Raw genomic sequence first — 57,671 nt, forward strand, 5'->3', positions numbered from 1 at the left:
GGATATTAATAAAAATCTAGCTTTTTGAGGATTATTAGCTAAAAACTGTTTGATTTCAGCTTTATTTTTAAATACTTTAGTAATTCTTAATACGGATTTGTCCATACCAAGAATTTTATTACCGTTATTATCAAATACTTCTAACCCAACTGGCATATTATCTCCTTACCATAACCCTAAACGCACACGTAGTGTATTATTGGCGTCATACACCAAAAGCACACTGTCTTTAATCTCAAGTCTCGCACCCGATTGTGCTGATTTAAAATGCCCGATGTTAGCAGACAACGCCGATAAGCTATTGATACTTGCTTTATTGATTTTGGCAATGTCAATTGAGCCGTCTTGGATAAATGCGCTCTTAATGTAAGTACCAGCTGGCACTCGTACACCATTGAGCATCTGTGGACTGGTTAGCACCACAAACGGCGTAACGCCCTTGCCACCTGTGGGCGGTGCAATGTAAAACTTATTAGCATTAATCGCAAAATCAATCACCCCATTATTGCCAGCCAGTCCAATACCGCCAACCACACCCCCTGTCTGCATTTTTAGCGTCCATTGAGCTTGTAAGCCGTTTAGACTTTGTGTGTGCTGCTCTATGCTTGCTGTTTGTCCGTTTACAGTAGTCTGTAGTGTTTTGACAGTTTGAGCGATAGCACTATCTTTAGTTGCCTGTACTTGTTTAAACTCGTCAATCAGTGCGTCATTATCTTCCGGCGCAGGCGTGTAGTCTGTGGCGATTGTGCCAAACTCAAGTTTTGGGTGTTTAAACTCATACTCACTATCATCCCACCACTCAAAACGTACATATAAATACTGCAAATCGTCTGGCGTAATTGTGCCTTTGATTGAGTATCTAGTCCACTGATTGTTAGGGTTTACATTGCTACCCAGCTGATTATCGTTAAACCCGCGCGTTAGCCCTTTGCGTAATGCTAAGCTGATTAACTTGTCTGGCGTTTGCGATACACGGCGGATTGATACAGACAAAACAAAATCTCGACTAGTGCCTAGCCACTCAAGGGCTTTTGCTTTATCAATATGGATTGCAAGGTGTTTCCAGTCTTGCGTATTGCCAGCAATGCGTACCACCTCGCCGTCGTGGTACTTTTGGGTTTGTCCGTTATGGCTAGCTACTTGCCAAGCTCCTCCCATCAGTCTAGTATTAGGCAGTAAGTTACGCCCACCAATGCTTAGGTTATTAACCTTGTTGTCAAGGTTTGTATAACTTGCGCTCAACTGTGATTGTGCAGTGGCTAGCGCCTGCTTAGTGTCGTTTGCCGTGCGCTCAACAGTAGTAATACGGCTTGCATTGCCATCTACTCGGCTATTTAGCTGTCTTAAACTCTCTGCATGCGCTCTGTCGGCAGCTGCGCGTGCGTTTTGCTCGGCAGTTAAAGCCGCTTGAGTAGCTTTGCTGGCATTGAGTGCGTTATACTCCGCTTGCAGCTGACTAATGCGTTGAGCTGTTGAGCCATCCTTATCACTAATGGTTTTTTCCAGTTGCCCAAGTTTTGCGCTTGTCTGCCGGTCCGCCGCTTTGTACTCGCTATCCATCGTATCAATACGCTGTGATAATGCTTTGTCTGCGTTAGTAAGCGTTTCGCGCAGGGTGTTCATGTTGGCGTTGGTTTGCGCAAAGTCTTGTTCTGTGTCTTCTGGCGCAGGCGTGTAGTCTGTAGCAACTGAACCAATCTCAAATTTGATTTTGTCAATGCGATTAACACTTTTACCCGTGTTGGGATATGCGTAAACATTTAAACTCCGGTTTGTCGTCCTATCCCCTGTGTACGTATGGTTTTGCCATTTAAATTTGGCTTGGTAAACACCATCTGCAACCTTTTTAAGTGTCGCAAGCTCACCATAGCCAAAAGTGTTAAATACCCCCCATTCGGTGCGGTCTGCTCCAAGCTCGCCCCATAAAGTTACAATCACATCTTGTCCAAAATTAGGGGCTTGGGTAATGTTAAAGCTATGAGCATAATTAGCATTGTTAATATTGGTGCGACTGTTACGCAATAAGTTACGCCCACCGACTGCCAAATTATCAAATCTTGCATTGAGCTGGTTTTGAGCCGTTGCCAACGCTTGATTTGTATCGCTTGTGGTGCGTTCAAGAGTGGCGATTTTGCTCTCAGATGTGCCAACTCGTCCGCTCACGCCTTGCACCGCGCTTTCAAGCGTGCGGATTGCTTGGCTGTTGGCATTGTCGCCACTGGCTCGGGCGGTTTCTTCTCGGGCAAGACGGGCGGTTAAGTCCGTATCAGACTTTTTATAGGCACTATCTAACGCGCTGATACGCTGTGATAGAGCCGTGTTGTTGTCACTGATTGCTTTTTCAGCATTGGCAAGTTTAGCATTTGTGGCGGTGTCGGCTTGTTTGTAGGCGGTATCAATCGCACTAATCCGCTGACCCAATGCACCATCAGCATCCGCTCGTGCCTGTTGTTCGGCGGTTAGGTCGGCTGAGCTTGCTTTGGTGCTTAATTCCGCCCCTGTTGCCATTTTTTCCCATGCCGTCCATGTTGTGCCAGCACGGGTTCGGCGGTAGGTGGTATTGGGGGCATTATCCGCCCATGCCGTCTGTGTGATACGGTCAGAGCGTGGCACATCAACTATCAGATACACCCACGCATTAACAGGGCTGTTGGTTCTTGCCCCTGTAATAAAGTAATTTCCTTGTGCGGTCAATGTGTTTAGGTCGGTGGTGGTAGTGAGCGTTTGCCAACCAAATTTACTGTTCATCCGCTCAATAGTAGTGGCTTGCCCTGCCTGTGTCTGCCTAATCGCCGTAATGTCGCTTGTCGCTTTATCCGCCACAGTTTTAAGCTGGCTGTATTTTTGAGCAAGTTCACCTGTCGTTACCCCAAGCTCACGGATTGATGATGTATGATTACCCATAGTTTGTACAAGATTGGCGATTTCTTGGGTTTTGGCATTGTTTGCATTTTGCAAAGCAGTAATATCACGAATTGCTGATGTGATGCGGTTACGCTCGGTGGTGATGTTGGCAACTGCTGTTTGTAGAGTGCTTTGAGCAGTCTGTAAATGACGCTCAGTGGTGGCAATCTTAGTATTTAGCGTGGGTAGCTGTCCATTGATGGCACTGATGGCACTTTGCAGACTTGGAATTTGCCCTTTGATACCGTTTAATCCACTCTCAATACCACCAATTTTACCAATCGGCGTGCGTAACGTCTGGTCAAGATGACTATCACGGATTTGCCCTGAGATGATGTCCAGCACTTTATCGGCTCGTGCCTCGGTTGTGCCAGAAGTCCACGCTGTCCAATCGCTGGCATTACCCAGCTTATCCACAATGCGCGCGCGGTAAAACTGCGTCAGATTGCCTTGCAAGCCTGTAATCTCGTGCTTATTTGTTGGATAAGCAAACTGTCCAAGTGTTGCAATGTTTGAGCGACCATCGGGGCTGACTTGTACCTCAGTATAATTAGCGTCCTCACTGCCTTTGGCATGCGTCCAGCTTACCACCATGCTAAACAAGCCACCGCTGGCATTGATTGCTGTTGGCTTGGGCGGTCTGCCTTGCTTGCCAGATATAGTGGTTAATGTGCTATTGGTATAAGTAGATGCGTCATCAAAAGCACTGACAGCTGCAACTCTAGCTTGATAACTGCCAGCATAAATACCCTCAATATCCAGGCTTGTATTCCCTACCGTTACAGTTTGCCAGACTCCATCACTTTTACGCCACTGTACAATGTAGCTTGTCGCGCCTGCTACCTGCCCCCAAGAGATGGTAAGAGTGGTTACAGTTTGCCCTTGCTCAATGCGTTGCTTTGATGATAATAGTACATTTGTTGGCGCTTTGATTGTATCTGGTTCAATTAAACTAATTGCTGTTGGTCTTACATCAGTATCTTCATCAACGGCTTTGTATTTTTGTGGCTCATATTGTATAGCGGTAATGTCAAAGCTACATTCATCACGTTGCCCAATGCGTATTACTCTAAATTTCATCAAACGCAAATCAGCACTATCCAATGACCAAATATGCTCAACGCTTGCAAATTCAAAAGGTGCAATCACCGTTATTTTATCATTGTTAATAGCCGTTACTTGGCGATATTCAGCTTTGCCATTTGTGCCGTTAATAACAAGCGTATCACCAGCTTGCACTGTTTTATTAATTGTTCTATCTATAGTAATTACCTTGCCATTTATAGCTATAATTCGACCACCATTAGCGCGCCCCGCAAACAGTTCGTCAGATACATTGATTACATCACCAATCTGCGGTATAAAGCCGTCAAGTCCAACCGAAAAGCTCACTTGTCTAGTTTCTAAACTTTCGGCCATCAGCGCCCAACGTCCAGCTCGTTGAGCTTGACCTTGTGATGTACAACCAAAAGCCGATAAATCTAGGGTCTTAATCCCACGTTTAGCGATTGCCATATCGTTCTTAACGATTTCATATTCTGTTTTAAAATCGTTTTCTGGATTATCCCAAGCAACTTTAGCAACTGTATGACGGTCTCTATCTCGCGTGCCCGTGTAGCTAAAATGACCGTTAATCACATTGGCGCGTGCAAAAGTGTAAACTGCATCCTTTGGAAAATCTCCATCAACCACAACCTTTCGACCGTCCCAATAACTAAGCGCTCTAAAAATACCTGCTAGATTTTGCAAAACCTCATATGCATCCATTTTGTTTTGTAGATAGACATTACAAGTAAATCTTGGCTCTTGACCGCCTTTTCCGTCTGAAACCTTTTCATCACAATACTGCCCTAGTCTGTATAATGACCATTTATCAACCATCTGTCCATCAAGCCTGCTTCCAAGTCCATATCGTTTAGCAGTACAAATATCATAAAAAACCCAAGCTGGATTGTTGCTATACGCCATTTTAAATGCGCCATCCCATAACCCAATATATTCACGCGTATCAGGATTGTAATTGCTTGGCACACGAATAATCATTCCTTTTAGTCGTGCAGCAACCTTGGCAATATTACTAAATGTTTTTGCATCATACTCAAGACCTAATAATGCAGTGTTTGGATAACGCAGTTTGGCATCAATAATTTCAGTAATTGCCTCAACATGCATCGTATCACCAATCATGTCATTATTAGCATTTTCTGTTAGCCGTCTAACTCTAACCTGCCACTTCTTTCCTTTTGGCAAATCAATACGATGCGATTTTTTATACCCTTGGCTTGTTTTATCATGTATATAAGTTTTTAATACTTCGTTATATGCGCCATTTTCTGTCTGTACATCAATAGCGTAATCAATGCGATATGCGCCAATATCCCCATTACTTTCTTGTTTGGCGATGCGTCCAAAAGATAAACGGATGCGAAATGCTGAAAGCTCTGCGCCTTTAATCTGTTTGACAAATGGTCTATCGTGGCGAAGTTCTACATTGACGTTAATCTCGTTCTCTACAGATGAAAAGCCTGCAATATGTGTTTGGTCGTTTGTTCCCGACCTAAACTCATAACGCACGCCTGCAAAGTTAGGCTGTCCGCTACTATTAACAATTGGCGTACCATCTAAGCGTATTGATTTAGCACCATCCGCCAAGCCGTAAACCTCACCTTCTGACAATCCATATAAAATTCTTACCATGCTAGTGTTAGCAATGGTATCTTTAGCGACAATAGGTCTTCGCTCCTTGCCAGCTGTTTTCTTAAAACCTTTTATTTGCATAGTTATCCCTGTTTTGTGCTATACATCCTGGGTGTAGATGCCAGCAGAACAAATAAATCCACCTACATCTCGCTCACCATAAAGAATAGGTACAGCGCTTCCTTGAGCTACTGTCGTAACTGCTCCACCAAAACCATAGTTGGGGCGATTACCATCAGGATTGTTTGGCTCTTGCCCTTGAGGTGTTGGCATAAGTAAGGTGGTAATACCACCCACTAGCAATCCAACGCCAATTCCGATTGTTGCTGGACCACCAAAACCTAACATACCAGCGCCTATTAACACCACGCCTGCTACAACTTGCAACCATCCCATTGCTTTTCCACCTGCGCCAATTATTTTTGGTACAATATGGATAATTTCTTGACTAGTAATATTGTCAAGTTGTTGCTCACCAATGTTGTCTTTAGCTCGCTGTTTGCCACAAAATACCGCAAATTTATAGCCAAAACGCTCACTTTTAAGCATAAACAAACGAAATTCTGGCATCTGACAAGCTAGCGCATGACATGCTTCTTTTGGACTTTGTACATCCAACGTAAACTCCTTGCCAAACTTTTTAGCTAATATGCCATACAGTTTAATTGTTTTCATCTGTACTCCTGATAAATTTCTTGTGTCTTACAATCAAAGCTGTTCTTTTTCGCCATTCCTGTCCGTACACCTCACGCACTGACAGCTTGCCATATGGATGATGCAAAACAATATCCTGACCAATGCATGGATTTTGCTCACTGATTAATGTGCCATCACCAAGATAAACCAATGCATGATTAACATGGTGCGTCCTACCTACTTGGCACAAGATAACATCATGTTTTTGTAGGTTATCAACTGGATAAAAACCTTCTTTTTTAAAGTTCTCCAGATATAACGATGGGCTGTTTGGGTCCTCCCACCACGCATCTAGGCGTGGATAACCACTAAGTTCTATATTACATTCACGCCAAAAGTAATCTTGTATTAAGCTGTAACAATCCAACACACCATGCGCATATTCGCGACCCACTAAGGGTGCGCTAAAGGGTGCAGGCGTGTAAATGGCAATGCTGCTATCAATAGGGGTAACTGCACAAATAACCCAATCCACACCATGATAAGCCATTGCGATTTTGTCAGCCATTGAAGGCTCTGGCGTACCATTTGGGTGACTGTGTACAATTGCCTGTATCTCGCCCAGTTCTGATAGTTTAATCAAATCATTAGGGTCTATTTCAAACATGTCATTACCAACAGCAATGTTGTTGCATGGATAATAAGCATCGCCAATAATTACACCGCAACATTCTTTGGGATAAGTTGTACGAGCATGATTAATGATACTAGATTGTAGTTGCTGCTTTAGCATATACCCTCACTTAAACCAAAGAACTTGCTGGATAGCCGCCAAATGACCCTTCATTGCCTCTTAATTTACAATCTGACAATCTTCCTGGACACACATCAAACATTCGGTTGTCTGTTGGGTTGCCATTGGCCGTAAACATCTTTGTGCCAATATAACCACACTCCTCACCACGATAACGCCCACACACCGCCCAGTTGCAAAAGCTATTTACTTCACGCCCTGGCAATTGCCAGTTCTCAAAATCAACCAAATTGGACAGCTCAAAAACGACCTCTCTTTCATCCTCATCGGTTTTTTGCTCGATAATCCAAACCTGTTTTTTATACTCATCTGATTGTCCAGCTAAATATCTATCAGTAGTTGTAATAATAGTAAGTTTTGCACCAGCAAAATCTGCAAAACGCAAACAAAAGGCTGAAATGGCTCCTTGTAAATCACCCAAGCGGTTTGAGATACGCAACTTTGGCATGCTTGCTTTACCATCACCACGCATCTCTAAACCTTCGGTTGTAATTGAAATGGGTGTATATTGCTGCCCATGCCAAGAAATCACACCTCCACCTTGATGGCCGTGGAAGCGATAAATCTCACCGCCTAGAGGTGTGGCATCAAGCTCATACAACGTAATTAGGTTGATTACGGATAGTTTTTGAACATCAGAAACAAGCGCCATTGTTGCCACTCCTTACTCTTCTTGAGCTTTAGATGATTTAACCGCCTTTGGCTCTCGGATTGTACCGCCTTTTAACACACCATCTGTTTGAACAACTTTATGCAATACACTCGCATCAACAACTAAATCTTTATAATCAGATAAAGTAACTGTGATATACCCCACAGGTTGCTTGCCGTGTTTATAAGCGCGTTCACTCACATAACTTGCAAACGTAACTAATATGGTTTGACTGATAAAACTAGTTTGCTGTGAAACTGGCAAATGATAAGATGCAACCGCACCTGTTTGTTCGTCTTCAGTTTCAGAAATAATTGCCAATTCTAATGCTTGATTTGCTTCGGTCATACGACCCTCCTTTACGTTGCTTAAAACACCCCTAATCGTGCTTAAGTAGATTTATTAAAATTAAAATGATTAAAAAACAATGATTTACTATATTTAACTTTCTGTAATTAGCGTCGCTTAAATCGTGCTTAGCGTCGCTAAAAAGCTTGTTTTAACTTAAATTGTATTGTCCACACACTAGCTCCAACATGGTTTCTTGTAATGTCTTCAACGCATCGCACTTTAATAGTTGGCTCGCCTTCTACTGGCGCAATGGTAAAAACCTCCACATTCTTTGTTGAGATTAAAAATCTATAAATTTCATCAATAATAGGCTTTTTATCAGTAATACTCGCCTGCCATGCTTTACTAATATTATTAATCCCAAAAGATGCTGCTTGCTCATAACCATCACCAAAACGCACGAATTGAGTGCTAGCCGTGGTGGTTTCGTTGCTGTTTTGATTTAGTTTCCAGCCAAAATGTCGCATATTTACCCCAAAAAAAGAACCCGCGTATAGCGGGATATATTAAAACTAAGGATTATCATGTTGTATTATTGCAGTAAAAATTAACGTCTTCTGCTTAAAGGATAACCTTGTCGTTGATGCATAATAAACTCTTGCTGGACACTTGAGCGAACCTTGTTTTCAATAAACTTACCAATAGTAATCATGAAATCTCCGTTAGGTTGCTGTTCAACCTGTGCCTGATTATTGGTGTAGTTGTTAATAATAACATTGGTTACGCCTTTGGTTTCTTGATAAGTGCCTTTGTTCATCTGTTCTAGCTGACTGCGATATTTAACAGTGTTTTTAGCATTGATGACATACTCTTGCCCATGCACCACGCCTGCCACATCATTGACACCAGCATTGCCAGTATAACCACCGGTTCTAAAGCCTCTTAGATTAACCGCAGAAATTAAATTAACAAATGATGTGCTTTGCGCTACAGCTTTAGCTGCAGCTGCCAACTTAGCCCAGATAGAACCAGGCGTTTCAGCAAATGCACTTGAGCCTGCCTTATAAACCTCCATTGTGGCTTGCGTAATGTAAAACGCTTTACTGATACGAAACAGCTCTTTGTAGGTGCTGGATTGCTCGCCCAAAACCACCTTACCAAGGTTGGAAATTGCCCCAAAAAACTGACCCGCTCCGCCTAATGTAAGTTGCGTCATTGTCGCTAGGTGCTGCTCTTGCAAAGCTCTTTCGCGTTCTTGATACTCAGCAAGTGAAATCAACCCAGCTTTACGGTCTTGTTCGAGGTCTTCAGCCATCTGCTTTCGATGGTTTTTAATGGTTTCAAAGTTTTTGATTAGCGACCCAATCTCACTACCAACCTCAACATAAGCACCCGTAACATCACTGGATAAATTAAGCTTAAATGCTGAACCATCAATCAAACGCTCCCTTAGCTCATTAAATTCCTTGAGAGCATCTATACGACGATTGTAATCAGCAACTTCAGACTGGTATTGCTTATTGTGGCCATCTTTATCTAGGTCATATTTAACTCCAGCATACTTATCTTTAAAGTTAAGAGAAATGTGTCGCAGGCGGGCATAATCAGCGACTGTATCTGAAAGAACTTTATTTCTTGTTTTTTCAAACTCATTAATCTCATACTGATACTTCGCCTTAATTGCCTGCTCTTCCAACTCCCTAACTTCATCAATCAGGTCTTCACGCGCCGCCAATTCAGCCAATGCAATGTTTGTTCTAGCAACAATCTTTTGGTCTTCGGTCATGTTGAATTGGTAAATTTCAAAATCATAATGTTGCTTCGTAAAGTCATGTTTTAACTCTTCAAAAGCAATTAACCGTTCATATTTAGCCTCAGTGGACTTTATCCACGCCTGCTTATCTTTCTCGGTTAATTCATTATTTAACTGAATCTTACCCGTCGCAATGTCTTGTTCAAGTTTTAAACGCTCTACTGCAGTTTTACGCCAACCATTAATTTCCAGTTCTTGCTCTCGCAAATGCTGCATTGTTTCAGCTGTTTTTTGCGCGTGTTTTTGACCCTCTGCATTTTTGTATAACGCTTTTTCTTCAGGTGTTAAATCAATATTAGTATCAATTTCAGCTTGTTTTAACTCAAGTTCTTTGGCTAGCCTATACCAAACATCCCAAGTGTGTGATTTGGTTTCAAACTCCAATAGTTTATCTTGATAACCCGAATACGCTTTCCATTGATTCGCCAACTGTGTTTTTAATTCAGTTATTTTTTCTGTATCGCCAGCCCAAAGCCGCTCAATTTCTGCGCTTTTCTCCTGATACTTAATGTATTCGTTTTGACGTTTGGTGTTTAAATCACCCAGTATGTCGCGGCGTTCACGGTCAATACGTTCTTGCTCTTTGCGCTGTTGCTCTAAGTAATGCTGCTCTGCCTTAATAACATCATTAGGGCTTTGGTTAATTTTTGCACTACCATTCATAAACGCCAAATAGCTACGTACATTTTTAACGTAATTTTGAGTCTCTTTAAAAGGTGGAATACCTTTGTGCTTTTTAACATTGCCCTCGCCTGCATTATAAGCTGCGATAGCCTTATTCCAATCACCGAACTCTTTATAAAGATAACTTAAGTATTTAGCAGCCGCCTCTGCTGCTTTAAGTGTGTTTCTTTCTTGCCCGCCAATACCAAACCTTTTAGCTGCTGCAGGCATGAACTGAAATTCACCTTTTGCGCCCTTTGGACTGGTTGCATTGGCATTTCCGCGACTTTCTTGCATGCTAACTGCCGCCAGCAAACCTTGAGGCAGACCATATCGACTTTCAATATCAGAATAATTATAATCCCTAGCGTGGCGCAATACAGTTGCATTCACCTGTGCAGGTTTGTACTTATCGCTGTCTTTGAGCTCCTTTTGCTTCTTCTCCTTATCCTTTTTCTTGGCATCGGTATTTTGATTTAATGCACGCGTATTTGCCTCAATTGGTTTTGATAAATCCACTGTTGGCATCTGCTTTTGGGCTTGCATTCGGTTTGCTACACTATGTGCGTATTCGTCCACCATTGGTATGGTAACGCCCATCATATCAGCAATATTAGCACCTAACGTTTTCCCCTCTACTGTAAAATAAGGCATGGGTTGAGCAGATACACGCATGCCAACAACATTAAGTTGTGGCAACTGAACATTTATACCAACATTAGACAAGATTCCATTCATGCCCATAATTTTTTGATTGATTGCTTGTGCAACCATATCCAAAGATTCAGATAAGGCATTGATTACATGCACGCCTGCTGATTCAGCAATATTACGTAACCAAATAAACGCATTGGCGCTACCTCTTACTGCTTGCCAAACACCATTGCCCATCCATTTAAAAAAACCGCCCAATGTTGCGGTAATAGACGCAACAACGCGCATTATCGCCTGTACAAGCCCCAAAAAGCCTTTTTCGGTATCTTTAAAAAATATATTAAAGGAGTTTGATGACTGCTTATTGCTGTTTGTAAAATAGGCAACAATATCTGAAGCAACAGCGCCAGTCAGCTCAAGCAATCCACTTAATCCTTTAGTTGCTAGGTCAAACAAATCTTTAAAAAGTATGCCTGTAGTGCCCAGCACATCATCAAGCCCATAAAATGCACCTGATACCGCAAGAACAGCAGTTGCCAGCAATACAAATGGGTTTGCTTTTACAACGGTATTAAATACACGCATAGCAACACTAGAAACAGCTACTCTGCTAGCAAATTGTACAAATGCCAACCCAGCTGTAGTGATTGTAACTTTAGCCAGTGTATCAAAGTTGTTTGATATGCCACCAATAGCTTTTGCAATTGCTCCACTCAATCCTGTGGTATTATTAATAAATTCATGGACAAACTTGTTGTAGTTATTTTTGGCAATACCAAAAGCTTGTGCCATTGTAATTGGCATGCTGTCAAACATCTTTTGCAGGCGTGGTGTAGCATCAGATAGTGCCTGATACATTACTTCAGCGGTGATTTTTCCCTCTTTGGACATTTCACGCACTTCATGGCGTGTTTTTTTGAGCTTTTCAGCCACTAAATCCAAAAGTATTGGGGCATTTTCAGCGATAGAACGAAATTCGTCGCCTTGTAGTATGCCGGATTGCATGGCTTGACCCAGCTGTAATAAAGCTGCTGCCTGCTCCTGCGCAGACTTGCCACCAACGCCCATTGCCAAACTAACAGCATTGGTAAACCTTAATACCTCTTCCTGTGATTTACCCAACTGGCTTAATGAGCGGGCAGAGTTGGTATAAAGACTAATCGTAGCTTGTAGGCTGGATAGATTTTTATTGGCCATCTCATGCAGGCGTGCTTGGATAACCTGATACTCTTCGGCAGACTTGGTTACTAGCTTAATCTGGCTGTGCAGATTTTGCATGTTATCCGCAGTCTTAGCAATGCTAAGTGCTGTTGTAATGTAAATACCCCCAACCAACATGCTTTGCAGGCGTGTTAATGCCGCTGTTGCTCCATGTGCACCTGTGGTTAAGCGATTAATAATGGTTACGTTGTTGTTGATGGTTGCGCCAAAGCGGTTAAAGTTATTGGTAACACCACTTGCACTGGTGGCAAGATGATGTAGCGCGCCTGCTGACCGATTGGCACTAGCGGCAACGCCATTTAGACCATTTGCAGCACCTAGATTGTTTAATAACCTTGCCGTATTTGTTCCGGATGTTTGCAAGCTAGTTAATCGCTGCTCTAACCGTCTGATGGACTGTTCGGCATTGTTTACATCAACAATAATACTAAGCCGTGATGTTTGTTCCATTTTTACCTTTCATCCATTAAAAAAACCGCCAATGAATAACATTAGCGGTTTGTCTATTAATTGGCTAAACTAGCCAGATTGTCATTTTGTATTAAAGTTTTTAATGACTTTGTATTTGATTGTTTGGTTGTTGGCATCAATCACTTCAAGTAGTGCTCCCTTATAGCCAATTTGATTTGATTGCGATAAATCATATTCTACATCATTATTAAAAGCTGGTCGTGCCAAATTACTACTAAACTCACGATAAGCAATATTTATTTTATTACCAACTTTTCCGTTATAAAGTAGTGTTTGCTGAAAGCTGTTATCATTTGTTGTAACCGCCAGATTTCTTTTTTCAAAATTTAACCCAGCTGTGCAACCAACTGCGACATTAAATCCATTAATAAAACAAATGGCATTGTCAGATTTTCTTAACGCTAGCACCCCTAATGCTGACATTGGAGCGCCACTGATACCGCCCAAATATTTGACCGTGCCGGCATCAGCCCCAGCCATTGTTGCAAAGTATTCAAACCCATCCTTTTCGCCAGACTTTGGGAATAATCCTTGAGTAACGCTTGCCCCCAGCCCCAGTTTTTGAGTGGTTGGAACATATAATGCTTGCCGTTCGGTAGCGGTCCCTTGAGTTAGTAGCTCATCACCCAAATTAGCAACGTTAATACTACCAATGGGCGGCTCGCTAATTTGTCTGGTAGTTGGTGAATAATTTGTTACGGGCGTGCTGGCACACCCAGCCAAAAACAAAACTAATGTACTAACAAGAAATAGATGTTTCACAAGCAAATTCCATCAAAACAAAATCACCTAAATCATATCAGTATAGTAACAACTTAGCAAGTATTTGTTACAATTTAGCTTAAAGCCATTGTTAAATACTCATCATCAATTGCAAAAACACAAGTGTCTAGCAATTCACGCCCTAGTATAACTGGGTGAGCTGCTAGAACGTTGGTTATATCCTCAACGCTTAGAGGTAGAGCAACAATACTCATACCGCTAATATAGCGCCTTGACCGATTAGCCAGTAAAAATGTTCTTATAATCAAATCAACTGCCCAATCAGTTTCCGCCTCGTTGGGTATATCCACGCCAACATAATCCATGACTTGTCTATCAAAATCGCTTATCTCTTGGTAATTTGTTTGCCATCGCCATCTTTGGACTGCTTTTTTTTAAGCGCAACGATTTCTTCAGTTCGTTCTTTAGCAAAATCTTGTGAGCAAGCATAAACCCATAAGGCGAACGTATCAACACCACCCAATTGATTACCTACCATTATCAGGTTAGCACCATTTGGTTCAAGTGGTTTATTTTCTCCATTTTCTTCAATTAATACATTCCAATCCGACAATAAATGTTCACCAATTGAATAAGCATAGGCTTCACCTAGAGTCATCTGTTCGTCGGTAAAACCAGATAGGTCGCTTGCAGTGATTACAGGTCTTGAATTGTTTATTCGGGCAACGGTTTGTCCGATAACCTCGGCTGCTTTACGATAATTTGGACGCGTTTCAGGGTAAACTCTTACCACGATGCCTGTATCACCATAGGTATATTCTTTGGTTGCATCGTCATCGTTTTTGTTTAAATTTTGTTTATTAATAATAAAAGCCATTTTTTTATCCTGTTATTTTAGTTAATGTTGGTGCTTGCTCAACTACTGTGTAATTTAAAGTCTGTTTAACCAAATCGTTCATTCCGCCGCTTGGGGTCTCGCCTGCCGCTTGCGCTTTTGGAATAGCTAACACATACTTTGAGCCATCGCTAAATTTAAAGGTTGCCTCAATTGCGATGGTTGCGCCAGTCATCTGTTTGTTTACAATCTCTTGAGCTTTTTTGCCATAAGCTAGCGTGATTGAGCCACTCATCTTGGCCATCATCTCTAACAGCTTGCCAGCAAAGATACCATCGCCCAAACATTTCTGAGCTTGTATATTGTTATCAAGCTCAAAACTAAACTCGGTTACACAAGCCGTTCCTTTCGTTGTAACTCCGTCAATTTTAATGTCTTCAACAGATAACGCCGTTACACGTTTTAGCTCGCCTGCAGGCGTGGGGTTTTTACTAAATGCAGTATCGTTTTGGTTTTTATAATCTGTGCCCATCAGACCAAATTTAGCGGTTGCATAACCACTATCACCAACTGATAAGCTAAATGTGTTTACTCGGATGCCTCCAAAGTAATGATAAATACCAACATCGGTGTATGCTGTTTCAATTGCAAAGGTTTTGGCCACATCTCCACCAAAGGTTAAAACATTGCCCTGCCATTCATTGCAAGCAGCTGCAGCAATCAAGGTGTCATAGACTTCTTTAGCAAACTCCACCTCAATATCACCCTGCAATGTTCCTGATGTTGGCAGACCCGCCTGCGTAATTCGGCTGTTTGTGATGGTTTCACTTTCGGTGTTTTCAAAACTTGCTGACAGTCCATTTGATTTATAGGGCAGATTTAACCAACCTGTCTTTGGGACTTCTTTGCTTGACTGAACAGCGTAAGAAGTGATAATTTTTGAACCACGACTCATATTTACTCCTGTTTAATTCAGCAATTATTTAAAAAAATAATTGATGATTTTTTGAATTTTGTTCTATATCAAACAATCACTCTACAACAACCCAATCCTCTGCCAACACGTCAGTTTGGCTAGCGAGCCACGGTACAAGTTTATTATCAGCGGTTTTCATGTAAATTGCGTCAATTACAGCAATAGACTGACCTTTTTCATAACCATCAGAGCCTAATTCGTGGCGCGTAGGGTCTCCATAGCAATCATTGACTGCCTCTGTCACGCATTTACCATCAACTAAAAATAAATACATGCCTTTACCATTCCAACCCTTGCGGCAAACCTTCTTGCCATGCTTAAGCAGACTAATGGCAGTGCCAAAATCAAATATATCTAGTTCTGGGGAAATATTGTCATAATCATCCATTAGATTTTTAACCAAAAATCCATAATGAGACCACATTTTGTCAAAAGCATTTTCATATGCTATTTGTTTGCCGATTTCCTCATCAAAATTCTTAGGGTCTATACATGAGCTTTCACCAGTAAAGACAAACCCATTTTTAACTGTAATTGCACAGTGAGTTAGAGTTCCCGTTAAGCGGGTGTATTCAATCTTATCAATTTCATTTTCCAAAGATTGCTTAGTAATTTTATTCATAAGTTTTTCCAATAATTATTAGTTATAACGATAGGGCAAAATAACATTGTATTGACAAAATTCGTTATCAACCCCGACAAAAACGAGACTAGCAGACAGTAGCTCTAAATTATATATTTGATAATATGATAAATGTTTCCCAAGTTCATCACAAAACTCCTTAATATTTGCTGTGCCTTGATTGACACGGTCAAATACCTGTATCGTTAGTGTTCCAATTTCACGCGTGCACGGCGCGCCTGCTATACCACTGATAAAATTTATACCTGGTATAATATTTGGTCTTATCCAAATGCCACTTGCAGGCGGGATAAAATTTTGGTTCACTCTCGCAACACGTTCTTTGCTAATTTTCTCAAACTTCATCAAATGCGTCATAATCAAACGCTCAATGATTATGTTGTTCATCATCAGACTCCGATGGTTGCCACTGCTGACATAAAGGCATTGTGAAAAACACCAGTTGGTGCTTGTTTACTATGCCCATGCTCAAGGCGCAAAGCATAAGGTAGATTGTTTTGTATATAAATCGTTGGATAAGTGCCAGTTGGCGGTAACTGCATTGCAACACCTCTTGTATTGTCATAAATTGAATAGCTTGGACTGCCAATACTGATATGATGATTATTACGATAACGCCCCGTATCAACAGGGCTTAACATAACAAGATTACTGTACACCACCATAATAAACGTACGATACACTCTATCTAAATCATGTTGCACCACGTTTACAAATAAATTAGGCGGCGTTTGCCATGTTACTGCCATTACGCTCCCCTAAGCTGGATAACAAAACTGGCGCTGACTGGGTCTTGCTGGACCGATACAACGCGCTGCCCATTAATCAAATCATCAACTTTAGGCTCTTGAGTTACTTCATTTTGCAAACAAATCAACTTAACATCGGTCAGTAAGATGCTTTGGCCATCAATTTCAGATTTATTAAAACCCGTGAATACGCCACGCCCTTCATAATTTGCTTGACTGTTGCTAACTGCGCCAATAAGCCAATCTTCATCATTAGATGTTTGAACATTAGCAGCACCCGTAAAACTTTTAACCGCATCTTTTAAATCAGTATCAAATGCAGCTGTCAGCTCTCTTTGTATCTCCTGCTTCATAATCACAACCTTTAAGCCCTTGTTAATAGCGCACTTAGATTAAGTCCCTTTTTAACATAGGGTTCTAACAGTGCATCCGCTATCATCTGTTTTGCGCTGATTGGCTGACCATCTTTACCTTGTGCATAAGTCTTAGATACTGATACATCACCAGCTTTAGATGCTTTGCTTACAACCATGCCTTCGCTTCTACCCGCCATAAACTCGCCTGCAATAAAAGCTTTAGCGAGTTCGATACCTGCCTGTTTGATGGCTTTTGGCACTTCATTATCTTGCACTAATTTAACGCCTTTATTGATGATATAAGCGTTTACAATCAATAAAACACGCTCATCTGCACCATCCACCATCTGTAGGTCATCAAGAGTTAGCATATAACCTTACTCCAAAAACAAAACCGCCCAACTCAATATCGGGCAGTTACTTGGTCATTTAGCTTTTGTTTGTTCCTTTTCTGGTTTCTTAGGCGGCTCATTTTCTGCAACTTCATATTGCTCAACCAAAATATTAGCATCTTTGTATGCCTGCTCAATATGAGGATAATCGCCCACTAGCACCACCTTTGTTGCCGGTGATACAGCATCAAAAAAATCAGGGTTGCGGTAATCGCCGTCCAACCCTTCAATTTTGCCACCATCTGGACTGTAAATTAACATAGTTAAGCCTCCGCAATATCTAAAATCACGCCTGCAGTGTTTTTATTGCTGCTCGCCCATTTTTCCCAGTTTGCTTTAGCGCCCAGGGTGTCCAGTGTTGGATTTGCTCCAGCACTTACTTTATAGCTATAACCCAGGACGTCCAAATTAAATGTACCTTCAGCACGAATGCCGATGCCTAAGTTTACCTGGTCATTGATTTCATAAGCGCGAAATGCTGGCAGTTGGCTATTGGTAATATTAATTGCCCCCGCCTGCAAGCCATAGATTGTATCTTTTTTAGCTTGGTCAGTAACAAGTACAGGGATTCCCATAGTCCCAGGTAAGCCGCCATAAATGACCGTATCTGATTCTTGGTAAAGCTTATCAGAGATTGCCCCGTCGATAATGTCAAAATAACTGTCGCTATCCATTATCCATAATGACAAACGGCTAAATTTATCACCAAAAGCACGCATACCCTTGGTTAATACCTTTTTACCATGTTCAGATAATTTGGCTTTAGCAAGCATGCTGTTGTTTGAACCAACTGCGCCTTGCAGTGCTGCGGTGGCATATTTCCAGTAACCAACAAGCATTGCATCAGCATAATCCTGGCCAACAATGATGCTAAATTCCTCTGGGCTTCGTCCACGTCGTTTAAATGCTTCTTCAGTGGTTTCGTAAGGACCGTATGTAAATGGCACTTTTACACCTACACGCTCGCCCATTGAGATTTTTTTACCCTCAACCTTAGCTACGCTGTTTACATCGCGATGTGCAATATTTCCACCAATTTTATAAAATGTTTTTTTCTCAAAATCGCCTTCAATCATCTCATCGCGCAAAACAATTGCACCATTTGACGCCTGATTGAAAACCGATAAATTATCCTGGAGGCGCTCAAGATAAGCAGTTTGAGCGAGCTCATTGTAGATAATTGTGTCGTTATTAATTGTAGTTCCCATATGCTACCTTTTCTTATTTTGGTAATTTGAGGTATGCCTCAATCCCATTTTGTTTTACAAATTCAGCCATTTGTTTGGCATCCATATCACCACGTTTTAATGTGGCAGGCGTGCGATTTGACCCAGCAGCACCACTGCCTTGGCCATAACTGCCCGCAATTAACGGTTTAAACGCTGCATTGGCACGAAACTCTTGCTTTAAATCATCTAAAGTTAATGCGCTAATATTGCCCTGCAAGTCCAACACACGCACTTTTTGATTCTCGTCAAGTGTTAAACGGTTTTGAATATGTGGCAATAGCACAGCCCCAGACCCTTGCACTGCCAGTTCGCTTGCGATATTTGTCGCAGTTTGTCCAACCGTTAAGTCGTAAATTTGTTTGTGTAATAAATCCGCTTTTTGTTTGTTTTCACTTTCCATCTTGGCGATTTTGTCAAGATAGGATTTTTCTAAAGCTTCAATATCCCCACTTTTCTTGTGTTCTTGATGTTTCTCTTTCTCAAATTGAGCAACCTTTTCCTCAAGCCCACGTCTAAGTTCACGTTCTTTTTTAGTTTCATTTAACAGTTCGGCGTTTTTTTGCTTCAAACCGTCATATTCTGGCAACCCACCAACCTCAAGCTGGTATTGGCCATCATCTTTTTTTGTATAAAGTTTTTGTAAATTTTCTTCCAAGCCATTTAAAGCTTCTTCGTCAATCAAAAAATCTAACATCTTTTATCCTGTTATGTTGTTTTATGATTGCTATTACAGTTATGTTACTAGCAATCGCCCAATCACTACAAAACCTATCAGTAAATAGGTCTGTGGATGACTTATATTTAAGTTAATTTTCAAACACCTGCTCAAACAAAAGCGGTTCTAGTTGTTGCATTTGCTTTAAAGTCAATGGCTTAAAGTTTTTATCTAGTTGCAAATCAGCAAATTGATATGCAGATAAGCCACCTTCACGGAATAATTTTGCACGCTTTTTACCCAAAACTTGGTCTTGAAAACCATCACTTTGAGTTTTGAGCCACTCATAATAAGTCATATTACGAACTACGCCATCTTTACTGGCACGCTTTAGCGGTTTAGTGTCATGGTCATCACCAATAACTGGCACAACCTTTGAGCGACAATTAAAGTGATAAGGTGGATAAACAGCGCTTTTAACTGGCATTATCCTACCGTCAAGACTTCGACAAATTGTACTTGTGCGACCATCCAATGTGGCAACCACCTTAATATTTTTTATCAAATCTTTATTGCTGTTGATAAACTGGTAAGTTGCTTCATTGGATATAATTGCTGTACCTGTGCGCGCTATCGTTGCAGCATTACGCTGTGTGGTATTTAATATGCCATCTTGATAGTTTTTTGCTTTACTACCCCTTATAAACTTAATGAGCTCTCTGTTGGTTAATCCTTTATGATGGGCAAGACGTATTGCGCGCGTAATACGGTCAGCTTGAGTTTCTTTAAAGCTCTTAAGCATTTCATCCAGCGACAACCCAAAAACGCCTTTTAGCTCCAATGGCTTATTTAAAACATCATCGTATAATATCTCAAGCGATTTTGGGGCTGATAACTTGCCTTTTAAGCTTTTATATCGTTGCAGTAGGGCTTTTTGTTCAAATTTATAGCTATCGTCAAAAAATGATTTAAACTCATTTTTGAGCGTATCAATGTAAAGCCCCAAAAGCTCATTAAGTTCATCATTGGTATTTTTAAGCAATTTATTTAGACTTCTTTGATTAAGCTCTGGCAAATCAGTCTTAAATACCGACTTCTGTAAAAATCTATCGATTTCTTTGAGTTTTTGGGTAAATAAATCCACCAAATAAGCCTTGTAACCCTCCACAAGCACTGCTCGTCTAATATCGCTATCATTGTTACTCATCATCAAACTCTAAATGAGGTATATCCGCCTCAATCAATCCTAAAATGTCATCATTGGTTAATTCAGCGTTTATCAGATTATATTTTCGTAAATAATCAAATATAACCTCTTTGGGCGCTAGTCCCGCCTGCACCAATGCAGATAAGTTTTGCAATACGCTTGGCTCAACATCAAGATTTATAAACTCTTGTTTTACTTTGAACAACACCTCTGTCGTTGTCATATTTGACAATGTATAAATGATGGATAACGCTTTTTGCATTGCTTCATTTAGATTAACAATACACATGCTCGCCACACTATTTTGAGCACTGTTTTCTTGGCTTGCTTGAGTTGCTGTCTTATTACCTTTGTTAGGCTCAATTAATTTTGCTCCCAAATGCTGCATATTTAGGTATTTTTTATCCATTGCTTCAGAGGCAAGCGTATTTGCCCCCGCCTGCACAAAACTAAATGTGCTGTTTGGCTCTAACAATAAAGCCGATGCACTGCCAATGCTAATATCTTTATCTTCAAGATAACGCAGGCGTGCATCACTAATCCCGCTAATCACAGGTTGTACCTGACCACATCTAAAGACACTGTCTTCATAGTCAGCGCTATTTCGGTAATGGGCTAAATTAAGTCTAGCAATACTTTCAAGCGGTATGGATTGTTCACTAAAGTCGTTAATATCGCTGCCAACAATAACAAAAGGGATAAAACTTAAGAGATTGCCTTTGGCATCAGTTGGGTATGTTGTATCAATAATTTGCCATGCGCCTTGTTCTCGCCATACATCAATACGACACACGCCTGCCTCAAGAGTAAAACAGCGGTACTGTGTAACGTGATTGACAACAAATATGTCATCATCTTGCACCTGCTCAATATCTTCTCGCAACACAAGCATTGATAACTTATCGTCAGTGATGCGCCAATTTATAATTGAGAACACATCATAAAACTTAATCTTTGGAGTCAAATCAAAAAGCTCAACATCCGCTTGAGATAAGCCGCTTACGCTTTTTTTGCAGTCAATAAGCAGTCCACATCTACCATAACGCATTTGGTCAATAAAAGCCTTTTGCGCTAATTGATAGATGGTTGCACCTTCACCATTGGCATTCGTTTTTAGATAATCAAAGGAGCTATCGGTTACCAAGGCTGGGTCAGTTGCAAATGCTTGACCTGTGTATTTGTCTAGTGTGTCTTTAGTAACCTCTAAAAATGATGCTCTAGCAATGTATTGTTTGTAACGCTCCCTGTTTGCAGGCGTGTTGTCTTGTTTGTTTGGCTTAGGCAGGTATTCTTCGCCTTTTGCCTTAACTGCGCTTTCACCATCGGTTACGTCGCGCATCATCTGCCAGCGTTTATTTAGCTTGGCAAACTGTTGGTGTAATGTATTAACAGGCATATTAGTAACTTAATCTTAAGGTGGTATTTACTGGCACATAGCTTTGCAACTCATAACAGGCAAAATATCTAAATGCATCTGCGGCATGACTTGACCAATCGTGTAATGGTTTATCACGCCATAATCCAAGTTTTTCATCCCATACTTTTCGATAACTTTCTAATGCTTTGATTCCAGATTCACATTTAAGTTCATCAAAAAAACAAAACGGCAATATTTGACGCACCTTTTCAATGTCAGAATTCACATTTGTAGTACGTGGCACAACTTCAAAATTAACCTTGTATTTAATGCCGTCTATTTCATAACCATCTAAAGCAAGCTGTCGTAAAGATTTTGCATGATTTACACCCAACTGTCTGTTGTCAATATCGTGGGGCGCAACATGCCTATCGTATGTATAGCCACGATTTTTCAAAATGGCAAAATAATGATTTAAACCCTCACCGCTGTTTTCATAATAATCAATGATATGGTATTCATCGCCAACTTTACGAACAAACCAGATTGTTGTACTGTCTGACACGCCTAAGTCCCAATAGGTGCTTACTGGTAAATGATGATTATCCGGCAGGCGTGTAATCTGATTGTTGGCATAAATTTGGTCAAACTGTCTTGCATAATAAGCCCCTTCAATTGACTGCTCAAAGGCTTCAGATGGCAAAGATGGATATTCTCTCTTCATATCCTCACCAAGTGTTCGCTCCTTTGCTTGATACCATGACTTTTGCTCATCTGTAATCACGATACCGTGTTTGGATTGCAGCCCATTAAAATAAATAGCTAAACGTTCACTAATTGGCTCTTTAGGCATGGCATAATCAAAGTTTTGCCACCATGCAAAAAAGAAAAACCGCCAATCTTGGGCGGTTAAGGTTTTATTCATCTTTTGTAGTTTTTCAGCGATTTGACAATACTCATAAAAATATCCTTGCCTACCTTCAGCGGTGCTTTCTAAAGTGATGACTCCATCAATAGACACCGCCTCAAACGCCCCAGTAACAATTTCTCGAGCTTTATCAGGGAATTTAGCACAAATTTTACCAAATTCTGATATATGCAGTCGTTGTAGTGTGCCACCACGGAATGATGTTGATATAGTAATGCTGCCGCCTTTGGTAAACACTAATTCATCTTTGGTTTCAATAATTACAGGGTTTGCCTCTTGGATTAAAGGATGTAATGCTTCATAAGCATATTTGACTTTTTCCCGAAACAAACGTTTGGCATCATGTAATGTATGGGCAATCAAAGCGCATTTTTTAGACTCAAACAAAGCTGCGTCTAGCTGTATAATACAAACTTCTGTTGTAAAACCAAGTTGTCTTGCCTTTAAAATAACATTACGATTGTGTTCTTCTTCATAGTAACACAATTGTTCTTTGGTCATTTTAAACCTAACACGCCTGCCCAATTTATCAGTGATGTAATATAAATTATTAAGCCTCCAAAAGCGATTTTTGAGCTTTTTGATGTGTTCATGTTTCATTGGATAGCTCATCCATCATTTGGGACAATGTAGATACCTCTACCTTTGATGTGCTTTCCATTTTATCCGTAAACATGCCCAAATGTCGTCCTAACTGCGTCCATGCTGATACACGGGCAGCGTGGCTTGTGCCTTCACCTTCTCGCTTTGCCTCCAGCAATAGACCGCTTATAACTTCATCTTGGGTTACTTGTGTACGCTGGATGCGTTTTTGTTGTGCATCACTGATTGCCCTTTTAATGTCAAGTTTTGACAAGTTTTGTTCGCCGATTTGTCTTGCTGTCTTTGGTGAATACCCAGCTTTAATAGCTGCTTGTGTTGCATTTAAAGAAATTAGGTATTCATCAACAAATGCTTGTTGTTTTGGCGTAAGTTTTGCCATTTTTATACCTCATAAATAACAAAGGTTTGGCATAACTAGATATTAAACCAACCCAAAATCAAATCTTTGTGTTCTGCTGCTGTAATTGTTCAATATAGTTCATTAAATTACTCACAAAACCTCTATAATTCTTTTTAAATCCAGCGAATAAAATCAAGATGTGTTTTATATTTTTATCACTTCTTGATAATGCCACATGGTTGATGCGATTTTTAGCACGTTTAGTGATATTCTCATTGTTTAATCTTGCTCGCTTGGCATACCAAAGCGCTTTTTGCAAATCTTCAGACGCATCACCCTTCAACCCTGCGCGATGCAAATATTTATAGCAATTACCAAGACAAAAAGGTAATAGCTCGGCAATCTCTATACACTCAATCCCGCTTGGACTACTAGTGTAGTGTGGCGGGTGGTTAATCATATCAACCATGTAGCGCCTCCGTCTGCTGCTATGTATTTCATTTTTTCAACCCTCCTTTTTTCTTGCCACAAAACATGCCAATTTGAGCAAATCTTGATTGCAGGCGCGGTATGTGGAATAGGAGGCTTTGGTCATGTGATTTTCCAATGATTGATAAACAAAAACCCCACCGGTTGGCAGGGTCTTTCTTGTGCTTATGGCTTAATACAAGCCTTGATTTAAAAACTTAATTAAATTTGCCAGCTCGTTTTCGACATGGGCGATGACAATTTTGTCTGCAATACTCGGCTCTTGCATATTGATTTTTTCGACAAACTTATCTTTGATAAGGTTGCAATATAATTCAATGTTGGTTTTGTCGCCAAATGCTTTCTCGTTTAGCTCTTGGTTGATGGCTGCGGTCATCTTGTAACTCCATGATTTAAAAGGGTTTATTGTCTTGATGACCACAGTATCGCTCGTTATGCTGACAATAGCAAGTCTTAATTGCCAAGATTTTTAGTTTTTTTAAAATCTAAAAATCATATTATCTTCGTATTCTGCATTGTAATTGACATGGCTGTTTAGGCTCACTTTTTCAAAGTCGCCAATGCGTTGCCACATTACAGGTTCACAGTCTTTGAGATAATCCATATAGTCCAAAAGCTCACTTCTTGTACTGCTAAAAAACAGATACGGTGGACGCACCAGCTTCATTAATCGCAAAAACTTTGTCATACCAAAATAACCTGTCATCGCATACGCCTTTTGCTCGGTGCAAATGTAAGGTGGGTCAAGCAATAGCAAAGTGTTTGGTGTGTTGGCGAATTTTGGTATCAGCGCATCAAAACTTTCGTGCGTAACAATCAATCCGTCCAAGTAGCCGTCCGCATTGTCGTAGTCGCTGGTGCGGACGGTGTTGTACATTTGGTGGGTGGCAAGTTCGTCAATATGGGCGATTTGCTTACCACTAAACAAGAGCCAAGTGCTAACACTTCTAGGGTCAATAAAGCCGTTAAAATCGCCAATCGCCTGTAAAATTCGCCCCTTTAACTCGTCTGATATGCGTTTTTGGCGTGGCACGTCTTTCGTTAAACCAAACAAAATAGCACGCAAACGGTTAATATCATCAATGTGTGCTAATCGCTTAGTATAGCCATCAAAGTCGTTATAAATGACAGTGGCTTTGGGCTTATAGGCTTTGGCGTTATTGGCAAGTAGCCCACTACCGCCAAACACATCAATGATTGTCCAGTTTTCGCCGTCATTTGGGATTTTGTCCAAAATCTTGCGAAATTCCTTTAAAAACATTCGTTTTTGACCCACGAATGGCAGGGGTGCTTTTTGGTATGCTTTGGTCATCAAGATTACCTACGTTTGAGTCTCTTTGGACTTCTGGTGAGGCGTTCTCGACGCTCAAAACATTAAACGCTTTACAGCGTGGACATTTGATTTCTAAATCATTAAAGTTTCCAATTTTGGCTAATAATCGCCCACAGGAGCGACAATTTACTTGCTTCATGATTCAACCTATCGCAATTTTGTTAAAAATGTGATACCCTTGCCACGCTATGTACATAGTAACAGGGTCTCGCTTGCGACAAGCTCGGTTTGTCGTAGGGGTGGCGAACTGTTCCAGCAGTCCGTCATCGCCCTGTTGTTCCTCTGCCCACTCTATGAGTGGGTTTTTTTGCTAAAAATAAATCCCAACATCGTCAGCAGACTTTGGATTTGCTGGATTTTGGCTCATCAGTGCGACGGCGTTAAGCATAGCAATGACTGGGTCAATCTTTCCGTTGCCTGATTCTGCTTTGCTCATCATCACGCCAGCTCCCGACAGCTTTACCCGTGCATTGCCCACACACCAAGCCATCAAAGGTTGATTGGCATGGGTTAAATCGCCACTGGCAATCTTGCGCTCGCATACTTTTTGATAGCCGCCAACTCGTCCGCACGCTTGGCAGGTGTAGTTGTCTCTTGCCAAGATTTCATCTTTTAGCCGCAACCAAGCACGACCGCCACGACCTTTGCCCCAATTGTTTTTTGGTTGGTGATTAGTAGTAGGTTGCAATCTTGGTTTTAGTGTAACCAACATAAATCAGTCCTTTTTTCTTGCCACAAAGCACGCCAATTTGAGCAAATCTTGATTGCAGGTGCGGTATGTTGTTATTTTGTCCTCAATCTCTCGCCATAATTTTAACCCAGCTTGCAAAATAGCTTGCTGATTATAATTGCCAGTCAAAATACTGTCTTTGCTAAAATATTGATACGCATATTCCACAAGCTCTAATAATTCTTTCAGTTTTTGGCGATTAACACAGATTGTCTGCTCATCAATGTTTACAAAATAATCATCTTGACTATGACTAATTTGCGATTTAAAAATGACATGTTTTTTGCCAACGTCAGCCAACACAATTACAAATGGTGGTGATGGTGGATGTAATAAGATATTGGCAATATCTGCACGCTCTGGACGCAACCAACCATCTGCACTAAACACATGACTGGAAAACATCCAGTTTGATAAACATGGCTTTTTACCATCTTTTATCGGAAAAAATGGCGAATGTCCATGTTTTTCACACGCCTGCTGCCATGTCTCTTTTTTCATCAGCCCTGCGCAAGAATAACAAATCGTTTGACTGTCCTGAACTTTTGCTAAATTACCGTCAGTAAATGCACTTGTAATAACATCTTTTAACCGATGGCCAAGCCCCTCTGTCTCGCCTCCGCACAACCAACATTTATCATCACTACCTTTTTTGGTTGCCTCAAATACTGGCATATCCAGTAACTCTTTGTATATTGTTTGAGTGATACTCATTTTCTTATCCCATAACCATAAATCACATTGGCGCTTTGGCTAATAAAAAACTCACCATCTTTAAGTAATCGCTCAAAGTCTTTTTTAAACGTTGCCCAAGCTGAGTAATTCTTTCGGGCTTTTTCAGGTGTGCCATCAGTAAACACCACCATCTTACCTGTTGGTATTTGCTCAATTAGCGGCATTACCAAACCATAAGCATCACAATCGATAACATCAGCATCATCAAACAAATGGATGTAATCGTTATTATCACCGACAATTGGGCATAAAGGATTGTTAGCGGCTTTTATGCTGTCGCGCTCAATACAAATAACATGAGTACAATTTGCAGACCAAAACAGGCTTGCTATCACTCCCTCGCCACTAAACGCATCAATTACTAATTCTGGCTTTTTGTTAAGCTTTGCTAATGCTTTTTGCCTTACTTGCAATTTAAACTCTAAATCTGCGTTATCGTACATAGTCTTTGATTCTCGGCAAGTGTATAAGGAGGGCGGATTGCCCACATCATTTGCATGCCATCCATGTTATGCTCTTTGGCAAAATCAACTGGCACAATGCCGCGAAAACGGCAATCATCTAATGAGTCATGCTCATCAACACTCCAGTGATTAATAGCCCCATGACCGCAAGAGCGATTAGCGCCAATATGGGTGATGCTCTTTAATAATGCCTCTATCTCTGCCTTATCGCCATTTACATACCAAATGACCTGACTGGTAATAAATAATTTAAGTGGCAGGCGTGCGTTTTTATATGCACCTTTGGTTGTTTCCACCTTTTTTGCGTTATGACAATACATTTCGGCTTCAAATGCGTTAAAACGTCGGTGTTTATGTTTTGTCATGACATGTTTAACATCAAAAAATGGTCTTGAGCATTGATACCACCAATCATCACCATAATACTCTTTGGCAATTGGCAAATCATCAACTGGTGTTAGCTGCCCACTTTGTTGAGTTAATACAAAATCATCCATGCCCAATTTATTTAACTGGACCTGATAAGCGATAATACTATCAATAGCCAAGCCAAATTCAAACTTGGCTGAAAACCCACTTTTTAGATGAGCTACAATTTTTAATGGCGTCATTACATCACCTGTGGTAAATAGACCAATCCAAAGCCAAAGGCGCAGCCTCGACCTATCCCAACTGCCAGTATCTCCTCAAATCGTTTTGCGTTGGTTACTGTCAATGTGCCATAAAATATCTTTTGGTCAAAAATCATTTCTGTGCCATCGTTTTTATAGACTTTGTGGGGCGCTAGCGATTTAAATGATACAAAATCCACGCAAGCGCCATCACTTAATCGGCGTTTAAACCACTCTTTTACATGTTTTGATGTAAATTGATGGCTTTTAATGGTCTTGCCTTGATGGTTACGGTTGTTTATTGACGCTCGACACTCAAACATTAAAACCTGACCATCTGTAAAGTGCATCTCTTGGCTTGTAGTGTTTGGGGGCATGTTTGACAACATTAGCAGCTCATCGCCCATATCTTTAAAACAAAATGGGCGGGTGCTTGGTTTGTTGTCTTTAAAAAAACCATACAATAATTGATGCTGCTGACCGTCAGTAACTTCGGCGCTGGCTTTTTTTAAACGCGTTAGCCACATCACTCTGCCCCCAATAACTCTGCGATGGCATCAAGGTTTTTTTGAGTGTGCTGATGATACGCATCTAACATTTTTTGAGCAAAATCACTCACTTTTACATCGTCATGCACCCATACAAAATTATGCTCATCGCCAGTATCTGTATTGGTGATTGTGGTTGCCAAATGCACCCGACCATGACCTTTATTTGATTGTCCGCCAATATATGGCGCTTTTGCAAACGTTAATAACGCCTCAACCAATAGCCCCAGCTCTGCTTCGGTTGCTCCAACCAAATGGATTTCGTGGACTAATTCCGCGCCTGCAACCAAAAGCTCGCTAGTTGTACGCATTTGGGTTGTTGCTTCTTTTTTCTTTTTGTCAATGATTGGCTGGTTAATGTATTCTTGTTTTTCTGGGTTTTTGCTGTCATCAAAACGAGTAAACGACTTTTCAAATGTCAGGTCCGAATAATTAATCTTTTGGGCGTGATGATGATATTTTTGAGGTAACACAGGTATGGCTTGCTTGCATACTGGATAGCTATTACCAACCTTCATCTTGCCTGCAAGGATTTGATTACCAACGCCGCCACCAAACACGCTAATCATGGTGATTGCTTTTCTGAGTGCCTTAGCTTGCTCTATATTAATAGATTGCTCACCGCCAATTTTGCCACCTGTAAACAAAAGATGAAAAACATCTAACGATATTTGCTTATCTAAAGTATTAAGCAGATTGATTGCACATAAATCGCGCAGCTGACCACGCCAAGCATTACCGTTATAGCAAAACACCTCTTCAATTTCGTCGTTTTCTTGCAGGATTGGCTCTTGCACTAAGTAACTGTTTGTACTGATGGCATCACTAATATGTGATAGTGGCGATTTGGTGGTAAATTTAGCACTAATCCGATAATTGTTCATCTTCGATGTCCTCAAAGTTTTTTTCTAAGGGTTTTTCTGCCTCCAAACGGTCTCTAACCAGTAAAATAATCCACTGGGTTTGATTTTTAAATGTCTTTATCACGTCCTCTTGGTTTACGTTGGCTAATGCTTGTGTTAAAAACTCTCTTTTGCTGTCATCAGGCATGTCAATTAAAGTGCCGCCATGATTAAACAATCTGCCTTTTAAGCCAACCTCCATCCATTTGGGGCTTATGCTATCACATGCCAATTTGGGCATTAACGTATTGATAAAATGTGGTATGTTTTGAGCTCTTTTAGCGCTCGCCTGCACAAATCGTTGGATTTGCCCCCACATCTCAGGGTTTGCTTTAAAACGTTGTTTATCGCGACTGCGATAAATAGCGTAAACAAGTAATGCACAAGTTGCATACGTCTTGTCATCAGTATCAAAATTGTAAATCATTGGATTTCTCTAAATATTAAAAAGGGCTTGGTGTAAGCACTTATGCACTCATTGACCAAGCCACAATCACAGCCCTGTCGGTAATGGGCTAACCGCTACTCACTCAATCGCTACCCACTTAATGCACAAAGACAGCAGCGATTGAGCTTTTGACACTCCTTTCTTTTGGGCGTACCAATAGCCCTAGTCAGGTTATTCTACTCTTAGGTGCATTCTGTCGGTGGTCAAACGACAGGCAATAAAAAAAGCCAAGTCCTCCACTTAGCTTTTTTTACAACAAGGTTTATTTTTTCTACAATGCTTGCATTGTATCACAATATTACCATATGGTGATATATCAGTCAATAGCACTGATAGCATTTATATCTTTCATTCTTAAATTGTTTTTGCCACCAAAATAATACAAGGCGTTATTAACTTTTTCCCGGACATGCAAAAAAGAATTATTCGTTTTATCAGCGATAAATCTTAATGAACTACCAGCTACTTTATGCTCAATTAATAACTTCAGCTCATACTCCATCTCTTTGTTTTGGAGTGCTTTGCATAATAGGTTATTAACAGCAAGAGCTTCGTCATCAGTAATTGCACATATTGGCTGACATTTACCACTTGTGATATTTTTTCTAAATTTTTGCATCTGTTTGTAGATACAGTTAATACGCAAATCGCCTGGCATGACGTCTCTCATCGTCTGGCTATTACACCAAACCCCAAAATACTCTAGCCATTCTGCTGCTGTGTATTTGTACCAATTAATTCCACTCAATATCCACCTCTTTACCGTGCTGATTATTCCACGCCTGCCTACTTACAATAATTTGTTTAACTCCAAAGTATTTTTTGGCAGTTTACTTAATAGATTATTATATATCAATATGTTAAGTTTTTAACTATTTAGTTATATTCTTTAAGCAAGACCTATCACATTTCCACTTGATAAGTCTCGCCAAAAGAATTTTATATTACTAATTCTCAGTATGGTTCTTCATTTTATCATCTATCATATTTTTAATTAAAAGTGTTTTATTTTTTTGTTGTGATAGCCACTGAAATCTCAATAAATCGTTCTGATTTTCCAAATTAAAGCGCAAGTATAATCTTGCTGTTTTTTCAGAATATCGTTTATCTGCAGCTCTGTGTGCAGGCGTGCGTTTACTCATACCATCCCCTTAATTTATTCATTTGGCAGCCAAGATTTGCTAAATTCACGGTCTGCAAATGCCTCAGCCATACCTGTAATTTGTTTGAGGCGTAATACCTCATCAGCATCCATACCAAGCTCTTTGCCAATCCTCTCATTTGACCAATTATGTTTGTGCAGTGCAGTTACAAGTTTTGCGGATAACTCGACTTGGTGCGAACCGCGCGCCATATTATGTCTCACGGTAGCGGTAATGCGGTTTTCAAGGTCCTTGTTTAGCTTAACCACTGGCAAATAACCGCCAGTGCTTGCATTAATATCTTTGCTGGTTTTAACAACTGTTGTGCGATGAAATCCATCTACAACAACATAACCATCCATGCCATCATCGGCAACTACAATCGGCATAGTTAATCCATCCTTGCGAATAGATGTTTTTAGCAACTGCATCTCAGGTGGTGCGACCTTATTAGGGTTATAATCATTACCCTGCACGTCATCCGCTTTAACAAGTTGCACGCCAAGAACAGGGTGGTTAAGACCCATAAATTCAAACAAACCTTGACTTATTTGGTTATAAATTACCACTTTTTCATCAAGTGATAATTCTTTATTATCTTCCAGATAGCGTAGTAGTTGCTCAATCATACAATTTCCTTAACAAATAAAGTAAAATTCTTGCCACGTTTTCCACTTGAAGCAAAGCCAAGCGACTGATAAAAATTAGCATCAGTGTTGTAATCAATACAGTGCACGTCAAGACACCCATTTTCTTTAGCAATATCAATTACACCATTTACCAATTGACGTTTTAGTTCATTATCAGCATTATTTGTGGTGTACAGGTTAAACATTCTAACCTTTTTATTTTTCTGAATCAAAAGGGAAGTGAAACCAAGTGTATTGTTGCCATTGTTAGCAATCAGCCAAATTTGACCTGATTCACTATAGATATTATTTCCAAGCTGTTCAGAAACTTGACGGCTCATGGCAAATCCACCAATCAGTGAAAACAATTCTTGATTGTTTCCGTCCACCGTGTGCTCCAAGGTTATAATTTCAATCATCTACATCAACCTTATTAATTATTAATAATCAATTATATAACAATGTACATTAATTAATAGATTATATATCCATATATCTACTAATTATTTCAAGCCTTTTTTCCATTTCTTTCTTGGTCTGGCTGAAAGATAGACCCTTGCACCAATAGTCATTTTTGAGTAAAACCTTACAAATTCTACGCCAAGATGGAGCTTTTCTAGCCGCTTCTAACTTCGGGTCAGCGGTATCTGGTACAATATCATACCCATGTTTTTGACCGTTTTGTTCCCACCATGCAAGAAACTTATTTATTTTTGAACGATAATGCTCCGCCAATGGTGGCGGCATACTATCAAGCAGAAAATCAGCGTAACTTTTCCACGTATGCCCATCAGGAAGGGTAATATAGTTATTACCCATAACATTTCCAGATTTAGTTACATATCTACCACCAAAATTAGCGCCAGCTACGCGCTCAACCAACAAAGCCCATGTATCTGGCTCTAATATTTGATATAGCCAAAGCCCGCTTCTTTGGTCATCACCAAAAGGCTGGCACAATCTTTGCTGACTTATTGGCACGCCTGCCATATGCATTAAATCATATGTGTAATTACAATCCCATTTCTGCTTACCATGAGCAGTCCAAACATCCTCAGTTTTCCAATCATAAATAGGGTAGGCATTGTAAATGTTATCACCTGTGCGTGTGGTCCAGCACTCATTTTGCCAGCGTATTTTTTTAGTATTTACAATGGTACGAAATCGGTTTAAGCTCTCATCTGACCTAATACCAACCAGACAGGCGGTCGGTTTATCACCCGCAAACCATTTTCCAAAAGCAGGGACAAATTCTTCAAACTCCATGCCTTTTCTAAAAAAGGGAAAATAATTTACATCATGAATCACACTTGGGTGTTCTGGTAATTGCCTAACCCATTTATCTTTAACATCATCATCCCAACAAATCCAGTGTGTTTGGTGCTGGCTAACAGCATTTCTTAGATGTATAGGCAAACATATCCAATACATATTAACTTCTGGCAGATTTGCCATACGCTCAATAAATTCAATTGTATGGCGATATTGCGCCTCCATGTCTATAACAAGCACATTTACAGGCAGACATCCCAACTCCCTTGCAACCTCAATTGTTAGTTGTAGCAGAGCACTACTGTCCTTTCCGCCACTAAAACTCACATAAACCTGCTCAAAATCATTAAAAACTTTGGCAATTCTGGCTTTTGCAGCATCAAAAACATTTATATCTTGATAGATTTTTTTCATCACAACTCCATAATCATGTTTACTAGCTCTTCTTTTAAACCTTGTTGCCTCAGTTCATTCATTTTATTCATAAAAATTCTTAACGTATCGCCTTTTGTTTCAAGGTTTTTGTTTATCCGCTCGTCAATGCTGTCATAACTATAAATATCAGCATACCAGCAGGCGTGCGTTTGTCCTATGCGATGCGTTCTGTCCTCAGCTTGCAGTCTTTCACTGTATTTGAAACTATTGGCATAAAAAATAACATGATGAGCTGATAATAATTCATTCAATCCATGCCCGCCTGCCGATTGAGTTGCAACAATAAAACGTCCTTTCTTTTGCCAATCAATTAAATTGTTTTTACGTTTTGCCTCACTTATCTTGCCGTGATATTGATGAACACTGCTTGAGCCATACTCTTTTATTAACATATTGGTAATTTCATCAATGCAATAATGGTATTTAGCCCAAATAACAACTTTGTCATTAGCATCAAGACCGCACAAAGCATCCATAAGTGCCTTAATGCGATTGTGATGATAATGATAAAATCTACCATTGTTTTGCCAAAATCCGCAAGCTATGGACTGCAAGCTACCAAATAATTTAAAAATTGGTATTGAGCTTGATGAATAATATTCATCTGACAATATACTCATTGCAAATTGTTCTTTTGCCTCAATGCATGCCTCATATTGCTCATCGGTTAGATAGCATCCATATGATGTGTAGATTTTTTCCGGCAAATCTAAGCATTCGCTTTTTTTAACTTGATAACTGTAAGGCGCTATCTTTTCAGCTAATAACTCTGTCTCAACCTCATCAACAATCCTGTTTGTCTTTATCTTTACTCCATTTGGTTTCTTGATATATTCATAAACCAAATGTTTTTCTGCAAATTCATAAAAACTAACATAATCCAGTATCTTTGGTGATAAAAAATTCATTTGAGAAAACAAATCTACTGCGCCTTGAGTCATTGCTGTACCAGTCAAGATTAAGCGATACCGGCAATTCTGACTTAAAACTCTAATGCGCTTGGCTCTCTTTGAGTAATGATTTTTTATATAAGTGGATTCATCAAGAACAACCATAGATTCTTCATTAAGCACCTTTTGCGCAGCATACATCACCCTATCGGAAGAACTCATGCTTTCAATGCCAATAATAACAAATAGTTTTTTATCCAAATCCTTAGTCTGACTATTGGTATTTTGATTAAAAACAATTATTTCATCATGGGCAATATTTGTATGTTTTTGCACCTCTCTTGCAATTGTATATTTGACTGATACTGGGCAAAACCAGACAACACGTTTAATTTTGTGTTGTCTTAATTTTGCAAGCTCAATGGCGGTACGAGTTTTACCAGTACCCATATCCATAAACAATGCGCCAACCTTTAATCCTAATAGTTTTTGCACTGCTGATTGCTGATGAATCATAAGAGGCGTTTTTGTATTCCAAACAGTCATAGGTGCCCCATTAATCATCAATAAGTTCTGGATTAATGCCAATTGGCGATTGTGCCTTTTGAATTTGCTCATCAGGTTTCGCGCTAAAATTTTTGGGCGCTAAAATTTTTTGTTCCGATATTTTTATCAAAATATCAATGGTTTTTTGTGTATCTTGGGTAAAACGGTAATCATTTATTTTGGCAAACCCCAAAACATCATCATATCTATCTAATGGGACTAGACATCTACTATCCCATTTACTGCCCTTTATATTTCTTATTTTGCGATATAGAGCATCATTATTTAAATGAGGGATGACAAAATACTCACCATCCAAATCAATCCATTTTTTATGATATGGTGTGTAATCGCCATTTATGGCTTTTGTACGTGCTAATGCATCAAAACACCTTACTGGATGTTTAGATTCAAGTATTTTTGCAATCACCTCGGCAACCACATCTATCATATTAATGTGCTTTTCTTTGTTAAAAATTAGACACATGTTATTTTTATTAGTGGTTGCAAAACCCATTTTCCGTAAAATATCGTAAATTTTACGATTTCTACCAAATTCAACGATGATTTTTTTAACATCATTATCTTCATTGGTGGTTCTAACAATTGCAATGTTCTCATCATCACATTCAACTTCTTCTGGATATATTGTGGCTTCTTGCATTGCTGCCATTTCCAGTATTTTTAATTCAATGTCCTCATCATCACATTCAACTTCTTTTATGTCTCCTTTTAAGTATTTAATGATGGATTCGGCCATCATTACACCAATCCTACTATTGATGTTTACCCTGTTTTCAATCCAAAAAACTGCATCCTTTTCAAGGAGGATTTTATTTATGGATGTGTTTAGCTGTGCCTTCCTAGAATCATCATCCTCAAGGATTCTGACCACATCCTTTTGTATCGTTATATCTGACTCTGCCTTAATAGTAGATAGCATTCCATCCATGAATGAGCGAACAATACTTTTTGCATTGACATCATCTGAATTTTTTAAAAATTCCTGACCTTCATCAATGAATTTTTTAAAAACTTCAAGATTTAATACGGCATCTCGACGGATGGTTTCCGCCCATGCTATCTGCTTTTCGCTGCCCTCCAACTCGGGCAAACCATACTCAGCATTTTTTTGGGCATTCATCTGATTTTGCTTTTGGCGCTCTGCGTCTACACAATCCGAGCAATACTCACTCTCGAGGCGTGCAATACGCCACTCTCTATCCTTATTTTTACCAAATAAGGAGTGGGTCTTGATATGCCCGCAGGCGTGGGTTACTTGATATTTAGCCATATGTAATACTCCTAATCAATAATTATCTTTATAATAACGTGCGCACGATAAAAAATCAAGAATTATTTGCAGGAGTTAAAAAATAAAAAAGCCGCCTTTTGGCGGTTTGGTTTGTGTTTGGGTTGTAATATCTAAGCGACATTGCGCAACCCCCAAATCAACATAACAGCATCTCTGCTATGTGTGCTGGTGCGTTTATCCCACCCTGTGATGCGTTTAAATTCTTGAGCGGTGGTCTTGGTGTGATTGTGTTTTGGGGCAACTAATTTGAAATCTAAGTTGTGATGCAAGCAAAACTCCTCCCAAATACCACAGTCTCGCTTAACACTGCCAACACCCTGCAAAACCTCACGACCACTTGCGCCAAACCATTTTCTTTGTCTGGCATCCTCGATGTATATTTTTATGCTAGACCCTTGGCAGGTTATATTTTTTATGTGCGCCATTGCCTCAATGATACCGCAGGTCATCACCGTTGATAGTTTGCCATCGCTCATCACGGCAACGCCTGTATTGACTCCCGGGTCAATGCCAACAAGTATTTTATTTTCCATTGTTTCCCCTCCTTTTTGCAGGCGTGCTATCGCGCCTCTTTACGCCCCTGAAAAGATTTTGAAAATTTATTTAGCATTGCATCTACAAAATCAGGGCTTGCTGCCTCGTGTTTTTTGCAATTTGCCACGCCTGCCAAATTAATGCGGTTGTATGCCTCGAGTGATGTTTCTCCGGGCAAAATGTAATCTTTTAAAATTTGCTCACATTGTTGAGGTGTGCAGCTTTCAAAACAAGGTTTATAAAACCCCTCCACCAAAAACATCGTGCTTGGGTCAATTTTCTTGGGATTGGTAAAACCAGTCGATGATTCATCGGTTTGTTTGTCTTGGTCATCTGAGCTTGTCATTGTGCTTTTGGGTTTTTCGCGTTTTAGCCAGTCAAGCAGTTTGTCTAAACGGATTTGCTCAGTCATCAAATATTTGCCTTGAGCCTCTCGATTGAGGTTGTAGTTTACAAACTTAGCAAAGACGGTATCAAACTCATCTTTGTCTAGCTGTCTGCAATTTGCTTGTTGCAGATGTTGGTTCAACCAGTCAAGATTAGGTGGTTGCCATTGGCTAATGGATTTATTTTTATCAATCCCAGTTGTTGTTGTGTGTTGTGTTGCTTGGGTTGTTTTTTGGTTTGGTGGGTTTTGTAATGTTTGGCTGTTTTGACACACAACACTACTTTTTTGGTTATTGATTATTGGTTTATGGTTATTATCGTGATTTTGGGCGTTACTTGCGTTACTGGCTGCGTTACTCGTTGTTGCAAAAGGTTCGTTACATGTAACGCCAAAATTATCATTGTATAGGGTTCTAACCTCATCAAGGGTCAAGCTTTTATCAGCCTGTACGCCTTTAATTTTAAGGGATTTAATCTTTCTGTATTTTTCAGCACGCTCCGCCCCTGTCATCACATAACCGTTGGTATGGTCATAAATTTTGGCGTTACATGTAACGTTACTTTGTGCGTTACTAGCTGCGTTACTGCCGTTACTTTTTATGTTAGCGTTACGCACCTTTGCCATTGCAAAACGAATGCTTTTGATTTCTTCGTCCCATCCTGCATGACGATATTTTTTGTTGATGATTTTAAATTTGTCTTTGAGTAGCCATTTTAAATCGGTGCAGTCGCTATCGGTACGGCAACCCATTTTAAAGCACAATAAATCAAAATCCATCGTTAAGCTGCCGCTGCTTTTTTGAGCGGTGCTAAAATATAGCGTACGCAAATCAAGATAAATGGCGCGTTGGTTGCGTGTCATATGCTTGGTATCACTGTCCCAATCGCCAAAGTTATGCGTAATAAAGTGGATGGTATTCATCGCCATTTCCTTTATTCGTTGGTGGAGGTTTGGGGCATTGTGTTTCCCTCTATGTATGCCTTGTAAGCATCCTCAATTCTTTTGCCAACATCGTATCTTACTGATTGTTTCCCGTTAACAATCCTGCAAATGCTTGCTTGACTGATTCCAGCGATAATCCCTATCTTCTCTTGCGAATAAATACCGCTCAATTCGTGTATCATATCTTTAACATCCATAGTATTAAAACACCTTAGTATTAAAATAATGCATTATAATACAATATAGAATTAAAATACAATACTATTGTTTTTATACATAAATGTATTATAATGACGGCATGATACTAATATTTGGCAAGGTGAAACTGTATGAGCTACTTAGTACAGAATCTTGAACATTTAATGAAATGTAATAATTTAAGTGCTAACCAACTTTGGCATAAAACAGGTGTATCTCAACCAACAACAAGTAGAATTTTAAATGGTGAAACGAGCAACCCAAGAGATGATGTTGTAAAAAAATACGCTGATTATTTTGGTGTTAGTGTCATGCAACTTAAATATAGTGATTTAACACAATTGTTAGAGAAGCCAACTATTGAACAATTACGTCAAAAAATAAAGGAAATTGAAAATAAAGCAAAAAATAAGCTATCAAAAACTGATATGCTATCTTTGACTAACCCCGTCCCAGTCATTAACTGGATTGCTGCAGGTTCGTGGACAGAAACCAATCCCGCCACTTTGGACGATGTCATTGAATATTTACCGCGACCAATCGGCTTATCAGAAAAAGGCTTTTGTTTAATTGTGCGTGGTGAAAGTATGATGCCTGAATTTAAGCCCGATGAGATTATTTATATTGAGCCAAATGTTGATATTGGCAAGTTACAAAATGGTGATTTAGTAGTAGTGCAAGAAAGCAATAATAACGAGGCGACATTTAAACAACTGGTGATTGGTGAAACATCCAACGACATGTATTTACGCCCTTTAAATAAAAATTGGCATGAACAGCGTATGATACCAAAGAGCGATTGGACGCTAATTGGCAAAGTTGTTGGTAAATGGGTAAAGTATTAAGGATTAACCATGTTAGACAGAACATTGCAATTAGATATTTTGACCAAGCTAAGTCAGCAATATCCCTATCTTTGCAATTTTAATGAGCTTTATCCTACAAGCTGCCCTGATTATGATAAAGCACTTGCTAATCTTTATTATCTGCAAGAACACGGGCTAATAACCGATGAGAGCGTTGTTGGCATAGAGTGTACCGATGGCACGTATGAGCTTTATTTATCTACAGGCAGAATTACCCACGATGGTATGGATTTTTTAGCAGATGATGGCGGGTTACGGGCAATATTAAGCGCTGTTACCGTAAAGATTGATGCAGCTCAGATGGCTCGCCTGCTACAATCTTTTGCTGAGTTAAATCAATCTGATAAGCAGTCCGTGCTTGATGTGCTGAAGAATACACCACAGAAGACCGTAGAACACCTGATAGGCAAAGTTGTGGATTTGGGCTGGGAAGGTCTTTTGGGTGCAGCGCTGATAACTCAAAGCATTTAGTCTCGGCATGGCTATCTGGATATTTAACACAAAACCTATCAAACTGCAGATAGCCAATGATATGATGATAATCACCTATTGGCACAAAAAACGTATCGTACTCAGTCTCAACATAGATATATAGTTGAGTGCTGTGGTCATTTAATCTACCTGCCATTAAAACTAATTCGTGTAAACGCATAATTTATTTTCTAGCAATCCGCTTATCTTAATCGCTAATTATAGCAAAAAAACCACCCTCAACGGGTGGTTTTTTATTGTCTTAAAAATTATAGGGTTATGTATTTTTTGAATTAAAATAATACATAATTTTTAAAAAAATATTGATTTAATACATTATTGTATTATAATAACACACATCACCAACAAATGGAGTGCAATATGAAACAATTTTTCCAATTTTTAATCCTAGCCAGCATTTTATCCGCTGGCATTATATACATTATCCACGGGTGGGGCGATGAGTCCTACAATCACGCTTTAGCAATTGCAGAAGAGGCACAGTACTACAATCAAACCACCCCAGAAGAGGGCTATCAGCCCTACTATGAGTTTATTTACACAGATGAGGGGGAGTAATGCAAAAAACCTCCCAACCCACCACAAAGCGCAAGAAACCATTGCGCATTAGCGACCATAAAATAAACATAAATGCCGATGGTCGCGGACACGGCATTATTTACATCAAAAACACGCCTGCGGAAATCTATTTTGATTTTTTGGCAGATGTCAGATTGCTGACAGATAAAAATGTTTGGCATGGCACGTATGCACAAGTCAAACAAGTGCATAGCCTAGACATCCACAATAAAGTATCAGGCTATGATTTTGATGATATGTGTCCAGTCATCATTAACGTCATCAAAAAAGATGGCGAAAAATGGCTCAATCGTAACTTTGAGCAAGTCTTTGATGATTCGGGAAAAACTAAGTTTGCTACTCGACTCATCGTCTAGTTTATCAATAAACCTTAATCAATTACCGGAGCAATCCATGCAAAAAAAATACAGGGGTTACGTAGAGTTCCCATTGCCAATAATTGGGGCAAGCGATGACGATATGTTTGCTGGTATCGTCTGCAAGGGTGATTTTGAGGACGCCCAAAAGCGCCATCAGATATTTAAACGCCCAAGAAAATACAAACTATCATTTTGTTTTTACAATGATAATGACAAAAGCAAAATGATTAATGAGTACGCAATCACTGAAAAAATCAGCTTTAATCAAATGATAGAGCTGATAAAGCAGCTTGCACATGCTGCTTATGATGATTGCGATGACAGTGATGATATTAATCTGTCAAAAAGCTGCTTTAGAGTTGGGGTGGCGTGATGGATAATAACATTTATTTGTCGGGGCTAATATCCCCACCAATGGTTGTTTATCTAATATATCATGATGATGTTTTATACCCCATGATGTTAAATAGATTAAAAAGCCAATTTCGGCGAATGGTTGTGCCGTTCTTTGATGAGTACGGGGAGGTGATTTTATGACCGATTTAAAGCGCCTGCGCTTGCCTGATGTTGTTGCAAAAGTGGGCTGGAAACGACCCACGATTTATAAAAAAATAAAAACTGGTGAGTTCCCACCGCCACACAAAGACGGCAGAACATCCTACTGGATGGAGCACGAAATCAACCAATGGATAGCAAATAGCCTAGTTAAAACCCTTGACAATCAATATTAAATCGTGATATTAAATACAATAAAGAACCCATGCAGGCGCATGGGTTTTATTGTAGCTATCAAAATTTACTTAACAGTATTTATAACAGTACATAGCCATTTTTAATAAAAAATAATATAATTAAATCATTAAGTTATCAATTAAAAGCATTACCGACCACTGGTACCATTTAAATATTTATACTTGATAAATATATATAATATTATCCCTAAATTCTTATAGATTTAGGGATTTTTATTGTCTATAAAATTTATCAAATTTACATGCAATACATACAATACAATGCATTTATGCACATAAGCCCCAAATAATATTGCTAAATTACATATTGGCTGTTTTTATTCTGGCAACTGCAATAATTCCAGTAAGTGAATAAAACGCCCTTCCACATCAACCACTGTAATCTGCCAGTTATCAATGACAACTATCTCACCTTGTAGATTACTAACCGCCCCTAATGCTTGCATTACCAAACCGCCCATGGTATCAACATCAGTATCATCAAAATGTGAACCTATCTCTTCATTACAGCTGCCAATCAAAGTTGCTGCCTGCACAAGCCAAACATTAGGTTTTTCAGGATGCTTAACAATATTATTAATGGTACTGTCTTCCTCAATATCATCGTGCTCGTCCACAATATCGCCAACAATTTCCTCTAACAAGTCCTCCATTGTTACAATTCCCGATATAGAACCAAATTCATCCAGTACAATCGCCATATGTACTTGGGCTTTTTGCAGTGAGCGTAGCAATATATCAGCACGAGATGTTTCAGAAATATATAAAGGTTTACGTACCAACTTAGTAAGTTGCAAATAGTTATCTTTGCCATCGGCTTTATCTTTTAAGATTCCAATTAAATCTTTAACCAAAAAAATACCTAAGACTGCATTTTCATCATGTACATCAAAAACAGGATAACGGGAATGCTCAGTTTCTTGAATTAAAGATAAAATTTCATCCAAATCAGCATCACTTTGAATGCCAACTACTTGCGGACGTGGCGTCATGATTTCACGCACCTGCGTTGCTGGCAAATCCAAAACACCCTCTAGCATATCTACCGTATCTGGTTGCAAAAATTGACGAGAATCATGGACAAGTTTTAACAAGTCATCACGAGTTTCAGGAGCGGTGGATAACCAACGTTTTAAACCGCGCGTCCAGCTGCTAGAATGGTCGTCAGACATAATTTTTCCTTTTTGTACAATTTCTTATTTATGTAATCTATTTTAATTTAACTGATTTTAATAAAATATTCAATCCAAAAAACTTTTTTTATTCAATCTTATTTTTGCATCACTGACAAGATAAACCAATTATTAGATACTTACCCATTTTACTATGCGTTCTTCCATTTCTTCATCTGTAAAATTAAGCTCAGAAACACAACGCCCAGCTGCGCCAACTTTTTTCAAAGCTGTTTGATGTGTATTTTCATCTGCAACCAAACGATGCCAAGATGGTAAGTTTTGTCCAAGGTACAATCTTTTATAGGCGCAATGTTTAGGCAGCCAAAGCATATCTGGCAACATTTGATAAGTTAAAGCGATACAATCAGGAACAAATTTCTGGCGGTTGGGGTAATTAGAACACAATCCTGTATGAGTATTCAAAAGTTGGCACGCCACATCTGTATATTCAGTAAACCGAACGTCGGTATCATCTAAGTATTTCACCAAACAGCAGACCCCACAGCCATCACATAAAGCCTCCCATTCAGCAGAATTTAACTGCTCCAAAGGATATAACCGCCAAAAGTTTGGACGAAGTTGATTATTCTTAACAGTACAGTTTTGAGAAAAAAAATCACTCATGAATACTAAATTGAAGTAGCTGGATAAAATATCTGTATAAAAAAAACAGATTGGCGTATTAATGACTTAAAGCGATAACAAACCCCTTATAGCTTTTAAATTGCGTTCTTAAAACACAATTTTATTATTTAGAATGCATCGCTTTAATTTTATAATACTTTGAAATAATTATTAAATTTTATAAATTCTTTAAAAAAAGTATTATACATTCATCTGCCAGTCAAAAGGCATCTGATGATGGCCACGCAGTGCCATCATTAGCGTTTGCTGCATATGTTGCAAAACTTCAGCGGTATAAGGAACAGATTGTACACCCCAAACAGGGTTTGGCCAACGCACGTCGTTTTGATAACGCACAATATGATGAAAATGCAGCTGTGAAACCTGATTGCCAAGTGCTGCCACATTCATTTTATCGGCACCAAAAATCTTTGCCATTTGGCTTGAAGTCCAGCTTGATTCGCGTAAAAATTGCACTTGGTCAGCAGCACTTAATTCATAAATTTCTTTTACGCCAGAAACTCTTGGCACTAAAATCAACCAAGGAAATTGACAATCATTCATTAATCTAACTGTAGAAAGTGGAAAATCGCCCACCAAAAAAGTATCCTTGGCTAAGGTTGGATGTAATTGAAACATAACTATACTCTTTGTATTTATAAATTTAACCGTTCATTCTAACATAAATCTTGTCAAGATTAGGTAAAATCTTATCTTTTAATGCTGCATTTGATGTTTTTGTAAGTAATTTATGAGCTCAAAGGCAATTTGGATACGCTCCTTGACCGTTTTAGCAGTTTTAAATACCTGCTTTAATCCAGAACCGCCATGCATACGATAACTGCTATCAGATTGCAGTAATTGAATAATTGCTAATGAATCAACGGGAGTATCTTCTTTAAACTCCAGTATCATTGCATTTTCAGACAAATCCATTTTACTAACGCCTAAAGGCTGGGATAACACACGTAAGCGATGAACATCAAAAAGCTGTTCGGCTGGCAATGGCAAAATCCCAAATCGGTCAATCATTTCAATACGAATCTCATTTAATTCAGTCAAATTTTCTGCATTAGCAATGCGTTTGTATATCAACAAACGTTCATGCACATCGCCTAAATAATCAGCAGGAATCAATGCGGATGCGTGAATATTAATATCATTCACCAAATCTAATGCCGTGGTCAGTTTAGGGTTTTTGCCCATTTTAACAGCTTTTGTGGCGCGTTCTAACATATCCATATACAAACCAAACCCGATTGCTTGCATATTGCCACTTTGTTCTTTACCTAAAATCTCGCCTGCTCCACGAATTTGTAAATCTTCACTTGCTAAAATAAACCCAGAACCCAATGTGTTAGCACGCACAATCGCATCAAGACGTTTTTTAGCATCTGCGCTTAATCCCTTTATTGATGGCACAAGCAGATAACAATACGCTTGATGGTGACTTCTTCCAACCCGTCCACGCAGTTGGTGCAGCTGTGCCAAACCAAATTTATCTGCCCGGTTAATAATAATGGTATTCGCACTTGGTACGTCAATACCCGTTTCAATAATGGTACTTGCAACCAGTACGTTATATTTTTTATGGTAAAAATCGCTCATGACCGCCGATAAATTTTGCTCAGACATTTGACCATGAGCAATGCCAACCCTTGCCTCAACAATCAATTCAGTCAATGTTTGCGCCATTGCATCAATGCTTGCCAAATCATTATGCAAAAAATATACCTGACCACCGCGTAAAATTTCTCTTAGAATTGCTTCTTTGATTGTCTCATCTTGTTTTGGCATCACAAATGTTTTGATAGCAAGGCGGCGAGCAGGCGGGGTTGCAATAATTGAAATATCTTGCATGCCCGATAATGCCATGTTCAGCGTTCGTGGAATTGGCGTTGCCGTCATTGATAACGCATCAATATCGGTTTGCATGGCTTTAATTTTTTGCTTATGACGAACCCCAAAACGATGTTCTTCATCAATAATCATTAAACCTAAATTTTTGAAAATAACGTCATCTTGTAAAAGTTTATGGGTGCCAATGACGATATCGATTTTACCCTCTGCCAAATCCGTCAAAACTTTATCTTGATGTTTTTTTGTGCCAAAACGCGATAAACTTTCAATACGTACTGGCCAATCAGCAAAACGACTACGAAAACTTTCTTCGTGTTGTCCTGCCAAAAGAGTTGTAGGCACTAATACCGCAACCTGAAAACCTGCCATGACTGCAATAAATGCTGCTCGCATTGCTACTTCAGTTTTACCAAAACCCACGTCGCCACATATCAGTCTATCCATTGGCTTTGATTGTTTCATATCAAAAATCACACTATCAATCGCCATTTTTTGGTCAGCTGTCTCTTCATATGCAAATTGACTAGCAAATAATTCATATTGAGGGATATCTACAGAAAAACTAATGCCCTCTTTGGCGTTTCTTCGTGCTTGGATATTAAGCAATTCAGCAGCAACATCATAGATTTGTTCAAGTGTTTTTTGTTTGGCTTTATCCCATTTGCCACTACCAATCTTAGTTAATGGCACCAAGTCTGTTTCAGCACCACTATAACGCCCAATCAGTGATAAATTGGTAATTGGCACATAAATACTGGCATCTTCAGCATATTTTAGATGAATAAATTCTTGCTCACCCTCCCCAACATCAAGTACTGTTAATCCCTGATAGCGCCCAATGCCGTGTTCAAGATGAACAACTAAAGCCCCTTCATGCAGTTCACTGACCGATTTTAACAAAAAAGCATCGGCGGCGGCTACTTGGCGGCGGCGACGTGTCTGAAGAATTTGCCGACCAAATAATTGGGTCTCGGTTATCACACAAAAGCCAAAATTGGCGCTCTCAAACCACAAATCATCTTCAATGGTTGCTACTGTTAAGGCGATTTTTTCAGCACACAAATCTTGATGTAAACCACAAAATTCATCAAAATCATCTACTTGAATCAGTTTAATTTTATCTTGTAGCAATTCTCGCAAAATTTCTCGCCGTCCTCTTGATTCTGCAACCAGCAGCACGGGTTTTTGACAAGTTTTTACAAATGTCAAAAATTTTTCAAGTGGTTCAGCTTGTTGATGATTGATTAAAATATCGGGTAGCGCCAACGATTGAGCGTGTAAAAATGCATTTACCTGATGAGCGTGGTTATTTTGAGTTTGCAGCAAAACTTTTGGGTAGTCTTTTAGTTTGGCAAAAAATTCCTCACTGGGCAAAAAAAGCTGAATGGGCGGTAAAATAGGTACGTTTTTATTGTGCGCATATGATTGATAACGGCTACTGACTTTTTCCCAAAATCCATCATAAGCTGCCGCTATATCGCCGCTACTCAATAAAAGAGTATTGCTGGGTAAATAGCTAAATAATGAGCCATTTTTTTGCCAATCGTCAGCATCAAAAAACAGTGGCAAATAATATTCAATACCTGACGGGGCAATCCCTTGCATAACATCATTGTAAAGCTCAAATTTACGAGCTGAAACATCGCTAAAAATACTGGCAAAATTTTGACGAAATTGCTCACGCCCTTCTTCTAATGGAAACTCTTTGGCAGGCAAAATATCAAACATGGTCAGTTTTGCTTTTTTGGGCAATTTATCAGCAACAAATGGGTTTTCATCGGTCAGACTTTGCGCTTTTAATGCTGCTAAAGACTCTTCATTTAATGTTCTTTGAGTTTGTGGATTAAAAAAACGCATGCTTTCTATCTGATTGTCAAACAAATCAATTCGTAATGGCAATGCTTGACCCATGACAAAGATATCTACAATACTACCACGCACCGCAAATTCACCAGGCTCAAAAACATTCTCAACATGAAAATAACCTGCTTTTTCCAATCGTGATTGCCAATTTGCAATATCAAAAATATCACCTACTGCCAGTTTTAGATAACGCCCCAAAAGATAACTTGGCGGTGTGATTCTTTGCATTAGCGTTTGCACACTTACCAACAGAACACCTTGGGCTGGCATATTGGTTAGTAAACTGATGCGTTCTGAAATTACTTCTTGTTGAACTGGAAGCTGGTCATAAACCAGTGTTTCATAATCAGCAAATACATGAGCTTTAACCCCAAAAAAGGCTAACTGGTTTTCTATGCGATTAACCTGATTTTGACTATCAGCAACCCATAAAATCAGCGGAGCATCTTTTTTTTGGCTGTACTGGCTTACCCAAAAAGCTGCCGCTAATCCAAAAAGTGGATTAAAATAGGTAGTGTAAGCAGGTTTTAAAATAGGGCATTGCAGCGCTAGACCATTCATCCAAAAATCCTTTCAAGTGATAAAACAAGGACAAAATACAATCAAAGTATCATTTGTTTTAGTTAAGTTTTAATTAATACTTAACAATCAAAAAAAGTAAACCCATATTCGCCAAAACGAATATGGGAATGCTTTGATTGTTTATTGTGCATTTAAAGCTTGGGTATTGATTTCTACTTTTTTGGTGTCTTTTAAATATTGCAGATAATCAGATAGCTGGTCTTGACCTGCATTAGAACGAATGACAAACTGGATTTGCATTCTTTGCGCTTTGTCAAGTTGGCTTTGACTGTTGGCAACAATTTTGCTACCCACCATTAAACTTGCGCCCTCATCCGTCTGCACAGCCCATAATGACACATCACCATCATCTTGACTAAACAAACTGGCTTTTTCAGCAGCATTCAAAGCAGGGCTTTGTACGCTCACCACGCCTATACTGGCATCTTTGGTTGCTAACGCCTTAGGATTGCCTTTATTTTCAGCAATTTTTGACAAAACTGCTTCATAGGCCAACTGGCTTGCTTTTTCTTTGGTAATCAACAATTTTACTTGATTAGTTGCTTCTTCTAGGCTTAAATTTTTAGCAGCTTGATAGTTATCTGCTTGTATCCATAAAGTCTTACCCGCTACGTCAAGATTGACACTGGTTGTTTTTTCAGCAAGAGATTTTTCATCAAAGGCAGCTGCAAGTACCGTAGGCATGGATAATTCAGTTTGATTATTTTCTTGAGGGTAAGATGCAATCGTTTTCACCGTCATATTCATTTCTTTGGCAATATCGCTAATACCCATGCCATCGGTTGCCATGTTATTAATTTTGGCAATGGTTTCTTTAATGGCATCATCACGCTTTTGGGCTATGGCAAGACGGGTTAATTCATCTTTAACGCTGTCAAAGGTTGGCGCATCAGAAGCTTTTAGCACCTTAAAAATTTGTACACCAAAAGCCGTTTTTACAGGCTCACTAACATCACCTACTGCTAATTTTTGAATAACACCGCTAACCATTTGGGCATCTTGACCAAAAACATCCGGATTAAATGCGCCAATCGCCCCACCTGTCTTGCCCGTTGGGTCGTCAGAGTAGGTTTTAGCAAGTGATTCAAAAGATTCACCTTTGGCTAATTTTTCGCTAATCTCTTTGGCTTTGGCGTCAGCGTCTGTACCTGTTAATAAAATTTGAGCCAGCTCTTTTGTACCTGCACCTACACTTTGCAAATAAATCTGATATTGTGCTTGCAGCTCTTCTTGAGTGGGCGCTTCAGCTTTAATGGCGTCCTTATCCAATTCTAGATAATTGAGTGTGATGGTTGCTGGTATTTTCAACTCAGCTTTATGAGCTTCATAATAACTTTTAATTTCATCATCACCAACGCTGACTTTATCAGCAAAATCTTGCCAAGAATAACGATATAACCAAACTTCACGGTTTTTTGATTGTAAATCAATCAAACGGCTGATTTGCCATTCTGGATAAATTGCCTGACTTAAAATACTGCTTGTTAATTGCCGCAAACTTAATTGAGTGCGAAAAATTTCAAACAACATCTTATTTGTCATGCCACGACTTTGCAGATATTGAGCGAATAACTCATTGGAAAAATTTCCATTTTCATCGGCAAAGCTTGGGTCTGTTTGTAGCAATCGAGTAATGGTCTCATCTGAGATGCTCATGCCCAAAAATTTTGCTTGATTTTCCAATAAAGCACGCGACACAATACTTTCTAGCACTTCGTCAGCCAGCGCCTTCTCGTTAATTAGACTAGGGTCTGTTGTTTCTTGCAAACGGGCTTTTCTATTAGCCAGTTCATTGTTATACTCTGAGATGCTAATGGCTGTTTTATCCACTTTGACCATGTCATTATGACCAATATGACCACCAAAATCTAAATTAGCCACCCCTAAAAAAGCCATTGGGGCAAGTACAATCAACAAAACCAGCTTACCCAGCCAGCTTTGCATAAATTCACGCATTTTTTCCATAGAAAACCGTTTATTATGTTTATAAAAACACTTAAAAAAAATGTTAAATCAAAGGTTCTATGATACGCTATTTTAGAAAATTTTCAAAATATTTTTGGAACTTTAATAAAAAAACGCACTGATTAACAGTGCGTCTTACAAAAAAAGAGTAAATTATTTTTTAGCTTTTTTGGCTTTTGGTTCAACATTAACCGCATCTTTTAAGCCTTTACCAGCTTTAAAGCTTGGTACTTTGCTAGCTGCGATTTGTAAAGGTTCACCAGTTTTTGGGTTACGACCGGTGCGAGCAGCACGCTCTTTAACAGTAAATGTACCAAAACCTACCAATACAACGTCGTCGCCTTTTTCTAAGGTAGCTTGAACGCTTGCGGTAAAAGCATTTAGCGCTTTAGTTGCTTGGTCCTTAGTAAGACCTGCTTGGCTTGCAATGCTATCAACTAATTCTGACTTATTCATAATAAATCCTCATTGGGAAAATAAACGTAAATCCATCTTCCAAAATTGTAACCTTTTGGCGAAAATGGCTGCTAAATTTTTGAAAATTGTCAATACAACACTCAATTTGTTGCATTGTAAAAGCAAGAGGCTTATTTTACAAGGGGTATATGTTATTTTTTATAGATTTTTTCACAAAATTTCTATGAAAAAGTGAAAATTTAGCAATAAAACTAAATTTTACGTGGTTAAAACGATAAAATTAAACTGAAATGGTTTACTTTTTGGCTTGATGACTTTATTATTTGTTGTTATTATCAAAGAATGATTGAAGTTTTATGAATCAAAATCAATACACACCCAACACTCCAAACCCAGACTTTGAAAAAAAACCAGCAGGGCTAGCTCGTGGATTATTAAATATTTTATTGGTGTTTTTAGAATCTGCCATCACTTTGGTTTTGCGTTTTGACCCAAAACTTAGAAAACTGGCTTACCCTTTAGCTAGTGAAAACGTCGTGGTTTGCATTCGGACTTATTTGCCACATAGTGAGATTTACGCTACTTTTGGCTATCGGGGAGTATTGCTTGATGACCGTCTACCCGCCAGTAAAACCATGGCAGATATTACCATCAATGGCTATACATTCCAGTTGATTAACATGCTAACCAATCACAGCAGTAGTTCAGTTGATGCGCTGCAAATACGTGGAGAAGCCAAACAGGTTGCTCAACTTAAGGCGTTTTTAACCCAGCTTGGTGTGGGTGGTGTGATTGCTAATGTTTTGCAAACCATTAAAGGCAGCCAAAAAAAACCAACCGAAGAGGAAAAACAGCAAAAACAAGAAAATTATAAAGCTAAAATTGCTGAACAGCAAACAATTATTGACAATTTAACCATTGAAAATCACAAACTTAACACCATGATTTTGGAGATGCAAAGCAAACAAAAAACCCTTAAGCTTACGCTAATTATAATGGGAATTTTGGCAATATTAGCAATCATTGCAAATTTTATTTGGTAACATACATCATCCAACTCAATCAAATACAATAATTTTATATATCATTTAATAAAAATGGGGCAATTTGCAAAAGCCCTATTTTTTCATGTTCTTTAAATGGTAAGCGTCTTTGGCTAATATGCCAGTTTTTTGTATAAACTGCAAGAATATCTAAATCTGCTTTGACTTGACTTATAGTAACTTGATTGGTTTGCAATTGATTATTTTGCAGTTTATTTCTACCACACTGTATTTCAATTTTTTTTAATTCACTATTTAATTGCTGATGATGTTGTAGACAATTTAATTGGATTAAAATACAAGCATTATAATATATTAAATTAGTTTTTTTGGTATAATCTGGACTAATGGTAATATCCGAAAAATAGCACTCGCCCATATTTTTTAAATGCGATTTTGTGATACTCCATATATTTTCACTATCAAAATTACTTCCAAACAATATGACCAATTGGCTAATATCGCTAATTTGGCTAATCTCTTTGATATCTATCATTTTATTATTTTATTTTTGACGAATAATTTTCACACCTACCGACTCTGCATTAAAAATCGCCTGCGGTTTTTTGATGGTTAATTCAATTTTTGTGCATGGATAATGCTCCAAAATATACTGACAAATTTTTTCAGCTAAAAACTCAATTAATTTTGCTTGAGTTTGATGACATATTTCTTCTATTTTGGTACAAATTTCCTTATAATCAATTGTGTCATTTACATCATCACTTTGACCTGCTTTTTGAATATCATAGGTCAATTTAACATCAATTAACAATAATTGATTAATTTGACGTTCCCATGAATATACGCCAATAACGGTATTGATTTTTAAATTATTAATAAAAATTTCATCACTCATAGTTATATTTTCCAAAATATTATTAAGATTTATGTTTAATTAAGTCGATACTGTAAATAATTAATCCCAGCCAAATTAAACTAAATACTAATAATTTTTTAATATCAAATCCTTCATGATAATAAAAAATTGCTAACAAAAAAACGATACTTGGTGTTAAATAATTTAAAAAAGATAACGTATTAAAGGCCACCCATCTTGTTGCTTGATTGTATAATAAAAGCGGAATGAGTGTAATTGGCCCTGCTAAGGTTAAAAGCCAAACATCATAAGAAAACCAAAAATCCAAATGGGAACTTTTTACATCGGTTGTTAAAAGCCAACCTAAACACAGCGGAACTAATAGCAACGTTTCTAAAAATAATCCATCAATAGCATTAAATGGTGTTTGGCGTTGAATGACTCCATAAATACCAAAAGATAATGGCAACAAAAGACTAATCCACGACAGTCCGCCAAGCCAAAGTATCTGAATTAAAATTGCTGCCGTTGCCAGTGCTACTGCTATTTTTTGAAACGTTCGCAAGCGTTCGCCAAACAAAATCACTGACAACCACACCCCAAAAAGTGGATTGATAAAATACCCCAAACTTGCTTCTAAAATCTGATTATGTGCTACTGCCCACACATAAATCAGCCAATTACTTGCTATTAATAAAGACGCTAAAAAAGCAAAAGCTAGCCATCTTGGGTGTTGTCGCATCATAGCAAGCCATTGGGTTCGCCGACCCACAATCATTACAAAAAGTAGTACAACAAACGTCCAAATTATTCGATGAACGATAACTTCCGATGCAGAATAATCAGATAATTCTTTAAAATATAAAGGAAAAATTCCCCAAATTAAAAAGGCAGTTAATGCGCAAATTAACCCATTTGGTGTGGTTTTGACAGACATGTTATTGTATCGTAATATCCAGTCCAACGCTGTTTGCTAACGCTGCAAAGTTTGGAAAACTGGTAGCGACGGTTTCGGTACCATGAATAATAATTGTCTCTTTTGCTCGGCAGCTTGCCACTGCAAAACTCATAGCAATGCGATGGTCGTGATGAGACATAATTTCACCACCTGTAAAAATATCGGTTTTTTCTTTGTTTTTGCCCTTGCCTTTAATAATAATACCATCATCCAGCACGGTACACGAAATACCTAAAGTCGTTAAACCTTCTGCCATTACTGCAATACGGTCTGACTCTTTAACACGAAGCTCTTTTGCGCCTGTTAATTTGGTTGTACCTATTGCACAACTTGCCGCAATAAACAGTATAGGAAATTCATCAATTGCCAGTGGAACGAGATGCTCTGGGATTTTGATACCTTGCAATTTGGACGGACGCACTATAATGTCAGCAATTGGTTCACCGCCAACAGTCTGCTCATTACAGATGGTAATATCAGCATTCATTAATTTTAGAATATCAATTACACCTGTACGCGTTGGATTCATACCAACTTTTTGCAAGGTAATGCCGTCGCCTTGTCCAATTGCCGCCAGTACCATAAAAAACGCTGCGCTAGAAATATCAGCAGGCACCACAATATCACAAGCTGTTAAACGACCACCGCCTGTAACGCTGATTTTATTACCATTTACAGCAATTGGATAACCAAAGGCATTTAACATACGTTCAGTATGGTCACGACTGACCTCAGGTTCAGTAATCGTGGTTGTGCCATTTACCCATAGTGATGCCAAGATTAAACAAGATTTAATTTGAGCGGATGCCACTGGTAATGTGTAGTCAATCGCTGTCAAGGTTTGACTGCCAAAGATAGATAAAGGAGCTGTGCCTTTTTCGCCTGTCGTCTGTATTTTTGCGCCCATCAAGCGTAACGGGGATGCTACACGTTCCATGGGACGTTTGGATAAACTTGCATCGCCAGTCATCACACTGTCAAATTTTTGAGCTGATAAAATCCCTGCCAATAAGCGCATACTAGTACCAGAATTTCCCATATATAACGGGTTTTTTGGAGCTTGTAGCCCATCAATACCTACACCATAAATAGTAACTTTATCACCATCTCGGTGAATTTCCACGCCCATATCACTAAAGGCTTGTAGTGTTGCCAATGCATCTTCACCTTCCAAAAACCCTGTAATGTGTGTTACACCATCTGCCAGCGCCCCAAACATAATACTGCGATGTGAAATGGACTTATCGCCAGGAACACTGATGGTGCCACTGATAAAACTGCTTGGGTTAATGTGATAACTTTGCTGGGTCATGGAGTTTTCCTTGTTGATTGATTGATTTGCTAGCAACATATATCCAAAATGACGACGGGCATCTCGAGCAGTACCTAAATGTCGTAAAATTTCTTCAGAATTCTCATCTTCAATTAAAATTTTTAGTTGATTTAAATGCTCAGTAAATTTATCCAATGCAGTCAATAACGCCGTTTTATTTGCCAAAAATATATCATGCCACATAATCGGCGAACTGGCAGCAATTCGGCTAAAATCACGAAACCCGCCTGCGGCATAACGAAAAATATCCAAATTATCATCATGACGCGCCATTTGGTCGGTCAAAGTAAAAGCAATTAAATGTGGCAAATGACTGGTATAAGCCAGCACTTCATCATGACGAATACTATCCATAAACACCACATCAGCACCAATAGACTGCCAAAGTGTTTGGACAACCAATAAAGCGTTTTGATTGGTATGAGCATCTGGACAAATGATTACTTTGTGACCCAAAAATAACTTGGGATTTCGGGCATAAAAACCAGAATTTTCTGCGCCAGCGATTGGATGAGCGGGAATAAAATTGGGCAGCTGATTTCCAAAAACTTGTTTGACGTCCTCAAGAATATTGACTTTAGTGCTGCCAACATCAGTAATAATACACTCTTTATTAACATCGCCAGACATCATAGCATGTTTAATTGCCTGCAAAATAGCATGCACTGACTTTACAGGCACAGCCAGCAAAATTACATCTGCTGATGTAATGCCCTGATATACATCTGTAAAACCGTTGTGTAATACCTTCGCTAAAACAGCCGCATTAACACTGTCTTGATTAAAATCCACACCAACAATGGTTTGACACAAAGGTTTTTGGGGGTGATTGGTGTTGTAATCTTTAATTGCTTGAGCAAAACTAGCTCCGATAAGCCCAAGCCCAATCACACACAAACGCCCACACACAGGATACTGCATTACAAACTCCGCTTTTATAATACAGCTTTTGGATAAGAACCTAATACTCGTAATTCTTTTACCAAGGGACGAATTTCCTCAATGGCAGCCTTAACGTTTTTATCTTCAATGTGTCCATTCATATCAATAAAGAATACATAAGCCCATTTATTAGGACGCTCTGGGCGGGTTTCAATACTGGTCATTGATACACCATGGCGTTTTAATGGCTCTAAAATTTCAATCAAAGCGCCAGTACGGTCAGCACTGGATACCAAAATCGATGTTTTATCTTGACCTGAAGGCGCGGTATCTTCTTTGCCAATGATTAAAAACCGTGTGGTGTTGTTAGGATTATCTTCAATGTTTTCATGAAGTTTGTGTAAACCATATTCAGCCACCGCTACATCGCCTGCAATCGCTGCTGAATGCCATTCATTTTTGAGTCGTCTAGCAGCTTCGCCATTTGATGATACGGCAATGCGTTCCACATTAGGAAAATGCGTATCTAGCCAATGACGGCACTGGGCAAGTGATTGTTGGTGAGAATAAATTTTACTTAAACTATCTACTTTGGTATGTTCGGCAACTAAGAAATTATGATGAATCGGCATTTCCACTTCGCCGATAATTTTTAGATTGGAATTTAAAAAGGCATCAAGAGTATGATTAACCACACCTTCTGATGAGTTTTCTACAGGAACAACACCATACATTGCTGAACCTGCTTCGACTTCACGAAAAACATCGGTAATGGTTGCTAAAGGTGCAGTTGTTGCCGCTTTACCAAAATGTTTTAAAGCAGCTGCATGAGTAAAGGTGCCAATAGGTCCTAAAAAAGCTACTTTTTGTGGTGCCTCTAACTCCAAACACACCGACATAATTTCACGAAATAAGCGAGCCATTTTTTCGCCACTCAGCGGTCCTGAATTTCTTGCCATCACCGCTTTTAATACCTGGGCTTCACGTTCTGGACGATAAAATATTGGGTCATTCTCGTGATTTTTTTTGACATTGGCAACTTCTTGGGCAATCTTTGCGCGCTGATTAATTAAGGTTTGGATTTGCTCATCAATAGTGTCAATTTGATTGCGTAAAGTAGAAATTGCATTAGTGTCTAAAATGCCAGTTTTATGAGTCATAATAAATCCCGAGTTTTTATAAAAAATGTAGCAATGATACATGATTTTTAGGTTAAACGGTAGTATTATTTAACGACGTGCCATTTGATGGGTGGTTTGTTAAATCCAGCCTTTTTAATCTCAAAGCATTTAACATTACCGAAATAGAACTCATAGCCATCGCCGACGCTGCTATCATTGGATTTAATAACCCAATTGCTGCAAAACTAATCCCTAGGATATTATAAATAAAAGCAAAAAAAAGGTTTTGTTTAATATTACGCAAGGTTAATTTGGATATTTTTTGTGCATAATAAGCATGCACCAAAGCATCGCCCATCAGCTGAACACTGGCGGTTTGTTTAGCAACATCAGACGCTTGACCTACGGCAAAACTTGCGTCAGCCTGAGCCATAGCAGGCGCGTCATTAATGCCATCACCAATCATAGCAATTTTTTTACCCTTATCCTGCATCTGTTTAATTTTACTAGCTTTATCATTAGGTAGCATCTGTGCAAAAGCCTGTGATAATGACAATTCTTGAGAAACCCAATCAACCACAGTTTTTTTATCGCCACTCATCATTACCACATCAATATTTTCTTTTTTAAGTTGATTAACCACAATATGAGTATCTAATTTGATGGTATCTAGCAATGCAAAAATCGCAATCGCTTGTTGATTGATTAAAAGCCCCACAATACTGGCTTTTTGATAAATATCATCTTTTGGCAAACTATTTTGGTTCAAACCCACAAAATCCAGTGTGCCAATCTTTACAGTGCCAATATTTTTGATTTTGCCAACCAACCCTTGACCTATCTGTGATGAGACGTTTTCAACTGGATATAACGGTAAATTTTTATCATGAGCAGCTTGAACAATACTTTGTGCTAATGGATGATTAGCGTGTGTTTCCAAACTGGCACTAATACTTAAAATCTTATCAAAATCCCATGTGTCATCTAAAATTTTATACGCTTGCAAACTAGGCTTACCTGTTGTTAATGTGCCTGTTTTATCAAAAACCATCGTATCAATACTGCCAGCAGTTTCAAGACTGATTGCATCTTTAAAAACAACCCCATGTTTAACCCCAAGCCCCATTCCAACCATAATCGCCGCAGGCGTGGCAATCCCTAACGCACAAGGACACGCAATCACTAGTACTGCCACTGCTCTCATTAAGGCATTTTCCATATCAATGCCAAAATATAAATTTACTAATAAAGTTAGCAAAGAAACACTCACCACAACTGGCACAAAAACACTCGCCACTTTATCAGCAACTCGGGCAATTTTAGCTTTGGTGTTTTGAGCATCTGATAAAGCTTTGGCAACATCACCCAAAACGCTGTTTTGACCTGTGGCTACTGCCTGATACTCAAGACTACCCTCGCTAATCAGACTACCTGCCAGCAGTTTATCACCTACTTTTTTAACTAAAACCATACTTTCGCCGGTCAAATGGGCTTCATCAGCGTATCCCAAACCGTTTACCACTATGCCATCAACAGCAATTCTATCGCCTGTGCGCGCCAATAAAATATCAGCGGGCTTTACCAAGGTAACAGCGATTTTCTGCCAGTGGTCATCTTTTT

General features: G+C 39.1%; 63 protein-coding genes (1 of these 63 running past the window's edge). 7 read left to right on the forward strand and 56 right to left on the reverse strand.

Annotated elements, in window-relative coordinates:
• Window positions 1-165: 165 nt before the first annotated feature.
• From ACZBKJ_RS02985 to ACZBKJ_RS03200, 44 genes are all read right to left on the reverse strand, one after another.
• Complete coding sequence (locus ACZBKJ_RS02985; protein ID WP_463199440.1) at window positions 166-5,682, reverse strand: TipJ family phage tail tip protein; 5,517 nt, start codon at window positions 5,680-5,682, stop codon at window positions 166-168.
• Between the two features lie 18 nt (window positions 5,683-5,700).
• Complete coding sequence (locus ACZBKJ_RS02990) at window positions 5,701-6,276, reverse strand: tail assembly protein (RefSeq protein ID WP_463199441.1); 576 nt, start codon at window positions 6,274-6,276, stop codon at window positions 5,701-5,703.
• Entirely contained in the window at window positions 6,263-7,030 is a 768-nt protein-coding gene (locus ACZBKJ_RS02995) for a C40 family peptidase (protein ID WP_463199442.1), read from the reverse strand. The genes ACZBKJ_RS02990 and ACZBKJ_RS02995 overlap by 14 nt, the downstream gene beginning before the upstream one ends.
• A gap of 10 nt (window positions 7,031-7,040) precedes the next feature.
• Window positions 7,041-7,703: a phage minor tail protein L gene (locus tag ACZBKJ_RS03000; RefSeq protein WP_463199443.1), complete on the reverse strand. Its 663-nt coding sequence runs from the start codon at window positions 7,701-7,703 to the stop codon at window positions 7,041-7,043.
• Between the two features lie 12 nt (window positions 7,704-7,715).
• Window positions 7,716-8,051 (reverse strand): hypothetical protein, encoded by a 336-nt coding sequence (locus ACZBKJ_RS03005; protein ID WP_463199444.1) that lies wholly within the window; start codon window positions 8,049-8,051, stop codon window positions 7,716-7,718.
• A 137-nt stretch (window positions 8,052-8,188) separates the two neighbouring features.
• Window positions 8,189-8,521, reverse strand: a complete 333-nt coding sequence (locus ACZBKJ_RS03010) for a phage tail protein (protein WP_463199445.1) — start codon at window positions 8,519-8,521, stop codon at window positions 8,189-8,191.
• Between the two features lie 80 nt (window positions 8,522-8,601).
• Complete coding sequence (locus ACZBKJ_RS03015; RefSeq protein WP_463199446.1) at window positions 8,602-12,795, reverse strand: tape measure protein; 4,194 nt, start codon at window positions 12,793-12,795, stop codon at window positions 8,602-8,604.
• 81 nt (window positions 12,796-12,876) lie between these two features.
• Entirely contained in the window at window positions 12,877-13,578 is a 702-nt protein-coding gene (locus ACZBKJ_RS03020) for a hypothetical protein (protein ID WP_463199447.1), read from the reverse strand.
• A gap of 74 nt (window positions 13,579-13,652) precedes the next feature.
• Entirely contained in the window at window positions 13,653-13,904 is a 252-nt protein-coding gene (locus ACZBKJ_RS03025) for a hypothetical protein (RefSeq protein ID WP_463199448.1), read from the reverse strand.
• Between the two features lie 20 nt (window positions 13,905-13,924).
• Window positions 13,925-14,416, reverse strand: coding sequence for a hypothetical protein (locus tag ACZBKJ_RS03030; RefSeq protein ID WP_463199449.1), 492 nt, complete (start codon window positions 14,414-14,416; stop codon window positions 13,925-13,927).
• A gap of 4 nt (window positions 14,417-14,420) precedes the next feature.
• The gene (locus tag ACZBKJ_RS03035; protein WP_463199450.1) at window positions 14,421-15,329 is read right to left on the reverse strand and encodes a phage tail tube protein; all 909 of its coding nucleotides are present in this window, start codon (window positions 15,327-15,329) and stop codon (window positions 14,421-14,423) included.
• A gap of 76 nt (window positions 15,330-15,405) precedes the next feature.
• On the reverse strand, window positions 15,406-15,972 hold the full coding sequence (locus tag ACZBKJ_RS03040) for a Gp49 family protein (RefSeq protein ID WP_463199451.1): 567 nt from the start codon (window positions 15,970-15,972) through the stop codon (window positions 15,406-15,408).
• 18 nt (window positions 15,973-15,990) lie between these two features.
• Window positions 15,991-16,383: a phage tail terminator-like protein gene (locus ACZBKJ_RS03045; RefSeq protein ID WP_463199452.1), complete on the reverse strand. Its 393-nt coding sequence runs from the start codon at window positions 16,381-16,383 to the stop codon at window positions 15,991-15,993.
• Window positions 16,383-16,742 (reverse strand): HK97 gp10 family phage protein, encoded by a 360-nt coding sequence (locus tag ACZBKJ_RS03050; protein WP_463199453.1) that lies wholly within the window; start codon window positions 16,740-16,742, stop codon window positions 16,383-16,385. Before ACZBKJ_RS03050 ends, ACZBKJ_RS03045 begins: the two co-directional genes overlap by 1 nt.
• A complete protein-coding gene (locus ACZBKJ_RS03055) occupies window positions 16,742-17,095 on the reverse strand; it encodes a glutamate 5-kinase (RefSeq protein ID WP_463199454.1) in 354 nt (117 codons plus the stop codon). The genes ACZBKJ_RS03050 and ACZBKJ_RS03055 overlap by 1 nt, the downstream gene beginning before the upstream one ends.
• A gap of 11 nt (window positions 17,096-17,106) precedes the next feature.
• Entirely contained in the window at window positions 17,107-17,469 is a 363-nt protein-coding gene (locus tag ACZBKJ_RS03060) for a DnaT-like ssDNA-binding protein (RefSeq protein WP_463199455.1), read from the reverse strand.
• Window positions 17,470-17,523: 54 nt separating this feature from the next.
• Window positions 17,524-17,751 (reverse strand): hypothetical protein, encoded by a 228-nt coding sequence (locus ACZBKJ_RS03065; protein ID WP_463199456.1) that lies wholly within the window; start codon window positions 17,749-17,751, stop codon window positions 17,524-17,526.
• A gap of 2 nt (window positions 17,752-17,753) precedes the next feature.
• Window positions 17,754-18,698, reverse strand: a complete 945-nt coding sequence (locus ACZBKJ_RS03070) for a major capsid protein (RefSeq protein ID WP_463199457.1) — start codon at window positions 18,696-18,698, stop codon at window positions 17,754-17,756.
• A gap of 13 nt (window positions 18,699-18,711) precedes the next feature.
• A complete protein-coding gene (locus tag ACZBKJ_RS03075) occupies window positions 18,712-19,413 on the reverse strand; it encodes a hypothetical protein (RefSeq protein ID WP_463199458.1) in 702 nt (233 codons plus the stop codon).
• 112 nt (window positions 19,414-19,525) lie between these two features.
• Window positions 19,526-20,581 (reverse strand): minor capsid protein, encoded by a 1,056-nt coding sequence (locus tag ACZBKJ_RS03080; protein WP_463199459.1) that lies wholly within the window; start codon window positions 20,579-20,581, stop codon window positions 19,526-19,528.
• Window positions 20,574-21,977, reverse strand: a complete 1,404-nt coding sequence (locus ACZBKJ_RS03085) for a DUF4055 domain-containing protein (protein ID WP_463199460.1) — start codon at window positions 21,975-21,977, stop codon at window positions 20,574-20,576. Before ACZBKJ_RS03085 ends, ACZBKJ_RS03080 begins: the two co-directional genes overlap by 8 nt.
• Before the next feature lies 1 nt (window position 21,978).
• Window positions 21,979-23,466: a terminase gene (locus ACZBKJ_RS03090; RefSeq protein ID WP_463199461.1), complete on the reverse strand. Its 1,488-nt coding sequence runs from the start codon at window positions 23,464-23,466 to the stop codon at window positions 21,979-21,981.
• Complete coding sequence (locus ACZBKJ_RS03095) at window positions 23,456-23,848, reverse strand: terminase small subunit (RefSeq protein WP_463199462.1); 393 nt, start codon at window positions 23,846-23,848, stop codon at window positions 23,456-23,458. Before ACZBKJ_RS03095 ends, ACZBKJ_RS03090 begins: the two co-directional genes overlap by 11 nt.
• Before the next feature lie 58 nt (window positions 23,849-23,906).
• Window positions 23,907-24,278: a DUF3310 domain-containing protein gene (locus ACZBKJ_RS03100; RefSeq protein ID WP_463199463.1), complete on the reverse strand. Its 372-nt coding sequence runs from the start codon at window positions 24,276-24,278 to the stop codon at window positions 23,907-23,909.
• A gap of 192 nt (window positions 24,279-24,470) precedes the next feature.
• On the reverse strand, window positions 24,471-24,674 hold the full coding sequence (locus ACZBKJ_RS03105; protein ID WP_463199464.1) for a hypothetical protein: 204 nt from the start codon (window positions 24,672-24,674) through the stop codon (window positions 24,471-24,473).
• A gap of 102 nt (window positions 24,675-24,776) precedes the next feature.
• Window positions 24,777-25,610 carry a hypothetical protein gene (locus ACZBKJ_RS03110; protein WP_463199465.1) on the reverse strand — a complete coding sequence of 278 codons (834 nt, stop codon included), beginning with the start codon at window positions 25,608-25,610 and terminating at the stop codon, window positions 24,777-24,779.
• The gene (locus ACZBKJ_RS03115; RefSeq protein WP_463199466.1) at window positions 25,513-25,770 is read right to left on the reverse strand and encodes a Com family DNA-binding transcriptional regulator; all 258 of its coding nucleotides are present in this window, start codon (window positions 25,768-25,770) and stop codon (window positions 25,513-25,515) included. The genes ACZBKJ_RS03110 and ACZBKJ_RS03115 overlap by 98 nt, the downstream gene beginning before the upstream one ends.
• Before the next feature lie 171 nt (window positions 25,771-25,941).
• Complete coding sequence (locus ACZBKJ_RS03120; RefSeq protein ID WP_463199467.1) at window positions 25,942-26,343, reverse strand: HNH endonuclease; 402 nt, start codon at window positions 26,341-26,343, stop codon at window positions 25,942-25,944.
• A gap of 3 nt (window positions 26,344-26,346) precedes the next feature.
• The gene (locus ACZBKJ_RS03125) at window positions 26,347-27,075 is read right to left on the reverse strand and encodes a hypothetical protein (RefSeq protein ID WP_463199468.1); all 729 of its coding nucleotides are present in this window, start codon (window positions 27,073-27,075) and stop codon (window positions 26,347-26,349) included.
• Window positions 27,072-27,539, reverse strand: a complete 468-nt coding sequence (locus tag ACZBKJ_RS03130) for a hypothetical protein (RefSeq protein ID WP_463199469.1) — start codon at window positions 27,537-27,539, stop codon at window positions 27,072-27,074. The genes ACZBKJ_RS03125 and ACZBKJ_RS03130 overlap by 4 nt, the downstream gene beginning before the upstream one ends.
• A complete protein-coding gene (locus tag ACZBKJ_RS03135) occupies window positions 27,518-28,171 on the reverse strand; it encodes a hypothetical protein (protein WP_463199470.1) in 654 nt (217 codons plus the stop codon). The genes ACZBKJ_RS03130 and ACZBKJ_RS03135 overlap by 22 nt, the downstream gene beginning before the upstream one ends.
• Window positions 28,171-28,698, reverse strand: a complete 528-nt coding sequence (cas6e, locus tag ACZBKJ_RS03140; RefSeq protein ID WP_463199588.1) for a type I-E CRISPR-associated protein Cas6/Cse3/CasE — start codon at window positions 28,696-28,698, stop codon at window positions 28,171-28,173. Before cas6e ends, ACZBKJ_RS03135 begins: the two co-directional genes overlap by 1 nt.
• Window positions 28,698-29,603 (reverse strand): RAMP superfamily CRISPR-associated protein, encoded by a 906-nt coding sequence (locus ACZBKJ_RS03145; protein WP_463199471.1) that lies wholly within the window; start codon window positions 29,601-29,603, stop codon window positions 28,698-28,700. Before ACZBKJ_RS03145 ends, cas6e begins: the two co-directional genes overlap by 1 nt.
• Window positions 29,584-30,048, reverse strand: coding sequence for a hypothetical protein (locus ACZBKJ_RS03150; RefSeq protein ID WP_463199472.1), 465 nt, complete (start codon window positions 30,046-30,048; stop codon window positions 29,584-29,586). The genes ACZBKJ_RS03145 and ACZBKJ_RS03150 overlap by 20 nt, the downstream gene beginning before the upstream one ends.
• Before the next feature lie 337 nt (window positions 30,049-30,385).
• A complete protein-coding gene (locus tag ACZBKJ_RS03155) occupies window positions 30,386-30,817 on the reverse strand; it encodes an antiterminator Q family protein (protein WP_463199473.1) in 432 nt (143 codons plus the stop codon).
• Window positions 30,818-31,016: 199 nt separating this feature from the next.
• A complete protein-coding gene (locus ACZBKJ_RS03160) occupies window positions 31,017-31,211 on the reverse strand; it encodes a hypothetical protein (RefSeq protein WP_463199474.1) in 195 nt (64 codons plus the stop codon).
• A 14-nt stretch (window positions 31,212-31,225) separates the two neighbouring features.
• Entirely contained in the window at window positions 31,226-31,840 is a 615-nt protein-coding gene (locus ACZBKJ_RS03165; protein WP_463199475.1) for an IbrB-like domain-containing protein, read from the reverse strand.
• A complete protein-coding gene (locus ACZBKJ_RS03170; protein ID WP_463199476.1) occupies window positions 31,837-32,259 on the reverse strand; it encodes a GNAT family N-acetyltransferase in 423 nt (140 codons plus the stop codon). Before ACZBKJ_RS03170 ends, ACZBKJ_RS03165 begins: the two co-directional genes overlap by 4 nt.
• A 61-nt stretch (window positions 32,260-32,320) precedes the next feature.
• Complete coding sequence (locus tag ACZBKJ_RS03175; RefSeq protein WP_463199477.1) at window positions 32,321-33,526, reverse strand: phosphoadenosine phosphosulfate reductase; 1,206 nt, start codon at window positions 33,524-33,526, stop codon at window positions 32,321-32,323.
• Window positions 33,526-34,983 carry an SNF2-related protein gene (locus ACZBKJ_RS03180; RefSeq protein ID WP_463199478.1) on the reverse strand — a complete coding sequence of 486 codons (1,458 nt, stop codon included), beginning with the start codon at window positions 34,981-34,983 and terminating at the stop codon, window positions 33,526-33,528. The genes ACZBKJ_RS03175 and ACZBKJ_RS03180 overlap by 1 nt, the downstream gene beginning before the upstream one ends.
• 10 nt (window positions 34,984-34,993) lie before the next feature.
• Window positions 34,994-36,277 carry a hypothetical protein gene (locus tag ACZBKJ_RS03185; RefSeq protein WP_463199479.1) on the reverse strand — a complete coding sequence of 428 codons (1,284 nt, stop codon included), beginning with the start codon at window positions 36,275-36,277 and terminating at the stop codon, window positions 34,994-34,996.
• Window positions 36,278-36,408: 131 nt separating this feature from the next.
• Window positions 36,409-36,831, reverse strand: a complete 423-nt coding sequence (locus ACZBKJ_RS03190; RefSeq protein ID WP_463199480.1) for a hypothetical protein — start codon at window positions 36,829-36,831, stop codon at window positions 36,409-36,411.
• Between the two features lie 26 nt (window positions 36,832-36,857).
• Window positions 36,858-38,141, reverse strand: coding sequence for a DUF1376 domain-containing protein (locus tag ACZBKJ_RS03195; protein ID WP_463199481.1), 1,284 nt, complete (start codon window positions 38,139-38,141; stop codon window positions 36,858-36,860).
• 11 nt (window positions 38,142-38,152) lie between these two features.
• Window positions 38,153-38,359 carry a helix-turn-helix domain-containing protein gene (locus ACZBKJ_RS03200; protein ID WP_463199482.1) on the reverse strand — a complete coding sequence of 69 codons (207 nt, stop codon included), beginning with the start codon at window positions 38,357-38,359 and terminating at the stop codon, window positions 38,153-38,155.
• Window positions 38,360-38,491: 132 nt separating this feature from the next.
• Between ACZBKJ_RS03200 and ACZBKJ_RS03205 the strand changes: the two genes are divergently transcribed.
• The 6 genes from ACZBKJ_RS03205 (at window position 38,492) to ACZBKJ_RS03230 (ending at window position 41,387) form a co-directional block, all read left to right on the forward strand.
• Window positions 38,492-39,205, forward strand: a complete 714-nt coding sequence (locus ACZBKJ_RS03205) for a LexA family transcriptional regulator (protein ID WP_463199483.1) — start codon at window positions 38,492-38,494, stop codon at window positions 39,203-39,205.
• A gap of 9 nt (window positions 39,206-39,214) precedes the next feature.
• Window positions 39,215-39,697: a hypothetical protein gene (locus tag ACZBKJ_RS03210; protein ID WP_463199484.1), complete on the forward strand. Its 483-nt coding sequence runs from the start codon at window positions 39,215-39,217 to the stop codon at window positions 39,695-39,697.
• Between the two features lie 381 nt (window positions 39,698-40,078).
• Entirely contained in the window at window positions 40,079-40,276 is a 198-nt protein-coding gene (locus tag ACZBKJ_RS03215) for a hypothetical protein (RefSeq protein WP_463199485.1), read from the forward strand.
• Window positions 40,276-40,653 (forward strand): hypothetical protein, encoded by a 378-nt coding sequence (locus tag ACZBKJ_RS03220; RefSeq protein WP_463199486.1) that lies wholly within the window; start codon window positions 40,276-40,278, stop codon window positions 40,651-40,653. The genes ACZBKJ_RS03215 and ACZBKJ_RS03220 overlap by 1 nt, the downstream gene beginning before the upstream one ends.
• A gap of 37 nt (window positions 40,654-40,690) precedes the next feature.
• Window positions 40,691-41,029 (forward strand): hypothetical protein, encoded by a 339-nt coding sequence (locus tag ACZBKJ_RS03225; protein ID WP_463199487.1) that lies wholly within the window; start codon window positions 40,691-40,693, stop codon window positions 41,027-41,029.
• Window positions 41,030-41,189: 160 nt separating this feature from the next.
• Window positions 41,190-41,387, forward strand: coding sequence for a helix-turn-helix transcriptional regulator (locus tag ACZBKJ_RS03230; protein WP_463199488.1), 198 nt, complete (start codon window positions 41,190-41,192; stop codon window positions 41,385-41,387).
• A 338-nt stretch (window positions 41,388-41,725) separates the two neighbouring features.
• Here ACZBKJ_RS03230 and ACZBKJ_RS03235 read toward each other — a convergent pair whose 3' ends face one another.
• From ACZBKJ_RS03235 to ACZBKJ_RS03260, 6 genes are all read right to left on the reverse strand, one after another.
• On the reverse strand, window positions 41,726-42,580 hold the full coding sequence (locus tag ACZBKJ_RS03235; protein ID WP_463199489.1) for a CBS domain-containing protein: 855 nt from the start codon (window positions 42,578-42,580) through the stop codon (window positions 41,726-41,728).
• Window positions 42,581-42,712: 132 nt separating this feature from the next.
• Window positions 42,713-43,207 (reverse strand): YcgN family cysteine cluster protein, encoded by a 495-nt coding sequence (locus tag ACZBKJ_RS03240; protein ID WP_463199490.1) that lies wholly within the window; start codon window positions 43,205-43,207, stop codon window positions 42,713-42,715.
• A 201-nt stretch (window positions 43,208-43,408) separates the two neighbouring features.
• Window positions 43,409-43,846 (reverse strand): HIT domain-containing protein, encoded by a 438-nt coding sequence (locus ACZBKJ_RS03245; protein ID WP_463199491.1) that lies wholly within the window; start codon window positions 43,844-43,846, stop codon window positions 43,409-43,411.
• A 78-nt stretch (window positions 43,847-43,924) separates the two neighbouring features.
• Window positions 43,925-47,491, reverse strand: coding sequence for a transcription-repair coupling factor (gene mfd / locus ACZBKJ_RS03250; RefSeq protein WP_463199492.1), 3,567 nt, complete (start codon window positions 47,489-47,491; stop codon window positions 43,925-43,927).
• Between the two features lie 141 nt (window positions 47,492-47,632).
• On the reverse strand, window positions 47,633-49,468 hold the full coding sequence (locus ACZBKJ_RS03255) for a peptidylprolyl isomerase (RefSeq protein ID WP_463199493.1): 1,836 nt from the start codon (window positions 49,466-49,468) through the stop codon (window positions 47,633-47,635).
• A 162-nt stretch (window positions 49,469-49,630) separates the two neighbouring features.
• Window positions 49,631-49,933: an HU family DNA-binding protein gene (locus tag ACZBKJ_RS03260; RefSeq protein ID WP_463199494.1), complete on the reverse strand. Its 303-nt coding sequence runs from the start codon at window positions 49,931-49,933 to the stop codon at window positions 49,631-49,633.
• A gap of 317 nt (window positions 49,934-50,250) precedes the next feature.
• On the opposite strand from ACZBKJ_RS03260, the gene ACZBKJ_RS03265 reads away from it, so the two are divergent.
• Window positions 50,251-50,937 carry a hypothetical protein gene (locus tag ACZBKJ_RS03265; protein ID WP_463199495.1) on the forward strand — a complete coding sequence of 229 codons (687 nt, stop codon included), beginning with the start codon at window positions 50,251-50,253 and terminating at the stop codon, window positions 50,935-50,937.
• A 34-nt stretch (window positions 50,938-50,971) separates the two neighbouring features.
• On the opposite strand, the gene ACZBKJ_RS03270 is transcribed toward ACZBKJ_RS03265, so the two are convergent.
• The 6 genes in view from ACZBKJ_RS03270 to ACZBKJ_RS03295 are tightly spaced (at most 52 nt apart) and all read right to left on the reverse strand, a layout consistent with a single transcriptional unit that may run on beyond the window.
• The gene (locus tag ACZBKJ_RS03270) at window positions 50,972-51,433 is read right to left on the reverse strand and encodes a hypothetical protein (RefSeq protein WP_463199496.1); all 462 of its coding nucleotides are present in this window, start codon (window positions 51,431-51,433) and stop codon (window positions 50,972-50,974) included.
• Window positions 51,434-51,442: 9 nt separating this feature from the next.
• Complete coding sequence (gene folB, locus ACZBKJ_RS03275) at window positions 51,443-51,796, reverse strand: dihydroneopterin aldolase (protein ID WP_463199497.1); 354 nt, start codon at window positions 51,794-51,796, stop codon at window positions 51,443-51,445.
• 22 nt (window positions 51,797-51,818) lie between these two features.
• Complete coding sequence (rarD, locus tag ACZBKJ_RS03280) at window positions 51,819-52,694, reverse strand: EamA family transporter RarD (RefSeq protein WP_463199498.1); 876 nt, start codon at window positions 52,692-52,694, stop codon at window positions 51,819-51,821.
• A gap of 1 nt (window position 52,695) precedes the next feature.
• The gene (locus ACZBKJ_RS03285) at window positions 52,696-54,969 is read right to left on the reverse strand and encodes a bifunctional prephenate dehydrogenase/3-phosphoshikimate 1-carboxyvinyltransferase (protein WP_463199499.1); all 2,274 of its coding nucleotides are present in this window, start codon (window positions 54,967-54,969) and stop codon (window positions 52,696-52,698) included.
• A gap of 14 nt (window positions 54,970-54,983) precedes the next feature.
• A complete protein-coding gene (gene pheA / locus ACZBKJ_RS03290; protein ID WP_463199500.1) occupies window positions 54,984-56,090 on the reverse strand; it encodes a prephenate dehydratase in 1,107 nt (368 codons plus the stop codon).
• A 52-nt stretch (window positions 56,091-56,142) separates the two neighbouring features.
• A protein-coding gene (locus tag ACZBKJ_RS03295; protein ID WP_463199501.1) for a heavy metal translocating P-type ATPase crosses the window boundary here: on the reverse strand, window positions 56,143-57,671 show its 3' portion. Its footprint extends 679 nt past the window's final position; 1,529 of the gene's 2,208 nt are visible here — the last part of the coding sequence; its start codon lies beyond the right edge, outside the window; its stop codon occupies window positions 56,143-56,145.

Source organism: Moraxella sp. I5G, assembly GCF_055193055.1.

Bases quoted from the DNA above. Each gene is read 5' to 3' on its own strand.
- ACZBKJ_RS03185 (WP_463199479.1), bottom strand. From the start codon at position 36,277: ATGGCTAAATATCAAGTAACCCACGCCTGCGGGCATATCAAGACCCAC.
- ACZBKJ_RS03060 (WP_463199455.1), bottom strand. From the start codon at position 17,469: ATGCTAACTCTTGATGACCTACAGATGGTGGATGGTGCAGATGAGCGT.
- ACZBKJ_RS03075 (WP_463199458.1), bottom strand. From the start codon at position 19,413: ATGTTAGATTTTTTGATTGACGAAGAAGCTTTAAATGGCTTGGAAGAA.
- ACZBKJ_RS03200 (WP_463199482.1), bottom strand. From the start codon at position 38,359: ATGGATGTTAAAGATATGATACACGAATTGAGCGGTATTTATTCGCAA.
- ACZBKJ_RS03015 (WP_463199446.1), bottom strand. From the start codon at position 12,795: ATGGAACAAACATCACGGCTTAGTATTATTGTTGATGTAAACAATGCC.
- ACZBKJ_RS03130 (WP_463199469.1), bottom strand. From the start codon at position 27,539: ATGTACGATAACGCAGATTTAGAGTTTAAATTGCAAGTAAGGCAAAAA.
- ACZBKJ_RS03245 (WP_463199491.1), bottom strand. From the start codon at position 43,846: ATGTTTCAATTACATCCAACCTTAGCCAAGGATACTTTTTTGGTGGGC.
- cas6e (WP_463199588.1), bottom strand. From the start codon at position 28,698: ATGTGGCTAACGCGTTTAAAAAAAGCCAGCGCCGAAGTTACTGACGGT.
- ACZBKJ_RS03175 (WP_463199477.1), bottom strand. From the start codon at position 33,526: ATGAAAAAAATCTATCAAGATATAAATGTTTTTGATGCTGCAAAAGCC.
- ACZBKJ_RS03105 (WP_463199464.1), bottom strand. From the start codon at position 24,674: ATGACCGCAGCCATCAACCAAGAGCTAAACGAGAAAGCATTTGGCGAC.
- ACZBKJ_RS03220 (WP_463199486.1), top strand. From the start codon at position 40,276: ATGCAAAAAACCTCCCAACCCACCACAAAGCGCAAGAAACCATTGCGC.
- pheA (WP_463199500.1), bottom strand. From the start codon at position 56,090: ATGACTCATAAAACTGGCATTTTAGACACTAATGCAATTTCTACTTTA.
- ACZBKJ_RS03285 (WP_463199499.1), bottom strand. From the start codon at position 54,969: ATGCAGTATCCTGTGTGTGGGCGTTTGTGTGTGATTGGGCTTGGGCTT.
- ACZBKJ_RS03255 (WP_463199493.1), bottom strand. From the start codon at position 49,468: ATGCGTGAATTTATGCAAAGCTGGCTGGGTAAGCTGGTTTTGTTGATT.
- ACZBKJ_RS03135 (WP_463199470.1), bottom strand. From the start codon at position 28,171: ATGACGCCATTAAAAATTGTAGCTCATCTAAAAAGTGGGTTTTCAGCC.
- ACZBKJ_RS03080 (WP_463199459.1), bottom strand. From the start codon at position 20,581: ATGAGTAACAATGATAGCGATATTAGACGAGCAGTGCTTGTGGAGGGT.
- ACZBKJ_RS03010 (WP_463199445.1), bottom strand. From the start codon at position 8,521: ATGCGACATTTTGGCTGGAAACTAAATCAAAACAGCAACGAAACCACC.
- ACZBKJ_RS03025 (WP_463199448.1), bottom strand. From the start codon at position 13,904: ATGGATTATGTTGGCGTGGATATACCCAACGAGGCGGAAACTGATTGG.
- ACZBKJ_RS03180 (WP_463199478.1), bottom strand. From the start codon at position 34,983: ATGACTGTTTGGAATACAAAAACGCCTCTTATGATTCATCAGCAATCA.
- ACZBKJ_RS03090 (WP_463199461.1), bottom strand. From the start codon at position 23,466: ATGAAACATGAACACATCAAAAAGCTCAAAAATCGCTTTTGGAGGCTT.
- ACZBKJ_RS03265 (WP_463199495.1), top strand. From the start codon at position 50,251: ATGAATCAAAATCAATACACACCCAACACTCCAAACCCAGACTTTGAA.
- ACZBKJ_RS03040 (WP_463199451.1), bottom strand. From the start codon at position 15,972: ATGAATAAAATTACTAAGCAATCTTTGGAAAATGAAATTGATAAGATT.
- ACZBKJ_RS03000 (WP_463199443.1), bottom strand. From the start codon at position 7,703: ATGGCGCTTGTTTCTGATGTTCAAAAACTATCCGTAATCAACCTAATT.
- ACZBKJ_RS03115 (WP_463199466.1), bottom strand. From the start codon at position 25,770: ATGAAGCAAGTAAATTGTCGCTCCTGTGGGCGATTATTAGCCAAAATT.
- ACZBKJ_RS03270 (WP_463199496.1), bottom strand. From the start codon at position 51,433: ATGATAGATATCAAAGAGATTAGCCAAATTAGCGATATTAGCCAATTG.
- ACZBKJ_RS03190 (WP_463199480.1), bottom strand. From the start codon at position 36,831: ATGGAAAATAAAATACTTGTTGGCATTGACCCGGGAGTCAATACAGGC.
- ACZBKJ_RS03165 (WP_463199475.1), bottom strand. From the start codon at position 31,840: ATGATTGAGCAACTACTACGCTATCTGGAAGATAATAAAGAATTATCA.
- ACZBKJ_RS03160 (WP_463199474.1), bottom strand. From the start codon at position 31,211: ATGAGTAAACGCACGCCTGCACACAGAGCTGCAGATAAACGATATTCT.
- ACZBKJ_RS03035 (WP_463199450.1), bottom strand. From the start codon at position 15,329: ATGAGTCGTGGTTCAAAAATTATCACTTCTTACGCTGTTCAGTCAAGC.
- ACZBKJ_RS03170 (WP_463199476.1), bottom strand. From the start codon at position 32,259: ATGATTGAAATTATAACCTTGGAGCACACGGTGGACGGAAACAATCAA.
- ACZBKJ_RS02990 (WP_463199441.1), bottom strand. From the start codon at position 6,276: ATGAAAACAATTAAACTGTATGGCATATTAGCTAAAAAGTTTGGCAAG.
- ACZBKJ_RS03085 (WP_463199460.1), bottom strand. From the start codon at position 21,977: ATGCCTGTTAATACATTACACCAACAGTTTGCCAAGCTAAATAAACGC.
- ACZBKJ_RS03125 (WP_463199468.1), bottom strand. From the start codon at position 27,075: ATGAGTATCACTCAAACAATATACAAAGAGTTACTGGATATGCCAGTA.
- ACZBKJ_RS02985 (WP_463199440.1), bottom strand. From the start codon at position 5,682: ATGCAAATAAAAGGTTTTAAGAAAACAGCTGGCAAGGAGCGAAGACCT.
- folB (WP_463199497.1), bottom strand. From the start codon at position 51,796: ATGAGTGATGAAATTTTTATTAATAATTTAAAAATCAATACCGTTATT.
- mfd (WP_463199492.1), bottom strand. From the start codon at position 47,491: ATGAATGGTCTAGCGCTGCAATGCCCTATTTTAAAACCTGCTTACACT.
- ACZBKJ_RS03230 (WP_463199488.1), top strand. From the start codon at position 41,190: ATGACCGATTTAAAGCGCCTGCGCTTGCCTGATGTTGTTGCAAAAGTG.
- ACZBKJ_RS03055 (WP_463199454.1), bottom strand. From the start codon at position 17,095: ATGAAGCAGGAGATACAAAGAGAGCTGACAGCTGCATTTGATACTGAT.
- ACZBKJ_RS03240 (WP_463199490.1), bottom strand. From the start codon at position 43,207: ATGAGTGATTTTTTTTCTCAAAACTGTACTGTTAAGAATAATCAACTT.
- ACZBKJ_RS03095 (WP_463199462.1), bottom strand. From the start codon at position 23,848: ATGGCAAAACTTACGCCAAAACAACAAGCATTTGTTGATGAATACCTA.
- ACZBKJ_RS03070 (WP_463199457.1), bottom strand. From the start codon at position 18,698: ATGGGAACTACAATTAATAACGACACAATTATCTACAATGAGCTCGCT.
- ACZBKJ_RS03045 (WP_463199452.1), bottom strand. From the start codon at position 16,383: ATGATGAACAACATAATCATTGAGCGTTTGATTATGACGCATTTGATG.
- ACZBKJ_RS03110 (WP_463199465.1), bottom strand. From the start codon at position 25,610: ATGACCAAAGCATACCAAAAAGCACCCCTGCCATTCGTGGGTCAAAAA.
- ACZBKJ_RS03100 (WP_463199463.1), bottom strand. From the start codon at position 24,278: ATGGTTGATATGATTAACCACCCGCCACACTACACTAGTAGTCCAAGC.
- ACZBKJ_RS03145 (WP_463199471.1), bottom strand. From the start codon at position 29,603: ATGAACAATTATCGGATTAGTGCTAAATTTACCACCAAATCGCCACTA.
- ACZBKJ_RS03195 (WP_463199481.1), bottom strand. From the start codon at position 38,141: ATGAATACCATCCACTTTATTACGCATAACTTTGGCGATTGGGACAGT.
- ACZBKJ_RS03050 (WP_463199453.1), bottom strand. From the start codon at position 16,742: ATGGCAGTAACATGGCAAACGCCGCCTAATTTATTTGTAAACGTGGTG.
- ACZBKJ_RS03120 (WP_463199467.1), bottom strand. From the start codon at position 26,343: ATGTTGGTTACACTAAAACCAAGATTGCAACCTACTACTAATCACCAA.
- ACZBKJ_RS03260 (WP_463199494.1), bottom strand. From the start codon at position 49,933: ATGAATAAGTCAGAATTAGTTGATAGCATTGCAAGCCAAGCAGGTCTT.
- ACZBKJ_RS03235 (WP_463199489.1), bottom strand. From the start codon at position 42,580: ATGTCTGACGACCATTCTAGCAGCTGGACGCGCGGTTTAAAACGTTGG.
- rarD (WP_463199498.1), bottom strand. From the start codon at position 52,694: ATGTCTGTCAAAACCACACCAAATGGGTTAATTTGCGCATTAACTGCC.
- ACZBKJ_RS03005 (WP_463199444.1), bottom strand. From the start codon at position 8,051: ATGACCGAAGCAAATCAAGCATTAGAATTGGCAATTATTTCTGAAACT.
- ACZBKJ_RS03030 (WP_463199449.1), bottom strand. From the start codon at position 14,416: ATGGCTTTTATTATTAATAAACAAAATTTAAACAAAAACGATGACGAT.
- ACZBKJ_RS03205 (WP_463199483.1), top strand. From the start codon at position 38,492: ATGAGCTACTTAGTACAGAATCTTGAACATTTAATGAAATGTAATAAT.
- ACZBKJ_RS03210 (WP_463199484.1), top strand. From the start codon at position 39,215: ATGTTAGACAGAACATTGCAATTAGATATTTTGACCAAGCTAAGTCAG.
- ACZBKJ_RS03065 (WP_463199456.1), bottom strand. From the start codon at position 17,751: ATGTTAATTTACAGTCCAGATGGTGGCAAAATTGAAGGGTTGGACGGC.
- ACZBKJ_RS03150 (WP_463199472.1), bottom strand. From the start codon at position 30,048: ATGATTTACAATTTTGATACTGATGACAAGACGTATGCAACTTGTGCA.
- ACZBKJ_RS02995 (WP_463199442.1), bottom strand. From the start codon at position 7,030: ATGCTAAAGCAGCAACTACAATCTAGTATCATTAATCATGCTCGTACA.
- ACZBKJ_RS03225 (WP_463199487.1), top strand. From the start codon at position 40,691: ATGCAAAAAAAATACAGGGGTTACGTAGAGTTCCCATTGCCAATAATT.
- ACZBKJ_RS03215 (WP_463199485.1), top strand. From the start codon at position 40,079: ATGAAACAATTTTTCCAATTTTTAATCCTAGCCAGCATTTTATCCGCT.